Genomic DNA, 56,389 nt, shown 5'->3' on the forward strand with positions numbered 1-56,389 from the left:
CCCACCGCACATCGTGGCACACCTGCACCTGCACCTGCATCTGCGGCCGCGCCGGACTCCGCCTTGCACCGAAAGCTCCGCGGCGGTTCGCTGGGCGCCGGCCTGGCCGCGGTCCGCCGGTCGCCGATGGCCCAGCTGGGCCTGGTCACGGTCGTCGGGGCCCACCTGGTCATGGTCGCCGTGATGTCCATGACTCCCGTCCATCTGCAAGAGCTCGACCATGCCTCCGGCCTGCACCACAGCGAGGCCGATACGCTGGCGCTCATCGGATTCACCATCTCCCTGCACATCGCAGGCATGTACGCACTGTCGCCGGCGATCGGCCTGCTCACCGACAGGTTGGGCAGGCCTCGGATGATCATGATCGCCCAGCTGGTGCTGCTGGCCGCCGTCGGGCTGGCCGGGATCGGGCACGGCGACCAGCTATGGGTGGGCGTCGAACTGGCTGTCCTCGGCGTCGGCTGGTCTGCTGCCACCATCGCCGGCTCCACCTTGCTGACGGAATCAGTCTCCGACGAGGACCGGGTGCTGGTGCAGGGCGTGTCCGATACCTGCATGGGAGCCGCGGGCGCATTGGGCGCCGCACTCTCCGGGGTAGCGCTTGCGTTCTTTGGCTTCGCCGGGCTGAACCTGGCGGCGGCACTGGCGGCCGCCGTCGTCCTGGTCTTCGCCGTCGTGGAGGCCGCGCGGAACCGCGGGAGCCAGCACCGGGGGTAGGACGCGCCACCGTTGTTCCGCCTGGCGAGCCTCAGGGGATTATTCGACGGCGCCGTCCTGGCTACGGCACATGGTGAGCAGGCGGCGGAAGATGGCCTCGCCGTCGTCCGAAATGCCGTCATGATAGAAATCGGCGGTCTCCCAGACCTGCAGGCCCCTGACCCGGTCGGCGGTTTCCAGCGACAGGTCGCGGTCAACGTAGATGTCCTCGGCATACACAGCAGCTGCGGCCGGCACTGTGTTGGCGGCCAGCTGTTCCAGGTCGTAGAGCGCGGGCCAGTCGCTCTTGGCGGCCAGTTGCCCCGCCACCTCCTGCAGCGGCACCAGCGCCGGGTCCTCTTCGAAGTACCACGGGTAGACCATTTCGCCTGTGAGCAGCGGATGCTCCGCCTCCGGGCTGAACTGCGGATACTGCTCGAGGACCCGCCACGCCGACCAGGCGGTGGCCTCGTGCTGTGCGTAGATGGATTCGTGCAGCAGCGCGTAGAGCGGATTGGCGGCCCGGCTGACCTGGTGGCTTATTTGTTCGAGGAAGCTATCGGTCAGCCGCGGGCCGTCCGGCGTGGTGGTGAAGGCATCTTCCAGCAGGTAGTGCAGGGCATCCACCCGGGTATTGCCGCCCAGGAAGGAGCCGAGCATCTGGAAGCGGCGCACGCTCAGCCGCTCGCCGGTGGGCAGGAATTCCGGCACCTGTTCCAGGTGGCGCGCTATCCGGGTGACCCGTTGGCGGTCCTCCGGGTAGCGGGCGAAGTATTCGACGTTCCGTGCCTCGACCCGCTTGAAGGTGGCCTGGTATACCCGGTCCGGGTGGCCGGTCAACGGTGCCAGGCCGCCGGTGATCAGAACTTCGCGCAGTCCCGCGGGCGCCAAGGAAAGGTAGCTCAGGGCGCAGAAACCGCCGTAGCTCTGGCCAAAGATGCTCCAGGGCGCACCGGCCAGCTCCTGCCGGATGAGTTCGGCATCCGCCACAATAGAGTCCGCCCGGAAGTGGGCCAGATAAGCCGCCTGTGCCGCCGCATCGCCCTGCAGCGGCAGGCTCTGGCGCGACAGGGGAGTGGACAGCCCGGTTCCGCGCTGGTCCAGCATCAGAATGCGGAAGTGCCGCGCGGCTTCTTTCATCCAGCCGCCCAGGGAGGTCACCCGGTTGCCGCGGCCGCCGGGTCCGCCCTGCAGGAACAGCAGCCAGGGCAAAGATTCCACTGCCTCGTCGCTGTGCTCCAGGGACGTGTATTCCCGGGCAAAGATCTCGATACTGGGGCCGTCCGCGTCACCGTGGGCCAGCGGAACGGTGAACCAGTGTTCCACCGTCCTGGCCCCGTGCATGACGTGCGAGGCGGCGATCCGGTGGGCTGCGCCGTCGTGCATTATGCCGTCCGGGCCGGAACTGCGGAGCCGAATTCGCGCAGCGCCGGGCCAGTCAGGCGGAAGGTGGACCACTCATCCTGCGGCAGCGCGCCCAGGCTGCGGTAGAAGTTGATGGACGGCTCGTTCCAGTTCAGTACCGCCCATTCCACCCGGGCATAACCGTTCTCGACGGCGTGCTGCGCCAGGGTGCGCAGCAGCGCCTTTCCGTGTCCCGCGCCGCGCGACTCCGGGCGAACGTACAGGTCCTCCAGGTAGATGCCGTGGACGCCCTCCCAGGTGGAGAAATTGCGGAACCACAGCGCAAAACCCTGCACGCCGCCGTCGTCCTCGGCGATGTGGGCGAACACGGACGGGTTTTCGCCGAAGAGGGCCTGCTGCAGCTGCTTCTCGGTGGTCTTGACCGCGTCCGGTTCCTTTTCGTAGACGGCAAGCTCACGGATGAGCTCGAGGATTACGGGAACGTCGGATTCGCGGGCACGCCGGATACTGGTCATAACTGGCATCTTAATCAGAGCGGGCCCACGGCGGTAATCCGCACCGCTGCCGTGCCCAGTTCGTTGGATTCGGCAAGATTGACGACGGCGTTAATGCCCCAGTCGTGGTCCCCGGCCGGGTCGTCGAAGATCTGCCGGACCTTCCACTCCGCGGGAGCCTCTTCGATGATCAGGTACTTGGGGCCACGGGCGTCCGGCCCGATGCCAAGGTCATCATGTGCGTCGAAGTAGGCGTCCATCGCGTCCGCCCACCGGTCCGCATCCCAGCCGCTGTCCGCGTCCAGTTCCCCCAGGGCCGCTTCGTTTTCTGCTTCGAAGAGCTCCACCCGGCGGAAGAGTTCGTTGCGGACCATCACGCGGAACGCGCGCACGTTGTCCGTGAGCTTCGGCGGCGCCTTGGTCAGGACGGACTCGCTGGCATGTTCCGCCGCCAGATCCGCGGCTCCGGCGCCGGAGGTCAGCTCCTCCCATTCGTCCAGCAGGCTCGAGTCCACCTGGCGCACCAGTTCGCCGAGCCAGGCGATGATGTCTTCCAGGTCTTCGCGCAGGGCCTCGGTCGGCACCGTCTGGCGCAACGCCTTGTACCCGTCCGTGAGGTAGCGCAGCAGGATCCCTTCGGAGCGTGCCAGTGAGTAGAACTGCACGTATTCGCTGAAGTTCATCGCCCGTTCGTACATGTCCCGGATCACCGACTTGGGCGCAAGCTCGAAGTCGCCCAGCCAGGGGGCGCTCTTCCGGTACACGTCGAAGGACTGGAACAACAGCTCGGCCAGCGGTTGCGGGTAGGTGACTTCCTCCAGCATGGCCATGCGCTGGTCGTACTCGATGCCGTCTGCCTTCATGGCGGCAACAGCTTCGCCGCGGGCCTTCTTCTCCTGGGCGGAGAGCACCTGCCGGGGCTGCTCCAGGATCGCCTCGATTGAGGAAACGACATCGAGGGAGTAGCTGCCGCTCTCCGGATCCAGCAGTTCCAGGCTGGCTACCGCGAACGGGGACAGCGGCTGGTTCAGCGCGAAGTTCGCCTGCAGATGGATCTTCAGCCGCACCAGGCGGCCGTCTTCGTCCGGCTCCGGCAGGCGTTCCACCAGGCCGGAGGCCACGAGTTCGCGGTAGATGCCCAGCGCGCGCTTGATCAGGTTGAGCTGTGAAGCCCGGGTCTCGTGGTTCTCGGTCAGCAATCGTTTGGCCGCGGCAAAGGGATCCCCGGGCCGCTCCAGCAGGTTCAGCAGCATCGAGTGGCTCACCGTGAAGCTGGAGGTCAGCGGCTCCGGTTGGCCGTCCACCAGCTTCTGGTAGGTCGGCTCGCCCCAGCTGACAAAGCCAGCCGGTGGCTTCTTCTTGACCACCTGGCGCAGCTTCTTCTGGTCATCACCGAACTTCGCCACCGCCTTGGCCATCGCCTTGGTGTTTTCCACCACGTGCTCCGGCGCCTGGACGACGACGGTGCCGGCCGTGTCATACCCGGCCCGTCCTGCGCGGCCGGCGATCTGGTGGAATTCCCGCGCGTTGAGCAGCCGGGTACGGACGCCGTCGTACTTGCTTAGCGCCGTCATCAGGACGGTGCGGATGGGGACGTTGATGCCGACGCCGAGCGTGTCCGTACCGCAGATGACCTTCAGCAGGCCGGCCTGGGCCAGCTGTTCGACCAGCCGCCGGTACTTAGGCAGCATGCCGGCGTGGTGGACGCCGATGCCGTGGCGGACCAGCCGGTTCAAGGTCTTGCCGAAGCCCGGGGCGAACCGGAAGCCGGCGATCAGTTCGCCGATCCGGTCCTTCTCCTCGCGGGTGCAGACGTTGATGCTCATCAGGTTCTGGGCGCGTTCGATCGCCTCCAGCTGGCTGAAGTGCACCACGTACACCGGCACCTGGCGGGTGCTCAGGAGCTCCTCCAGCGACTCCTGCACAGGCGTCTGGACGTAGTAGTAATGCAGCGGGATGGGGCGTTCGGCCGAGCTGACGGTGGTGGTCTGCCGCCCGGTGCGCTGGGTCAGCTCCTTCTCGAACCGGGTCACGTCGCCCAGCGTGGCGGACATCAGCAGGAACTGCGCCTGCGGCAGCTCCAGCAGCGGCACCTGCCAGGCCCAGCCGCGCTGCGGATCCGAGTAGTAGTGGAATTCGTCCATGACCACGGTTCCCAGCTCGGCCTCCGAGCCCTCGCGCAGGGCGATGTTCGCGAGGATTTCCGCGGTGCAGCAGATGATGGGAGCATCCTGGTTCACGGACGAGTCGCCGGTCACCATGCCGACGTTGTCCGGGCCGAAGATGTCGCACAAGGCGAAGAACTTTTCCGAGACGAGGGCCTTGATCGGGGCCGTGTAGTAACTGCGCCGCCCGTGGGCCATCGCGTGGAAATGCGAAGCGATGGCCACCATGGACTTACCCGAGCCGGTCGGCGTAGCCAGAATGACGTTGTTGCCCGTGACCAGCTCCATCACCGCCTCGTCCTGGGCCGGATACAGCGCCATGCCACGGCCCTCCACCCAGTCGATGAAGGCGGTGTAGATTTCGTCCGGGCTGGCGGTGGCGGCTGCGGGGAGCTGTTCAAGTAGGTTCATGTCCCCTCCAGCCTATCGGTCGGTGCGCCGCCGGGGGACGGGCGCAGCGGCAGCCGTAGGCTGGGGTCATGAAATGGGATCCGTCCAAGTACGCCGAGTTTGCGGATTACCGCAGCCGCCCCTTCTTCGACCTGACCGGCAGGATCGCCGCCGAGGAGCCGCGCCGGGTGGTGGACCTGGGCTGCGGTCCTGGCAGCCTGACCGCAGCCCTGGTAGACCGCTGGCCCCGGGCGCGGGTGACCGGACTGGATTCGTCCGCGGCCATGATCGCCGCGGCCAGTGCCGCTTCACGACCGCAGAACCTGGATTTCGAGGTCGGCGACATCGCGGCTTGGACTCCGCCGGAGGATCTGGATGTGCTCGTCTCAAACGCCGCCCTCCAGTGGCTGCCGGGGCACCAGGACCTGCTGCGTGCGTGGGCGTCAGCGCTGGGCTCCGGCGCGTGGCTGGCGTTCCAGGTTCCGGGCAACTTCTCCGCGCCGTCGCATGTGCTGATGCGCCGCCAGGCGGCCTCCAGCAGGTGGCATTCCCGTCTCGACGGCGTCCTCCGGCACGAAGATGCCGTCAGCGAGCCCGCGGATTACCTCGCGCTGCTGCTGGAGGCGGGATTCGACGCCGATGCCTGGGAGACCACGTACCTCCACGTTTTGCAGGGGTCCGATCCGGTGCTGGAGTGGGTCCGGGGGACGGGTCTGCGCCCGGTTCTCGCCGCCTTGGAGCCCCAGGAGGCGTCCGAGTTCGAGAGGGAATATGCCGAGGCCCTGCGCCATGCCTATCCGGCGGGCCCGCACGGAACGGTTTTCCCCTTCCGACGGATCTTCTGCGTTGCGCGCAAGCGCTGACTACCAGCCCCGCTCGCGCCATTCGGCCAGGTGCGGGCGTTCGGCGCCGAGCGTGGTGCCCTTGCCGTGGCCCGGGTGGACCACCGTGTCGTCCGGGAGATAGTCGAAAAGACGGCGTTCGACGTCGTTAATCAGCGAGGAGAAGCGCTGCGGGTCCTGCTGGGTGTTGCCAACGCCGCCCGGGAACAGCGAGTCACCGGTGAAGACATGCGAGGGCCCGTGCGCGTTGCGGTACAGCAGAGCAACCGAGCCGGGAGTGTGGCCGCGGAGTTTGATGGCCTCCAGCGAGAACCCGTCGAATTCCGCGAGGTCCCCGTGATCGAGTGCGACGGCGGTGGGAACCTCGATCTGCGCGATGTCCTCGGTTCCGGCCGCGGTGCGGGCGCCGGTGAGTTTCACTGTCTCGGCAAGGGCACGCACATGGTCCCAGTGGCTGTGCGTGGTGATGATCATCGCCACTTTGGCGGGAGCCGGGCTGTCCTGCGCCCCTTCGGCCAGCAGCTTTTCGATGGCGGGCAGATCATCCGCGGCGTCGATGAGCACCTGTGTGCCGGAATCCTTCGCCGTGATCAAATAGACGTTGTTGTCCATCTCGCTGACGGACGCCGAGCGGATGGTGATGTCATCAAGTTCCCACATGCGCCCAGTCTAATCACAGGCCCGCCGCTGCCCGGGGCAGGTCTGCGCCCAGAGTGAAAATCCTTGTCCGACGTCGGGAAATTGGCGTAAATTCGATTGGTCCGGGAACGGACAAGTGCAGAAGGGCAGGCAGCGGTACATGGAAGCTGACCAATTCGACTGGCGGCTGGACAAGCAGAGCTCGGTGCCGCTGTTCGAGCAGCTGCGCCTGCGCATTATCGAGGCGTCCGACGGCGGCGAGCTGGCTATCGGAACCAAGCTGCCGCCGGTGCGGCGGCTGGCCGACCATCTCGGCATTGTGCCCAACACCGTGGCCCGCGCCTACCGGGAACTGGAGACGGCCGGCCGGGTGACAACCGGAGGCCGCGCCGGCACGGTGATCAGTGCGGGCGGGGACGAATCTTCGCGGCTGCTGGCCGAGGCGGCCATGACGTTTGCCGAGACGGCCCGGGCACAGGGCGCCACGGTCAAGACTGCCTTGGCCGCGGTCAAGGCGGCCCTGGAACGCTGATCCAGCGGATAGGCGGGCCGGAGGAAAAAGCCCACCCTGCGTTGAAGGAACGCGGACAACTTTGGTCCGCGTGCGCACCGACTGTGGTGAACGCAATACATTTTCGAACGGACTTTCGATTAGAGTGGAAACCGTGCTAAAAGCGAGTGAATCAACTGGACCCGGATCCCACGAGGATGTCCGGGCGGACCTATCCCGGCTGGTCGTGAAGGGCGCGCGGGAGCACAACCTGCGCAACGTCGACCTGGACCTGCCCAGGGATTCCATGATCGTATTCACCGGGCTGTCCGGTTCCGGCAAGTCCTCCCTGGCCTTCGACACGATCTTCGCCGAGGGGCAGCGCCGCTATGTCGAATCCCTGTCAGCCTATGCGCGCATGTTCCTGGGCCAGGTGGACAAACCGGATGTCGACTTCATTGAAGGCCTTTCCCCGGCAGTATCCATCGACCAGAAATCGACGAGCAAGAACCCCCGTTCCACGGTGGGCACGATCACCGAGATCTACGACTACATGCGCCTGCTCTGGGCCCGCGTGGGCCGCCCGCACTGCCCGGTTTGCGGCCAACCGGTGACACGGCAGACTCCGCAGCAGATTGTGGATCAGCTGCTGGAGCTTGAGAGCGGTACCCGGTTCCAGATCCTCGCCCCGGTAGTCCGTGGGCGCAAGGGCGAGTTCGTGGACCTGTTCAAGGAACTCTCCGCCAAGGGCTATTCCCGCGCCAAGGTGGACGGCAAACTGGTCCAGCTGTCGGAGCCGCCCAAGCTCGGCAAGCAGTTCAAGCACACCATCGAAGTGGTCATCGACCGGCTGGTGGTCAAGGACGGCATCCAGCAGCGGCTGACCGACTCGATCGAGACCGGGCTGGGCCTGGCCGAGGGGCGTGTGCTGGCAGACTTTGTGGACCTGGATGAAAGCGATCCGGGACGTACCCGGGCCTTTTCGGAGCACCTTGCCTGCCCCAATGAGCACCCGCTGGCCATCGACGAAGTCGAGCCGCGGTCCTTCTCGTTCAACAATCCGTTCGGCGCCTGCCCGGTCTGTACCGGCATCGGCAGCAAGCTCGAGGTGGACGAGGACCTGGTCGTTCCGGACCCGGAGCTCAGCCTCGGCGACGGCGCGATCGCGCCCTGGGCCCTGGGTACGGCGACGCAGCAGTACTGGAACCGGCTGCTTGAAGGCCTGTCCCACGAACTCGGATTCTCCATGGACGTTCCCTTCAATGAGCTATCCAAGGATGCGCGCAAGGCTGTGCTCTACGGCAAGGACCACAAGGTGGTGGTTCAGTACCGCAACCGGTTTGGCCGCGAACGCAAGTACAGCACCGGTTTCGAAGGCGCCGTGCAATACATCCACCGCAAGCATCTGGAAACCGAGTCCGACAATGCGCGGGACCGCTACGAGCAGTACATGCGGGAGGTTCCCTGTCCCGAATGCAAGGGCGCCCGGTTGAACCCGGCGTCCCTGTCGGTCCTCATCAACGGCAGGTCCATTGCCGAAGTGTCGGCGATGCCGCTGCAGGAATGCCGCGACTTCCTGAATTCACTGGAGCTGACGCCGCGCGAGGCACAAATCGCGCAGCAGGTGCTCATCGAGATCCAGGCCCGGCTCCGCTTCCTGCTGGACGTAGGCCTCTCCTATCTGAACCTCGAACGCGCTGCCGGCACCCTGTCGGGTGGTGAAGCGCAGCGCATCCGGCTGGCCACCCAGATCGGTTCCGGCCTCGTCGGCGTGCTCTACGTCCTGGACGAGCCGTCCATCGGCCTGCACCAGCGGGACAACCGCCGGCTGATCGAAACCCTGACCCGCCTGCGCGATCTGGGCAACACACTGATCGTGGTCGAGCACGACGAAGATACCATCAGCGAAGCCGACTGGATTGTGGACGTCGGTCCGGGTGCGGGCGAGCACGGAGGCCAGATAGTCCATTCCGGTTCGCTCAAGGAACTGCTGGATAATGAGCAGTCCATTACCGGCGATTACCTGGCCGGCCGGCGCCGCATCGACATCCCCGCCAAGCGCCGCAAGATCGATAAGAAGCGGCAGCTCAAGGTAGTCGCTGCCCGGGAAAACAACCTGCAGGGCATCGACGCGGTCTTCCCGCTCGGCGTTTTCACCGCGGTGACCGGGGTGAGTGGCTCCGGAAAGTCCACCCTCGTCAACGACATCCTATACAAGGTGCTGGCCAACAAGCTCAACCGGGCCAAGCAGGTCGCCGGCCGGCATACCCGCGTCGAGGGACTTGAGCACCTGGACAAGGTCATCCACGTTGACCAGAGTCCGATCGGCCGGACGCCGCGGTCCAACGCGGCCACCTACACCGGTGTCTTCGACAACATCCGCAAACTCTTCGCGGAAACCAACGAGGCCAAGGTGCGCGGCTACCAGCCCGGACGGTTCTCGTTCAACGTCAAGGGCGGACGCTGTGAAGCATGCAGCGGTGACGGCACACTGAAGATCGAGATGAACTTCCTGCCGGATGTCTATGTCCCCTGTGAGGTCTGCCACGGCGCCCGCTACAACCGCGAAACGCTTGAAGTCCATTACAAGGGCAAGACCATTGCCGATGTCCTGGATATGCCGATTGAGGAAGGTGCAGAATTCTTCGCGGCCTTCACCCCGATTGCGCGCCACTTGAACACCTTGGTGGACGTCGGCTTGGGGTACGTCCGGCTCGGCCAGCCCGCTACCACCCTTTCCGGCGGCGAAGCGCAGCGGGTGAAGCTCGCGAGTGAGCTGCAGAAGCGAAGCAACGGCCGGAGTATCTACGTACTGGACGAACCCACCACCGGGCTGCACTTCGAGGATATCCGCAAGCTGTTGCTGGTACTCCAGTCGTTGGTGGACAAGGGCAACACCGTGATCACCATCGAACACAACCTGGACGTCATCAAGAGTGCCGACTGGGTAGTGGATCTTGGACCGGACGGAGGTTCCGGCGGCGGGCGGATTATTGCAGCCGGCACGCCTGAACAGGTGGCAAAAGCCGAGGTCAGCCACACCGGACGGTTCCTCGCGGAGGTACTGGAAACGGCCTGATTTACGGCGCGGTATATACCTCGAAGGGAATGCTTGTAACGCATAACGTTCAACGTATGGAAAAATGCCTAGGTGACTTCTTTGCCGGCGCTGGTTCTCTTTGACCTTGATGGGACTCTGGTGGATCCCGCGGGAGCCATCACCGGGGGTATCAGCCGTGCCCTGCAGCTAGCCGGCCTGCCGGTCCCGCAACAGGATGTCCTCGACTCCATGGTCGGTCCTCCGCTCGGGCAGTCGCTGCGGGAGAAGGCCGGTGTTCCGGAGAGCGATCTGGCTGAAGTCATTCGGCTCTACCGGACCGAGTACCGCCACTCCGGGATGGCAGCCAGCCATGTTTATCCGGGAGTGGAAGGACTGCTGCAGCAGTTGAAGACCGAAGGCACAATCCTGGCCGTGGTTACGCAGAAGCCCACTCCGATCGCCGACGAACTGCTGCGCGTACAGGGGTTGACCGCCTATTTCGAGAGCATCCATGGGGCTGGCTTTGACGATCCGGGCAGCACCGCCGCAGCCGATGCAGGCAAGATTCCGATTCTCGAAGAGGCCTTGCGACAGTACGCCGGAGCGTACGGCAGCGTGGTGATGGTGGGGGACCGGCACTACGACATCGCGGCCGCCGTGCACCACGGGATTCCGGCTATCGGAGTCGGCTGGGGATTTGCGGCCGACGGCGAGCTGGAAGCCGCCGGTGCCGCCGCCGTCGTCGTCAATACCGAGGAACTAGCGGAAGAACTGGCACTGCAGCTAGCAGCCGCCACACAAGGAACGGAGAGGTAGGGGAATGGAATTTTTCGAAGGCACCCGTGCTGCGTTCCGTTCCGTGATCTCCGGTACCTGCCGGCCCACGGTTGAGGGGCTGGAAAACTTCCCGCGGGAGGGCCCGGTCATCGTCGCCCCGAACCACCAGTCGTTTTTCGACAGCATCATTGTCCAGGCGCTAATGCCGCGCAAGGTGGCGTTCTTTGCGAAGGCCGAGTACTTCACTGCGAAGGGACCGAAGGGCTCCGCGATGCGCTGGTTCTTCAACAGCGTTGGCTCCGTTCCGGTGGAACGCGGGGAACAGGCTGCCAGCGTGGCGGCGCTGCAGACGGCGGTGGAAATTCTTGAGCGGAAAGAGGCGTTCGGTATCTATCCTGAAGGCACGCGCTCCCGCGACGGTCTGTTGTACCGTGGAAGAACAGGTGTTGGCTGGCTTGCCTTGACCACCGGTGCTCCCGTGGTGCCGGTGGGACTGATCGGAACCGACAGGCTCCAGCCAGCGGACAAGAAGATGATCAAGCCGCAACATTTCACCCTCAAGGTCGGCGCGCCGCTGTATTTCGACAAGACGGGCCCGGGGCACTCCTTGCCTGCCCGCCGTGCCGCCACGGACAAGATCATGGACGCCATTGCCGAACTGAGCGGGCAGGAACGGGCCGGCACGTACAACCAATCCAAACAGGCACAGTAATGGCACTGCCCTCGTCTTACCGGCCGAAGCCGGGGGAGATCCCTACCCAGCCCGGGGTGTACAGGTTCCGGGATGACAACAAGCGCGTCATCTATGTGGGTAAGGCCAAGAACCTCCGGTCCCGCCTCAACAGCTACTTCGCAAATCCCGACGGACTCATGCCGCGTACCCGGGCAATGGTGCATACCGCCGCATCCGTAGAATGGACCGTGGTGGGCAGCGAACTGGAGGCCATCCAGCTCGAGTACACCTGGATCAAGGAGTTCACGCCCCGGTTCAACATCATGTTCCGGGACGATAAGTCCTACCCTTACCTGGCTGTCACCATGTCCGAGAAGTTTCCACGCGTGCAGGTCATGCGCGGGGACCGGCGGAAGGGCACCAAGTACTTCGGCCCCTTCTATCCGGCTAAGGCGATCAGGGAAACAGTCGACACCCTGCTGCGCGTCTTCCCGGTCCGTACCTGCAGCGTTGGCGTCTTCAACCGTGCCCAGCGGACCGGCCGGCCCTGCCTGCTCGGCTACATCGACAAGTGCTCCGCACCGTGCGTCGGGCGGATTTCGCCCGAAGACCACAAGGCCCTCGCCGCTGAATTCTGCGCTTTCATGGGCGGCGAAGCCGACCGTTTCATCCGCGCGCTGGAACAGAAGATGAACGCCGCCGTTGCCGAGCTCGATTACGAATCGGCGGCACGGTACCGCGACGACATCGCAGCCCTCAAGCGAGTCTTCGAACGCAATGCGGTGGTGCTCAGCGAGGACACGGACGCGGACATTTTCGCGTTGGCCGAAGACGAGCTCGAGGCGGCGGTCCAGGTCTTCCACGTCCGCGGCGGGCGGATCCGGGGCCAGCGCGGCTGGGTCGTCGAAAAGGTCGAGGATGCGTCTCCGGCCGACCTGACCGAGCACCTGCTGCAGCAGGTCTACGGCGACGGCGAGGGGCCCGACAGGATCCCCAAGCAGGTGCTGCTCCCCGTGGAGCCGGAGAACAGGCCCGAGCTGGAGGAGTGGCTGCGCGGCCTGCGCGGCAGCAAGGTCGAACTGCGGGTGCCCCAGCGCGGTGACAAGGCCGCGCTGCTCGGCACGGTGCAGGAGAACGCCACCCAGGCGCTGGCGCTGCATAAGAGCCGCCGCGCCGGAGACCTGACCACCCGCTCCGCCGCGCTGCAGGAGCTGCAGGAGGCGCTCGACCTGCCCGTGGCCCTGCTGCGCATCGAGTGCTACGACATTTCCCATGTCCAGGGAACCAACGTCGTGGCCTCCATGGTGGTCGTTGAGGACGGCCTGCCCAAGAAATCCGATTACCGGCGGTTCTCCATTACCGGCGATGCCGCGCGCGACGACACCTCCGCGATGTATGACGTCATCAGCCGCCGGTTCCGTAACTACCTGGCCGACAAGACGGCGGTTCCCGAACCCGAGGCGGCTCCGTCGCCGGGCGGCACGAAAGCACCCCTGGCTGCCGATGTCATCGACTCCAATGGCATCCCCGCCGGCGACGGTGTGTTGACGGATACGACGACGCCGGCGCCGCGCACCAAGTTTGCCTATCCGCCGAACCTCGTTGTGGTCGACGGCGGGCCGCCGCAGGTTTCCGCCGCCTCCCGTGCCTTGGCCGATCTGGGGATCACCGATGTCTTCGTGGTCGGACTGGCCAAAAGGCTGGAAGAAGTCTGGCTTCCGGACGACGACTTCCCCGTCATCCTGCCCCGTGCATCGCACGGCCTGTACCTGCTCCAGCGGATCCGGGACGAAGCTCACCGCTTCGCGATCAACTACCACCGCCAGAAGCGCGGGAAATCGATGACCGTGTCGGTACTGGACGGGATCCAGGGGCTGGGCCCGGCCAAGCGCAAGGCGCTGCTCAAGCACTTCGGCTCGGCCAAGAAACTCAAAGCTGCCAGCACCGAGGAACTCCAGGCGGTGCCCGGCGTCGGTCCCGCGTTGGCTGCCTCCATCAAACGGCAGCTCGGTCCGGCGGCGGAACCCGCCGCTGAGGCACCGTCGGTCAACATGGCGACCGGCGAAATCATCGAATCTTAGCTAGGCTAGGAAACCCGTGCAGGCCGCGGGACTAACCTAAGAACAGGACGGCTCAATGTCAGACGAAGAGGATTTCACGCCGATCAAACCGGTGGAATCCGAACTGCTGGTGGTCACGGGTATGTCGGGCGCAGGCCGTACCACCGCCGCGCCTGCGCTCGAAGACCACGGCTGGTATGTCGTGGACAACCTTCCGCCGCAAATGCTCGGCACGCTGGCCGAACTTGTCTCGCGCATGCCCGAATCAATGCCGCGGCTCGCCGTCGTTGTTGATGTGCGCAGCCAAAACCTGTTCCGCGATATCCGCGAGTCGCTCAACGGATTGAAATCCAGCGGGATCAATTACCGGGTCATCTTCCTGGATGCCGCGGACAACGTGCTGGTCCGCCGCTTCGAGCAAGGCCGGAGACCGCATCCGCTGCAGGGTGACGGCCGGATTTCGGACGGTATCACAGCGGAACGCGAGCTCCTGGCCCGGCTCAAGGACGCCTCCGACCTGGTCCTGGACACGACCGACATGAATGTCCACGCCTTGGCGACCAACATCACCGAGCTCTTTTCCGACTCCGGCCCGATCGTGCTGCGCTTGAACGTGATGAGCTTCGGTTTCAAGTACGGCCTTCCGGTGGACGCGAACTTTGTAGCCGACGCACGATTCATCCCCAATCCGCACTGGATCCCCGAGCTCCGCCCGCACACGGGGCTGGAGAGGCAGGTCAGCGAATTCGTGCTGCAGGAATCCGGGGCGGAGGAATTCATCAAGCGCTATGTTGATGCGCTCGAGCCGGTGCTCGAAGGCTACCGCCGCGAGAACAAGCACTACGCGACGATCGCCGTCGGCTGCACCGGAGGCAAACACCGCTCGGTCGCCGTGGCTGTTGAGCTGGCCAAACGGCTTGCCCAGTTGCCGCGGGTCAAAGTTGCGGTGCAGCATCGGGATCTGGGGCGCGAATAGTGGCCCTTTTGACGGGCCCGCTTCCGCGCGTACCGCTGCCGCAGACGGACCGGCCGGGAAGCGTCCGCGGACAGAATCCGCCGACAGTTGTGGCCCTGGGCGGCGGCCACGGACTGTCCGCGTCGCTGGCTGCCCTGCGATTGCTGACCACGGAACTGACGGCAGTGGTGACGGTGGCGGACGACGGCGGGTCGTCCGGCCGTCTTCGCCGCGAGCTGGGTGTCCTCCCGCCGGGCGACCTGCGGATGGCGCTTGCCTCGTTGTGCGACGACACCGAATGGGGGCAGACGTGGCGGGACGTGATGCAGCACCGGTTCAAGTCCCTGGACAACGTTGAAGGCAGCCTGGACAACCATGCGGTCGGTAACCTGCTGATCGTCACCTTGTGGGAACTGCTGGGGGATCCGGTTGCCGGCCTGCAGTGGGCCGGAGCACTGCTGGGTGCACGCGGCCAGGTGCTGCCGATGGCAACTGTTCCGTTGACCATCGAAGGCGACGTGCTGACTGAGGAACCCGGCGGGCGGCTGCGCAATGTGACGATTTCAGGCCAGTCCCGGCTTGCGGAAGCCGGCCGGAATACGCATGTCAACGATGTGCGGCTGATACCGGACGATGCGCCGGCCTGTACCGAGGCCCTCCAGGCCATCGAGACGGCTGACTGGGTGATCCTCGGGCCAGGCTCCTGGTACACCTCGGTGCTACCGCATTTGATGCTTCCGCAGCTGCGGGACGCCCTGTGCCGGACCAGCGCCCGGAGGATCCTGACCATGAATCTTGCCATGGATACCAAGGAAACGTCCGGGATGACCGCAGCGGACCATCTGTCCGTGGTGCAGCGGTATGCCCCGGAGTTGAAGTTCGACGTCGTGCTCGCCGATCCGGACACGATTGGGGACCGCGCACGGTTCGAAGCCGCGGCCGCCGGGCTCGGAGCGCGCGTTGTCTTCGGTAGAGTGGGAACTCCCGGCGGTCATGCCGTACATGACCCGCTAAGGCTCGCAACGGCCTACCATGACATTTTCGCGGGACAGTAAGACATAAGTTAGGACAGGGTGCATGGCGCTGACTGCAGCAGTCAAGGATGAACTTTCACGCCTTGACATCAAGAAGTCCCAGGTGCGGAAGGCCGAAGTCTCGACAATGCTTCGCTTTGCCGGCGGACTTCACATCATCTCCGGCCGGATAGTGATTGAGGCCGAAGTCGACCTTGCCTCCACGGCACGGCGTTTGCGTGCCGCCATTGCCGAGGTTTACGGCCACGGCAGCGAAATCATCGTCGTCTCCGGCGGCGGGCTGCGCCGCGGCAACCGCTACGTAGTCCGTGTCGTACGCGACGGCGAATCGCTGGCCCGCCAGACCGGGCTGCTCGATGCCCGCGGACGTCCGGTCCGCGGACTGCCTTCCGTAGTGGTCAATGGCTCCGCCGCCGATGCCGAGGCGGTTTGGCGCGGAGCATTTCTGGCCCACGGGTCACTGACCGAGCCGGGCCGTTCATCCTCCCTCGAAGTGACCTGTCCTGGTCCCGAGGCCGCCTTGGCCTTGGTCGGCGCCGCCCGCCGCATCGACATCACCGCCAAGGCGCGGGAGGTCCGGGGTGTGGACCGCGTGGTGATCCGGGACGGTGACACCATAGCCGCGCTGCTGACCCGCATGGGGGCCCACGATGCACTCATGGTCTGGGAAGAACGCCGGATGCGCAAAGAGGTCCGGGCCACCGCGAACCGGCTGGCGAATTTTGACGATGCCAACCTCCGCCGTTCGGCCCAGGCCGCTGTCGCCGCCGGCGCACGGGTGGACCGCGCGCTCGAGATTCTTGGGGATGATGTTCCCGAGCATCTCAGGTACGCCGGTGAGCTGCGCGTGGCACACAAGCAGGCCAGCCTCGATGAGCTGGGCCGCCTGGCCGACCCGCCCATGACCAAGGACGCCATCGCCGGCCGGATCCGTCGCCTGCTGGCGATGGCGGACAAGCGCGCTTCGGACATGGGCATTCCGGGGACGGACGCGAATGTGACTCCGGAGATGTTCGATGAGTAGGACGTGTGCTTAGGATGGGGATGTCCGGGCGTTGGCCCGGGGAGGCTTTGGGAACCAGATAATTTTCCGGGCGGGTCCGCTGCCCGGATGATCAATCCGATCACGGCCGCATGCCGGCCGCCGAACTAAACGGAGGATATTCGTGAGCAAGTACGTACTGCCCGAACTCAACTACGACTACGCAGCGCTGGAGCCGCATATCTCCGCCCGGATCATGGAGCTGCACCACAGCAAGCACCACGCGACCTACGTCGCCGGCGCCAACACCGCGCTGGAGCAGCTGGCCGAGGCCCGCGACAAGGGCGAGTTCGGCAACATCCCGAAGCTCTCCAAGGACCTGGCCTTCCACCTGGGCGGCCACACCAACCACTCCATCTTCTGGAACAACCTGTCTCCGGAAGGCGGCGACAAGCCTGAGGGCGAGCTGGCGGCAGCGCTGGACGACGCCTTCGGTTCGTTCGACGCGTTCCGCGGCCACTTCAATGCCGCGGCGCTGAGCCTGCAGGGGTCGGGCTGGGCTGTGCTGGCGTACGAGCCGCTGGGCGGCAACGTCATCATCGAGCAGCTCTACGATCAGCAGGGCAACGTCCCGGTCGGCACCATTCCGCTGCTGATGCTGGACATGTGGGAGCACGCGTTCTACCTGGACTACGTCAACGTCAAGGCCGACTACGTCAAGGCCTTCTGGAACATCGTGAACTGGGCAGACGTGGCACAGCGTCTGGAAGCGGCGCGCAAGGGAGCTTCGTCCCTGGTGACCCTCGGAAAGTAGCGGGGAACGCTTCTCACGCGGTCCGAACTGCGTAAGATGAAGTCCGGGAGGCCCGTCACGGTGTTAGGCATCGGGACGGCTGCCTTCCGGACTTTTCCGTCCTGAGAGGAAAGGGAGGCCAGCGGCACGTCAAGGACCAGCAAAGGGTCCCGAGGAAGGGCCGGCGAACAAATCCGGCTACCGCCTACCAAGGAGCTAGAACTGTGACAACTCGTGTTGGAATCAACGGTTTCGGACGTATCGGCCGCAATTTTTTCCGGGCAGCGCTGGCTCAGGGCGCCGATCTGGAAATAGCGGCAGTCAATGACCTGACGGACGCCAAGACCCTGGCCCATTTGCTCAAGTACGACAGCGTCATGGGGCGCCTGTCCGAAAGCATCGAACTCAAAAACGGCGATCTCGTCGTGGCCGGACAAATCGTCAAGGTGCTGGGGGAGAAAGACCCCGCCCAACTGCCGTGGAAGGACCTCGGCGTGGACATCGTGATCGAGTCCACCGGGTTCTTCACCAAAGCCGAGGACGCCAAGAAACACATCGATGCCGGCGCCAAGAAGGTCATCGTTTCCGCCCCGGCCTCCGGTGCTGATTTCACCGTAGTGATGGGTGTCAACGAGAGGGATTACGACGCCGGATCGCACCACATCATCTCCAACGCCTCCTGTACAACCAATTGCCTTGGTCCGCTCGCGATGGTCCTGCACGAAAAATTCGGCATCGAGCGTGGCCTGATGACCACCATCCACGCCTATACGGCGGACCAGAATCTCCAGGACGGCCCGCACCGCGACCTGCGCCGTGCCCGCGCCGCGGCAATCAACGTTGTTCCCACCTCCACCGGGGCCGCGAAGGCCATCGGCCTGGTCCTGCCCGAGCTCAAGGGCAAACTGGACGGCTACGCAATCCGCGTTCCGGTACCTACCGGTTCGGCGACGGACCTGACCGCCACCGTATCGAGGGAAGTCACCGCGGAAGAGGTCAATGCGGCTTACAAGGCGGCCGCAGGCGAGGAACGGCTGGCCGGTATCCTGACCTACTCGGAGGATCCACTGGTGTCGTCCGATATCGTCACAGACCCGGCATCTTCGATCTTCGACTCCGGACTGACTAAGGTTATTGGTAACCAGGTCAAAGTAGTCGCGTGGTACGACAACGAATGGGGCTACTCCAACCGCCTGGTGGATTTGACCGAACTGGTCTCTTCCAAACTCAGCTGACTTCGCTAACCGCTAAGGGTAGGTATGACTGCACGCGCTCTTGATGAATTGCTCGCCGAAGGCGTCCGCGGACGCCACGTCCTGGTGCGCTCGGATCTGAACGTTCCGCTGGAAGGCGAGGGTGCTTCCCTCGCTGTCGCCGACGACGGACGGATCCGCGCATCGCTGCCCGTCCTGCACAAGTTGGCCGAAGCAGGGGCGCGCGTCATCGTGATGGCCCATCTGGGCCGCCCCAAGGGTGAGCCGGAGGAGCGGTACTCGCTGCGCCCCGCCGTCGTACGCCTGAAAGAGCTTGCCCCGTTCACGGTCAAGTTTGCCGAAGATACCGTGGGTGACGGCGCCAAATCGCTGGCAGCGGACTTGCAGGACGGAGAGGTGCTGGTGTTGCAGAACCTCCGTTTCGATGCGCGGGAAACCAGCAAGGACGACGCGCAGCGGCAGGCGTTTGCCGAAGAACTCGCTGCCTTGACCGGCGGTAACGGCGCTTACGTGGATGATGCCTTCGGTGCCGTGCACCGCAAGCATGCGAGCGTCTTCGACATCGCTGCCAAGCTGCCCGCCTTCCAAGGCGATCTGGTCCGGACCGAACTCGAAGTCCTCACGCGTCTGACCGACGCGCCGCAGCGGCCCTACGTCGTCGTCCTGGGCGGTTCCAAGGTCTCGGACAAACTGGCCGTGATCGATAATCTTTTGGGCCGGGCGGACTACATCCTGGTCGGTGGCGGAATGGTGTTCACCTTCCTCGCGGCGCAGGGGTACAAGGTCGGCGCGAGCCTGCTGGAAGAAGACCAGTTGGACACCGTGCGCGGCTACCTGGCCAAGGCCAAGGAAAGCGGCTGCAGCTTCATCCTGCCGACGGACATTGTCGTGGCCGAGAAGTTCGCCGCCGACGCGGCGCACGAAGTGGTACGGGCCGATGAGATGGAAGGTTCGCGCTTCGGCGCCAGCGGCATCGGTCTAGACATCGGTCCCGATTCGGCCGAGGCATTCGCCCAGCAGATCCACTCGGCCAACACCGTGTTCTGGAACGGGCCGATGGGTGTCTTCGAATTCGACGCCTTCGCCCACGGCACCCGGACCGTTGCCAAGGCGCTGACCGGGAGCGACGGATTCACCGTTGTCGGCGGCGGGGACTCGGCGTCGGCAGTGCGGAGCCTGGGCTTCGACGACAACGCTTTCGGCCATATCTCCACCGGCGGCGGGGCCAGCCTGGAGTATCTCGAGGGCAAGGCGCTGCCCGGACTCATCGCACTGGACCGCTAGGCTTCGGCGCACCAACCACCTGCACCTGTGCAGCGTGGGAACCGCTTTGCGGAACCCACGCTGCACTGACCCGACATGACTGGAGACCCTTGTGACCACCTCGACCAACGGCAAGTTTGACCGCACACCGCTGATCGCCGGCAACTGGAAGATGAACATGGACCATGTCCAAGGCATCACCCTGCTGCAGAAACTGGCGTGGACGCTCAGCGACGCCCGGCACGACTACAGCCGGACGGAAGTGGCGGTCTTCCCTCCCTTCACCGATCTGCGCGGCACCCAGACCCTGGTCCGGGGCGACGATCTCAAGATCGTTTACGGCGGCCAAGATCTTTCCCAGTTCGATTCCGGTGCCTACACCGGGGACATTTCCGGACAGTTCCTCGCCAAGCTCGGCTGCAGCTACGTGCTCGTGGGCCACTCCGAGCGGCGCACCATCCATGGTGAATCCGATGAGCTGCTCAACGCTAAGGTGAAGGCCGCTTACCGCCACTCGCTGGTGCCCGTGCTCTGTGTCGGCGAGGGCCTTGAGGTGCGTCAGGCGGGCAACCACGTTGCCCACACCCTGGAGCAGGTTCGCGCGGATCTGGCCGGGCTTGCAGCGGACGATGCAGCCAGGCTTGTCATTGCCTACGAACCGGTATGGGCGATCGGAACCGGGGAAGTTGCCGGGCCGCTGGACGCCCAGGAAATGTGCGCCGCGATCCGCGCCGAAATCGCCGACTTGTACGACGACGCCACGGCTGCTGGCGTTCGGTTGCTGTACGGTGGCTCGGTCAAGGCTGCCAACGCTGCCTCGATCCTGAAGGAACGGGACGTCGACGGCCTGCTCGTGGGCGGCGCCAGCTTGGACGCCGCCGAATTTGCTAATATTGTCAGGTTCGAACACCACTTGGTGACGGACTAACTCGAAAGGCGACTGTGGACGCTCTTAAGATCACGTTGCAAATCCTGCTGGGCATCACCAGTCTGTTGCTAACCCTGCTGATTCTGCTGCATAAAGGCCGCGGCGGCGGCATGTCCGACATGTTTGGTGGTGGAATGACCACCTCCCTGGGTTCTTCTGGTGTCGCCGAGAAGAACCTCAACCGGTTCACCGTTATTCTCGGCCTGACGTGGGGCGCTGTCATTGTTGCCCTCGGGCTCATCATGCGTTTCGGCGCCGAGGCATAAGGAACTTTTCTCCCGTTTGTCTCCGGCCGGTCGTAGACTGGTTCCAGATCTACTCAATCGACCGGAGATGAACGTCATGCACCCCTCGCATGGGCTGCGGGCAGTCCGGGTCGGCTCAGTCACAGGCGCAGGGCTCGCCGGATGGCAGGCCAACTCAGGACGCTCGCTCGATTTCGTCCGCAAGGTACCCGTCCGCTACTGGTGTCCGCAGGGCCACGAGACCGTCCCCGTTTTTGCCGACCTGACCGAAGCGGAGATCCCCCAGTCCTGGGACTGTCCCAAATGCGGCCAGACGGCAGGGCGCGAACGGGGACTGTTGGTTCAACACAGCGGCGATGAACCATTCAAAAGCCACCTCGACTACGTCAAGGAACGCCGTACGCCAGCGGAGGCGGCTGAGGCCTTGGATCGCGCATTGACCGAACTGCGGCGACACCGGACCGCACCAGGCTAGCCATGCTTGCCGAAGCTGGTCCGGCGGCCGCCGCGGTTACAACAAGGGCGGCTAGAACGTCTCCCCGCCGGCCAGCAGCGAGTCCGGGAGCTGGCTCGCGGCGGCCTGGTCCAGCATCCACAAAGTCTCTTCGCGGCCCTTTGGCCCGGCAGCGGGAACCTGCACCGGGCCGGCTCCGGCAAGTGCCAGTCCCACGGCTCCGGCCTTGTCATCGCCTGCCACTACCAGCCAGATTTCCGCAGCGGAGTTAATGGCGGGCAGAGTCAGGGATACACGCTGCGGCGGCGGTTTGGGAGAGTTCTCGACGCCAACAACAGTGCGCTCCTCCTCGCGGATGCCTGCCATTTCGGGAAACAGTGATGCAATGTGGGCATCGGGGCCGACGCCCAGCAACAGGACGTCGAACGTGGGGACAGGCATCTGCGCGCCATCCCCGCCTTCCAACCGGGCGGCTTCCCGGAGCTCTTCGGCGTAGGCATCAGCAGCGTCGAAGGGGGTGGCGTGCTCGTCCGCGGAGCCGAAGGGGTGGACCCGCGACTCGTCTACCTCGACCAGATCCAGCAGTGCCTGCCGTGCCTGCAGTTCGTTGCGGTCCGGGCTGTCCTTGGCCACAAAGCGTTCATCGCCCCACCAGAAGTTCACCCGGCTCCAGTCCACGTCCGTGCGGGATGGTTCGGCCGCAACCGCCTTGAGGGTATTGATGCCCAAGGTACCGCCCGTGAGGACGACGGTGGCTTCACCGCGTTCGCGCTGGGCAATCGCCAGCCGGCCGACCAGTCTGCGCGCTACGGCAGCGGCAAGGATTTCCTGATCGGGATGGACGTGGAGAACTGGTTCAGCGTTCACTGCGGCGTACACTCCTTAGATTCGTGCGGGGCAGACCCTCGGTGATGACCTCCCCGAAGACTTCGTCCGGGTCGAGTCTGCGCAGTTCCTCTGCCAGACACTCTTCCACGGATCGACGGGGGAGGGTAATGCGCTGGACTGGCTGTCCCGGTTGGATCAATTCCGCGACGCTGAGGCCTGGCCGGAGGATGCGGATGTCGCCCTTCGGCCGGCATAGACGCACGCCTCGGATTCCGGTGCCGGCAGGGTCTTCGATGATTGTCACCGGAGCATCCAAGGCCAGCGTCAACCAGGCTGCCAGCAGCACCGTGCTTGGGGAGTCGGATGCGCCTTCCACGGCGACGGAGGTAACGGGGGAGTGATCCACCTGGTCCAGTACCGCTGCCAGCTGGATGCGCCAGTTCGTCAGGCGTGTCCAGGCCAAATCCGTATCACCGGCTGCATAGGTGCGCCGAAGCGAGTCCAGCGCGGTCTTGGGATCCGGCTCGTTCGCCGAGTCCGTGATCCTGCGGTGGGCAATCCTGCCGATCGAGGTGGCGGACGCAGCCTCGGGCATACCGTGCGGCCACCAGGCGACGATGGGGGCATCGGGCAGCAGCAGGGCCGACACCAGGGATTCGCTCTCTGTGGCCAGCTGGCCATGCCCGTACAGGACGACTACCTCGGACGCACCCGCATCGCCGCCTACCCGGATTTGCGCGTCAAGCCTGGTCGCTTCGGCCGCTCCGGCGTCGACCAGGACGATGATCCGGCAGGGGTGTTCACGGCTTGCCACGTTAGCGGCCTGAATGGCGGTTTCCTCGTGGCCGGCAGTAGTCAGCACCACCAAGGTCAGAACGCGGCCGAGCGCCACCACCCCACCTCGTTCGCGCATAGCCATGATTTCCTTGGAGACCTTGGACGAGGTCGTATCAAGCAGGTCAACAATCACGGCCTTCTCCAGGTGCGTCCATCGCGGGCGAGGAGTTCATCGGCCGAGGCCGGCCCCCAGCTTCCGGGTGAGTAAGTCTCGGGCTTGGTTCCGCTGCGGGCCCAGTATTCCTCGAATGGATCGAGGATCTTCCAGGAGAGCTCCACCTCCTGGTGCCGGGGGAACAGCGGTGGTTCTCCCAGCAGCACGTCCAGAATCAGACGTTCGTACGCCTCGGGGCTTGATTCGGTAAAGGCGTGTCCATAACCGAAGTCCATCGTGACGTCGCGGACTTCCATCTGTGTCCCGGGTACTTTGGAACCGAACCGGATAGTTGCCCCTTCATCCGGCTGCACCCGGATGACCACAGCATTCTGGCCGAAATCGTCGTCCTTGTGATCCCGAAAGAGCAGATTGGGCGCGCGTTTGAGTACGACGGCGATTTCGGTCACCCGCCGCCCGAGGCGCTTGCCCGCCCGGAGGTAGAACGGTACCCCGGCCCACCGGCGGGTGTGGATATCCAGTCGCAGGGCAGCATACGTCTCCGTGGTGGAATCCGGATTGAACCCTTCCTCCTCCAGGTAGCCCTTGACCTTTTCGCCGCCCTGCCAGCCGCCGGTGTACTGGCCCCGAGCCGAGTGCGTGGACAGGTCCTCGGGCAGCCTCACGGCGGCCAGGACCTTTTCTTTCTCGGTGCGCAGGTCCTCGGCGTTGAAGGAGATCGGCTCTTCCATCGCGGTCAGGGCCAGCAACTGAAGCAAGTGGTTCTGGATGACATCGCGGGCCGCACCCACGCCGTCGTAATAACCTGCGCGGCCGCCGATTCCGATGTCCTCGGCCATGGTGATCTGGACATGGTCCACGAAGTTGGCATTCCACAGCGGCTCGAACATCTGGTTGGCAAAGCGCAATGCCAGAATATTCTGGACGGTTTCCTTGCCCAGATAATGGTCGATGCGGAAGACGGAGTCAGGCGGGAAGACCGACTCGACAATATCGTTCAGTTCGCGCGCGGACTCGAGGTCGTGGCCGAACGGCTTTTCGATCACGACGCGGCGCCATTTCCCCGGTTCCGCCTGAGCGAGCCCGTTGGCGGACAACTGCTGGCACACCTGTTCGAAGTCCTTGGGCGGGATGGACAGGTAGAAGGCATGATTGCCCTGGGTCCCGCGCTGTTCATCCAAATCCGCCACGGTCTGCTTCAACCGGGCGAACGCTTCGGAGTCGCCGAATTCACCTTGGACGAAGCGGATGCCGCCGGACAGCTGGGTCCACACGTCCTCGTTGAAGGGGGTGCGTGCGTACTGCTGCACGGAGGCCTTGACCTCCGCTGCGAAGTCCTCGTCCGTCCATGGACGCCGGGCAAAACCGACCAGCGCAAAGCTCGGCGGCAGCAGCCCCCGGTTAGCAAGGTCGTACACCGCGGGCATGAGCTTCTTCCGTGACAGGTCCCCGGTGACGCCGAAGAGTATCAGCGAGGAGGGCCCCGCGATCCGGTTCAGTCGTCGGTCCCGCGGGTCCCGAAGAGGATTGACGCGCCGCGCACTTTCAGTTCCTGGCATTAGGGCTTTCCGTCGGAGAGGGAGGCCACGGCCTCCTGCAGTTGTCTCGTTCCTGCCTGGCGGTCCGTGAAATGGAGCCTGAGAACCGGCCGGCCATGATCGACAAGGACCTGTGCATCGCCCGCTGCCTGTGCGGAAATCAGCTCCCCGAAGGTGAACGGCCGGTCCGGAATCCGGACATCTTCTTCGCTCGCCCCGGTGATCTGCAGGTAGACGCCTACGGCCGGGCCACCCTTATGGAACTGCCCGGTGGAATGCAGGAAACGAGGACCCCAGCCAAAGGTGACCGGGCGTTGGGTCAGCGACGCCAGCCTCGGTCTCAACTGCGCCAGCTCCGCCTGGCCAAACCGGTCCAGATACGCCTGCACGCTCAGGTAGCTGTCCGTGTCAAGGGTTCCCAGTAGCGCCTCGAGGGCTTCGGCAACGGTGCCGGCTCCGTTGAGCCAGGCGCCGTTAGCACGGATTTCCACGGCACGGTCCACAGCCGCAGGTTCCGGCGTTTCAGGACGTTCGTCCAGCATTCCCCGGGCAGCAGTCTTGGCCGCCTCCACATCCGGCTGGTCGAAGGGGTTGATGCCGAGCAGCAGCCCGGCGACCACGGTGGCGTATTCCCACAGCAGGAGCTGGCTGCCGAGGCTGCCCGCAACCGCTACTTCGTTCTCGCCCAGCTCGATTTCCGCCTCGGTATCCACCAGTCGGATGACCAGCACATCTGCCGCATCCATCGACAGCTCGGGAGCTTCGGGCTCCACTACCACCGGCAGGATTCCGGTCCCTTGCTTGCCGGTCGACTCAGCTATCAGCTGCTCGGCCCAATCGGCGAAACCAACGATGCCGGAGCCTTCATCCGTAATGACGATCTTGTTGCGAAGAGGTTCGGTGCCGCCGAGGGCAGCGCCCAAGGCCAAAGCCATGTTCTCCGTTGCGTCTTCGGACAGTATCTCGGCTGCCTCTTCCGCGTCGGCGAGTAGTTCGTCGATATCCACACCGGCAAGACCCGACGGAACCAGACCGAAGGCGGTGAGCGCGGAATAGCGTCCGCCCACGTTCGGGTCCGCGTTGAAGACGGCACGGTACCCGGCTTCCCTGGACGCGGAGTCCATGGGGGAGCCGGGATCCGTCACGACGATGATCCGCTCGGCCGCATTGATGCCTGCCTGCTTGAACGCGTTTTCAAAAACGCGCCGCTGCGAGTCCGTTTCCACAGTGGAACCGGACTTGGAAGACACCACGATCGCGGTTTCACTCAGACGTTCGGCCAACGCGGCGGCGACCTGCTGCGGGTCGGTGCTGTCCAGGACGGTCAGCTCGACGCCGGCCGTATTGCTGATGACCTCGGGCGCGAGCGAGGAACCGCCCATGCCTGCCAGCACAATACGCGTCACGCCTTCTGTGCGCAGTTCATCACGCAGCTTCAGGATCCGGGGGACCAACGGCCGGGAAACCTCCACGGCCTCGACCCAGCCCAGCCGGATTGAAGCCTCCGATTCGGCATCCGGGCCCCAAAGCGTATGGTCCTTGGCTGCTATCCGCGAGGCCACCTTATCCTTGGCCAGTTTGGGCACGTGCTGGTCAACGGCTGCCAGCGCTGCCCCTGACGCCTGGAACGACAACGACCCCATGCGCTTAGTCCTGTCCCGCGTCGTCCAGGGCGGTGCGGACGGTTCCCAGCAGCTCATTCCAGCTGACTACGAACTTGTCCAGGCCCTCTTCCTCGAGCTGCTCAACAACTTCCTTATAGGAGATGCCCTGCGCATCCACTGCATCGAGGACCTGGTTCGCGTCGGCGTAAGTGGCGGAAACGGTGTCGCCGGTTACTTCGCCGTGGTCCACCATTGCTTCGAGCGTCTTCTCCGGCATGGTGTTGACAACGCCCTTGGCCACGAGCTCAGTCACGTACATCGTGTCCGGGTATGACGGGTCCTTGACACCAGTGGACGCCCAGAGGGGACGCTGCGGCTTCGCTCCGGCCTCGGCCAGGACCTGCCAGCGTTCGCTGCTGAACTGCTCTTCATAGATCTGGTAGGCCAGCCGGGCATTCGCGATGCCGGCCTTGCCCTTGAGTGCCTTCGCTTCGTCCGTTCCAATCGCATTCAAACGCTTGTCGATCTCGGTGTCCACGCGGGACACGAAGAAAGAAGCAACCGAGTGGATGTGCGAGAGCTTGTGGCCGTTTTCCTTGGCCTGCTCCAGCCCCAGCATGAACGCGTTGATGACTTCTCGGTAGCGCTCCAGGGAAAAGATCAGCGTGACGTTGACGCTGATGCCTTCCGCGAGCGTGGCAGTGATGGCTTCAAGACCTTCCACCGTCGCGGGAATCTTGATGTGCACGTTGCTGCGGTTGACCTTGGCATGGAGCTTCTTGGCCTCCGCGATAGTTCCTGCGGTATCGCGGGAAAGACGGGGATCCACTTCGATGGACACACGGCCGTCAACGCCTCCGGTGGCCCGCGAGAGCCCGGAGAAAACGTCGCAGGCTTCCGATACGTCGTCCGTCGTGATCGCGAAGACTGCCGCGTCGACGTCTGTACCCTCGATAGCGAGTTCTTCTACCTGCGAAGCGTAGGACTCACCGTCCTTAAGTGCAGCGGCGAAGATGGACGGGTTGGTCGTCACGCCGACGACGTTCTTCTCCGCGATCAGGTCCTTGAGCGAGCCCGAGGTGATCAGTTCGCGGGACAGGTCATCAAGCCAGATCGAGACTCCGGCGTCGGAGAGGGCCTGGGTGTTCTTGTTTGACATGGGGAATCTCCTTAAGAAGCAGTGGCTTGGGCGAGCGACTCACGGGCAGCGGCCACAACAGCCTCGGCCGTGATGCCGAATTCGCGGAACAGCGTCTTGTAGTCGGCAGAAGCGCCGTAGTGCTCAAGGCTGACCGAACGTCCGGCGTCGCCCACCAGTCGGTGCCAGCTCTGGGCGATTCCCGCCTCGACGGAAACGCGTGCCTTGACCTCGGCAGGCAGCACGGACTCGCGGTAGGCCTGGTCCTGCTTGTCGAACCATTCCACACACGGAACGGACACAACCCGGGTGGCAACGCCGTCGGCCTGCAGCGCCTCGCGCGCCTCGACCGCCAGCTGGACCTCGGAACCGGTAGCCAGCAGGATGACCTGAGGCTGCACGTCGGATCCTTCGGCCTGGGCTTCGGCCAGGACGTAGGCGCCCTTGGCAACATTGTCGGCGGTAGCGAATCCGCCCTCGCCGCGGTCGAACACCGGCAGGTTCTGGCGGGTCAGCACGATGCCGGCGGGGTGCTCATGGTTTTCCAGGATCGTCTTCCAGGCCTGCGCTACCTCGTTGGCGTCAGCAGGGCGGACGACGTCGAGACCCGGGATCGCGCGAAGGCTCGCCAACTGCTCAACCGGCTGGTGTGTGGGGCCATCCTCGCCCAGACCGATGGAATCGTGGGTCCAGACATAGATCGAGGGAACGCCCATCAGGGCGCCAAGCCGGATGGCCGGACGCTGGTAGTCGCTGAAGATCAGGAAGGTGCCGGAAAAGGCACGCGTTTTGGAACTGAGCACGATCCCGTTGACGATGGCAGCGGCCGCATGTTCACGGATTCCGAAGTGCAGGACCCGGCCGTACGGATTGCCTGACCAGGCATCGGTCTGCTTGCCGGTCGGCACAAACGACGGGGAGCCCTCGATGGTGGTGTTGTTGGACTCGGCCAGGTCGGCGGAGCCTCCCCACAGTTCCGGCAGCACCGGGCCAATGGCGTTGAGTACCTTGCCCGAGGCGGCGCGGGTGGAGACGTCCTTGCCCGCTTCGAACTCCGGCAGGGCTTCTTCCCAGCCCTGCGGAAGTTCGTACTGCTGGACCCGGTCCAGCAGCGCGGCGGCGTCCGCGTTGGCCTGGCGCCAGTCCTGGTAGCCCTTCTCCCATTCGGCGCGGGCTTCCTTGCCGCGGGCGGCAACCTGCCGCGCGTGGTCCAGCACCTCGGAAGCGACCTCGAAGCGCTGCTCCGGGTCGAAGCCGAGGACTTCCTTCACCGCGGCGACCTCTTCCGCGCCGAGAGCCGAGCCGTGGATCTTGCCGGTATTCTGCTTCTTCGGTGCCGGCCAGCCGATGATGGTCCGCAGCGAAATAATGGAAGGCTTGGTGGTTTCGGCCTTCGCGGTCTTGAGGGCGTTGTACAGCTCCTCGATGTCTTCTTTGTACTCGCCCGTCTTGGTCCAGTCCACACGCTGCGTGTGCCAGCCATAGGACTCGTAGCGCTTGAGCACGTCTTCGGTGAACGAAATGTCGGTGTCGTCCTCGATGGAAATATGGTTCTCGTCGTAAAGCACTACGAGGTTGCCCAGTTCCTGGTGCCCCGCCAGCGACGAAGCTTCCGACGTCACGCCTTCCTGCAGGTCGCCATCGGAGGCGATGACCCAGACGGTGTGGTCAAACGGGCTTTCGCCGGCGGCAGCACCGGCGTCGTAAAGACCGCGGGTGCGGCGCTGCGCGTACGCGAAGCCCACCGCGGACGCCAAGCCCTGGCCCAGCGGGCCGGTGGTGATTTCGACGCCGGCAGTGTGGCCGTATTCGGGGTGTCCCGGAGTCAGTGAGTCCCAGGTCCGGAGCCGGCGCAGGTCCTCGATTTCCAGGCCGTAGCCGGAGAGGAAGAGCTGGATGTAGAGCGTGAGCGACGTGTGCCCGGGGGAGAGGATGAAACGGTCGCGGCCAACCCAGGCCGGATCGGCCGGATCATGGCGCATCATCTTCTGGAAGATCAGATATGCGGCCGGGGCCAGACTCATAGCGGTACCGGGGTGGCCGTTGCCGACCTTTTCCACGGCGTCTGCCGCCAGTACGCGTACGGTATCTACCGCGCGCTGGTCCAGGTCTGTCCAGGACAGTTCTTCCGTATGTGGCACCGTTGCGGGCCCCTCTCTAATCGTTCGGCCAGCAGGAACCCGGATGAAGGTCCCATGCAGTTCCAGTCATGAGACTGCTACGCGGCCATTGCACCGGACGACGTGCGCTTCGCCGGAGATTCCCCGGTATGGCGCCCGCCACAGTCTGCATGGCCATCAAGTCCCACCTTAGCGTCTCAACGGGCCGCGTACAGAGGATGTGCAAGGGTGGGATGAGTAACAGTCGGACACACAGCAGGGCCCGCGAGCATCCGGTTCAGCGGCCGCTCGGGATGCCGGGAGATTTCTACAAGCGATAGAGCGTATAATGAAGATGCACTTTGGCCCTTGCCTGCCCGGATGGGCGGCGCCCGGTGCCGTGGCCGCGTTGGCTACGCTGATACCCAGATCATCTCCAGCAGAACTGAGTGGTTTTTTCCTTGAAGATCCAGAGCGCTCCGGAACAGGTAGCTGACGCACCCGTAAAGACCGGTTTCGGACGCAAGGCCAAGGCCTACGTATCGCTCACCAAGCCTCGTGTCATGGAGCTGCTCCTGGTAACGACGCTGCCCACCATGATCTTTGCGCAAGGCGGCTTCCCGGATGTCTGGCTGATGGCGGCCACTATGATCGGTGGAGCCTTGGCAGCCGGATCGGCCGGATCATTCAACTGCTATATCGACCGGGACATGGACAAGCTCATGCAGCGGACCGAGAACCGGCCGCTGGTGACCGGCGAGGTGACTCCCCGCGAGGCGCTGGTATTCTCCTGGATTCTTGGCATCGTGGCAGTAGTGCTGCTGTGGTTCGGGGCCAATCCGCTGGCAGGCATGCTCGGGGTCGGCGCCATTTTCTTCTACGTGGTCATCTACACACTGATCCTCAAGCGCCGCACCGCGCAGAACATTGTCTGGGGCGGCGCGGCCGGCTGTTTCCCGGTACTGATTGCCTGGGCCGCGGTGACCAATACTGTTGCCTGGCCTGCCGTGATCCTGTTCATGGTGATCTTCCTCTGGACCCCGCCGCACTACTGGCCGCTGTCGATGAAGTACAGCGACGACTACAACGCTGCCAACGTCCCGATGCTCGGCGCCATCGCCAGCGCACGCCAGGTATCCGTCCAGGTCGTTCTCTACGCCTGGGCCACGCTGGCATGCTCGCTGCTGCTGGCTCCGGTGGGTGGCGCCGGCTGGGTGTACACCATCGCCGCATTGCTCGGCGGCGGCTGGTTTGTCTACGAATCCCACCGGCTTTACAGCCTCGCCAAACGCGGGACCGAGACGGTGGAGACCACCAACAAGTCCGCCATGCGGGTCTTCCACGGCTCCATCAGCTACCTGACGGTACTGTTCCTGGCCCTCGCCGTGGATCCGTTTGTGGGCGGCCCGGTCTTCGCCGCGCTCTAGCCCAGCTCGAATGGGCGATCCGTGTTCTAGGATGGCCCAATGACAGTCTTCCGCGGCCTCATTGCGTACCCCATCACTCCGTTCCGGCCGGATGGAGCGATCAACTTCGACGAGCTCGTACGCCACCTGGCGGACCTGGCGGTTTCCGGGGTCGATTCCATCGCCATCCTGGGCAGCTCCGGCAGCTTCGCCTACCTGAACCGTAATGAGCGGCGGCAGGTCCTGGAAACCGGCGTCAAAGCGATCAAGGCAGCCAATCCCGACCTTGCCGTGATTGGCGGGGTCAGCGCCGTGGGAACGCGTGAGCTGCTGCTGAACATTGAGGACGCGCAAGCCGCCGGCGTGGACGGTCTCCTGGTTTCCACGGTGTCCTACGTGCCGCTCAATGAGGATGAGGTACACGCCCAATCGCTGGCGGCAGCAGCATCCACCGCCTTGCCCATCTGTCTTTACAGCAATCCCGGGACAACCCAGTTCTCCTTCAGTCTGGAACTCATCGCCGAGCTCGCCCGGGTACGCAATATCGTCGCGGTAAAGGAATCCGCCGCCGACACCGAGACCTTCCTGCACCGGGATGAACAATTGCGGAGGATGGTTCCGGAAGGCTTCAGCCACGGGATGAGCGGTGATGTCCTCATCGGCGAAGCCGGTGCAGCTGCCGATGCCTGGCACAGCGGGCCGGCTTCGGTGCTGCCGCACCATTACCGCCTCCTGCGCGACGCGGCTGTCAACGGGGACACGGACAAGCTGGCCGACGCCCGGCAGGTCATGGCGCCGCTGCTGAACTACTTCAACAGTCTGCGGAAGCTGAGCAACCTCTACGCTCTGGCCCGCGCCGCCGGGGTGGACGCGGGCGATCCGCGGCGGCCTTTGCTGCCGCTGCCCGGCAGCAGCCAGCGTGAGCTGGCCCGGCTGCTGGACGCCCTGCCGGATCCCGCCTCCGTCTAGCTGCTGTGGACTTGTTTCTGGCCGGTTGAGTGCGCGCCGTGCACGGAGAGCGGCTGCCGCGTGACGCCCACGTACACAACATGTGTGCAGGCGGCGGCAAGCAGCGCGGCGCCAAGCATATGCAGGCCCACCAGCACGATGGGCAGCCCGGTGAAGTGCTGGACGTAGCCAATGGCGCCCTGCAGCAGAATAACGACGGCGAAAAGCACCATCGGCCGGCGCAGCTCGGACAGCTGCGCGTGCCGGTGCACCATGACCAGGAGTACGACGGCGGTGGCAACCAGCAGGTAGACGGGCGCCACGTGGACGCGGGTCATCAGGTCAGGGTCCAGGTTGTTCCGCGGGGCCTCCGCGTCGCCTGCATGCGGGCCGGAGCCGGTTACGATGACTCCCAGCACGATCGCTACCAGGGTCAGGACCGCGCTGGCCCAGAGCAGCTGGCGTACGGTCGCCGTCGAGCGCTGTTGCTGGACCGTGCCTGCCTGGTCATTGTCCAGCCATGCCCGGTGGACCAGGACTGTCGCTGCGGCAACCATCGTGATGGAAACGACGAAGTGGCATCCGACGACCCAGGGATTGAGCTGGGTCCAGACCGTGATGCCGCCGATGATGGCCTGGGCCGGGATACCGGCCAGCAGTGCGACGGAAAGGTAAAACAGGTCTTTGCGACGCTGGGCCATTTTCCACACGGACACCAGCATGGCGAAGGCGATGGCCGCCAGCAGGAAGGTCAGCAGCCGGTTGCCGAATTCGATGGCGCCGTTGATACCCATTTCGGGCGTGGCGACCAGGGATTCCGGCGTGCATTTGGGCCAGGTGGGACAGCCCAGGCCGGAGGAGGTCAGCCGGACGGCGCCTCCGGTCACGATGATGAGGATCTCGGAGGCGAGCGAGGCGACGGCCAGACCGCGGACGGTCTTGTTGGGGGAGCCCGGCAGCCTGCGCGTCAGTTGCTCAATAGTCACTTGGGTCAGCTCCATTTAAACCAGCGGATAGCGGCAAGGCCGGCGAGCACCGTCCAGGCCAGCAGGACGATCGATGCCGTGAGGTTGAATTCGGCGTCCATCAGGGCGCTGCGCAGGGCATCTCCCAAGGCGCTCGAGGGCAGCAGCTGGGCAGCGGGCTCGTAGACATCGGGCCAGCTGGCCGCAGGGAACAGCAGTCCGCCGGCAGCGGCCAGCAGGACCCAGAGCAGATTCGTGATGGCCAGCGTTGCTTCCGGCCGTGCCGTGCCCGCGATCAGAAGTCCCAGCGAGGTGAAGGCCCCGGCGCCCAGGATCAGCTGCACGGCTGCGGGCAGGATCCCGCCCGGTTCCGGGCTCCAGCCAAGCAGCAGGGCCGCCGTGCCGATGACGACCACCTGGATGGCGAGCACGGACAGGACCGCGATGACCTTGCCCAGGATCAGCCCGCTTTGCCCCAGCGGCGTGGTGGAGAGGAACCGCAGCACCCCGTACCGTCGGTCGAAACCGGTGGCGATGCCTTGGCCAGTCAGCCCGGTCGACACCGCGCACAGGGCCAGCACACCCGGAGCGGCCATATCGACCCGGCTATCGGTGAACTCGTCCAGCAACGGCGTGATCGTCAGGCCGATCAAGGCCATGAGCGGCAGGATGACAGCGATCAGCAACTGTTCGCCGTTGCGCAGCATCGTCATGGTTTCGTAACGGCCCTGCAGGAGGACCCGGCGGGCCAGGGAGGCAGGCGCGTTCACCGCAGCCCCTTCCCGGAAATGTCCAGAAACACGTCCTCAAGGGAGCGCGGAGCCATGTGGATGGCAGTAGGCATGATGTCCTGTTCCTCCCAGAACCTTGCCAGTGCGGCAAGATCGGCCGGGATCAGATTGCCCGCTACGGTGTACCGGCCGGGCACGGTCTCGTGGACGGACAGGCCTGCCAGGCCGGTCAGATCCAGTCCGGGGCGGGAGTCGAAGGTCAGCAGCCGTTCGACGCCGCTGCTTTCGTCGGTGGCCTTCGTCAGTTCGGCGACAGTGCCGTGCGCAACTGTTTTGCCGGCGTCGATAATAAAAACGTAGTCCGCGAGCCGCTGGGCATCGTCCATCAGGTGGGTTGTGAGGATGATGCCCAGGCCCTCTGTACGCAGTTCCTGGATGAGATCGAAAACAACCGCCCGTGACTGCGGATCGAGTCCGGCGCTGGGCTCGTCGAGGAAGAGGACCTCGGGGTCTCCGACCAGTGCCGCGGCGAGGGCAACGCGCTGTTTCTGGCCGCCGGAAAGCCGCCGTACGGGAGTGTTCCCGAAGTTGTCGATCCCCAGGCGCTTGACCAGGGCATCTACATCGCGGGGGCTGCGGTACATGCCGGCGACGTGCTTGAGCAGCGGGATGGGCCGGATGGCCTGGGGCAGGCCGCCCTCCTGGAGCATGACCCCCACGCGGCTGCGCAGTCCGGCGCCGGCTTCATGCGGGTCCTGGCCGAGCAGGCGAACGGTTCCGCCGTTGGGGCGGGTCAGGCCCTGGGCGCATTCAAGGGTGGTGGTCTTGCCGGCTCCGTTGGCGCCGAGCAGGGCCGTTACCTGGCCGGGATAGGCACGCAGATGCACGCCGTCGATAACCCTGACCATTTTGCCGTCCAGAGCTGCTACCGGCCCAAGATCTTTAACGAGCCCCTGGATATCGAGGCAGGGTTCGGTGTTAGGCACCAGATCATTCTACGTGATGTAGAGGTGGCCGCGGGCGGTACTGCCAACCGCTCTGCGCTCCGCCTGGGAGGCTAAGGCCAGCCTTACTGGAGGCCGGGAACATAATAAGTCATGATTGTGTTGTGTATTCCATGAACAACTCTGCTGTTCCGCGCGCCCAGGCCGCGGAATCCGAGGAGCGTACCCGGGACCGGGTGCTGAGCGCAGTCCTGGAGCACGGTCCCGTCAGTGCCGCTGAGCTCGGCGATCGCCTCGGCTTCACGCCAGCTGCGGTCCGCCGCCACCTTGATGCCCTGTCCCGCGGCGGACTCATCGAGGTCAAAATGGTAGCCAATTCCGCCACCGGCGCCGGGCGGCCGGCGCGCAAATACGTCCTCAGCCGGCAGGGCCAGTCGAAGCTGGGGAATGACTATCTTGACATAGCACGCGGGGCGCTCAGCGCACTGGGCAGCATTGCCGGCCCGGACGCCGTAACGGAGTTCGCCCGCCAGCGTTACGAAGACATGGAGCGGCGGTACCGTCCCGTGGTCGAGGCCGCCGGAGCGTCCGTCGAGGCGCGGGCCGAGGCATTGGCGAAGGCGCTGAACGAGGACGGCTTTGTCGGATCCACCACGGTGGTGGGCGCCAAGGCCGCACACAGCACCATGTTGGCAGTCCAGCTATGCCAGGGGCACTGCCCCGTCCAGCAGCTGGCTGCCGATTTCCCTGTCTTTTGCGACAGTGAAACCGAAGTTTTCTCCCGCCTGCTGGGGGTAGACGTCAGGCGTCTGTCCACGCTGGCCAGCGGGGGACATGTTTGTACGACCCATATACCAGTGGGCCGAACAAAGTCTGCGGTCCGGGATTCCGGGCCGACGGCAGGCACCAGAAGAGTATCCATCAATCTGCAAGAGAGGCCGTGATGACGGACCAAGTGGATCAGCGAGTCCAGGATGCCGTCGGTAGCACCGACGTGCCGGACACCACCATTTCCGAAATTCTTGAGAAGAACCCCGAGCTGCACGGCATCGGCAACTATGAATATGGCTGGGCCGACAAGAACGACGCCGGCGCCAATGCACGCCGCGGGCTGAATGAAGAGGTTGTCCGCGACATTTCGGCCAAGAAGAGCGAGCCGCAGTGGATGCTCGATCTGCGGCTGAAGGGCCTGAAGTACTTCGACCGCAAGCCCATGCCGACCTGGGGCGCGGATCTTTCCGGCATCGACTTCGACAACATCAAGTACTTTGTCCGGTCCACCGAAAAGCAGGCGAAGACCTGGGAAGACCTTCCCGAGGACATCCGCAACACGTATGAAAAACTCGGCATTCCCGAGGCCGAGCGCGAACGCCTGGTCTCCGGCGTCGCCGCCCAGTACGAGTCCGAGGTTGTCTACCACCAGCTCCGCGAGGACCTGGAAGCCCAGGGCGTCATCTTCCTGGACACGGACACCGGACTGAAGGAACACCCGGAGATTTTCGAAGAGTACTTCGGCTCCGTCATCCCGGTGGGCGACAACAAGTTCGCTTCGCTGAACACCGCCGTCTGGTCCGGCGGCTCCTTCGTCTACGTCCCCAAGGGCGTCCACGTTGAGATCCCGCTGCAGGCCTACTTCCGCATCAACACGGAAAACATGGGCCAGTTCGAGCGCACGCTGATCATCGCCGACGAGGACTCCTACGTCCACTACATCGAAGGCTGCACCGCGCCGATCTACACGTCGGACTCGCTGCACTCCGCCGTCGTCGAAATCATCGTGAAGAAGGGCGCACGCGTCCGCTACACGACCATCCAGAACTGGTCCAACAACGTGTACAACCTGGTCACCAAGCGTGCCATTGCACACGAGGGCGCCACGATGGAATGGATCGACGGCAACATCGGCTCCAAGGTCACCATGAAGTACCCGGCCGTGTACATGGTCGGCGAACATGCCAAGGGCGAGACCCTGTCCATCGCCTTCGCCGGCGAGGGCCAGCACCAGGACACCGGTTCCAAGATGGTCCACCTCGCGCCGAACACCTCCAGCGCGATCGTGGCCAAGTCCGTGGCCCGCGGCGGCGGCCGCTCGGCGTACCGCGGCCTGGTCCAGGTCCGCGAAGGCGCCAAGAACTCGAAGAACAGCGTCGTCTGCGATGCGCTGCTGGTGGATACCATCTCGCGCTCGGATACGTACCCGTACATCGACGTCCGTGAGGACGACGTGACCATGGGCCACGAGGCAACCGTGTCCCGCGTCAGCGAAGAGCAGTTGTTCTACCTGATGTCGCGCGGCCTGGCCGAAGACGAAGCCATGGCCATGATCGTGCGCGGCTTTATCGAGCCGATTGCCCGCGAACTGCCGATGGAATATGCGCTTGAGCTCAACCGCTTGATCGAACTGCAAATGGAAGGATCCGTAGGTTAATGACTGAGATCACTGAAAAAGCAAGGATCGGTGCTCCGGCCATTGACGGCTTCACCGAAGAGGGCGAAAACCTCTCGCCGGCGAACCCGGACAACTCCCCGCTGGCAGGCGCCAGCGCCAAGAGCCACAGCCACGGCGGCGGCGTAGGCGTTCCGGACAGCTCCCGCGCCGGCCGGCTGACTTCGTACAAGGTCGAGGATTTTCCTGTCCTGACGGGACGCGAAGAAGACTGGCGCTTCACCCCGCTCAAGTGGCTGCGTGGACTGCACACCCAGGCGCTGACCGGTGCCGCGCCTTCCGTTGCCGTCACCGGCCCCGAAGGTGCCGAGCGTCCGGCCGGCATCATTGTGGAAACCGTGGGCCGCGACGACGCGCGCATCGGCAGCGCCGGCATTCCGGAGGACCGCGTTTCCGCGGCGGCCTGGGAAGCCTTCAGCGAAGCCACCGTGGTGACCATCCCCGCCGAGGCCAGCATCGAGACCGCCGTAGGCATCTCGGTGACCGGCAGCAGCAAGGACCCGTCCGCGCAGCACATCGTGATCGTCGCGGAGAAATTCTCCAAGGCTGTTGTCGTGCTGGACCACAAGGGCAGCGGCACCGTCTCCCAGAACGTCGAGATCGACGTGCAGGACGGCGCGGAACTGACCGTGGTTTCCGTCCAGGAATGGGACGACGACGCTGTACACGCCTCCTCGCAGCAGGCCAAGGTGGGCCGTGACGCGAAGTTCAAGCACGTCGTGGTCAGCCTTGGCGGCGACCTGGTCCGGGTCACGCCGTCCGCACGGCTGAAGCAGACCGGTTCCGACGTCGAGATGTTCGGCCTGTACTTCGCCGACGCCGGCCAGCACCTGGAACAGCGCCTGTTCGTCGACCACGCAGTGCCGAACTGCAAGTCACGTGTGCTGTACAAGGGCGCCCTGCAGGGCGAGAACGCGCACACCGTGTGGGTTGGCGACGTCCTGATCCGCAAGGAAGCCGAAGGAACCGACAGCTACGAGGCCAACCGAAACCTGGTCCTCAGCGACGGCGCCCGGGCGGACTCGGTACCGAACCTCGAGATCGAGACGGGCCTGATCGATGGCGCCGGCCATGCCAGCACCACCGGCCGTTTCGACGATGAGCACCTGTTCTACCTGATGGCCCGCGGCATCGACGAGAAGACCGCCCGCCGCCTGGTGGTACGCGGCTTCCTGAACGAGATCATCCAGCAGATCAAGGTTCCGGCACTCGAAGAGCGCCTGACCGAGGCTGTTGAGCGGGAACTGGCGGCAGGGAACTTCTGATGTCCGAAGCTCCACGCGGCAAGCTGGTGTGCAGGGCCTCCGACATTCAGGTGAAGGCGGCCCTGCGCATCCTGGTCGACGACTATCCGGTCGCCATCGTCCGGGACTCCGAGGGCGGCCTCCATGCACTGGGGGACACCTGTTCGCATGAGGACTATTCCCTGTCCGAGGGCGATGTCGAAGACGGCACCATCGAATGCTGGGGCCATGGCTCGCAGTTCGATCTGCGCAGCGGCGAACCGCTGAGCCTGCCGGCCTTCGAGCCGGTGCCGGTCTTTGCGCTGGAGCTGGACGGCGACGATGTGTACGTCGACGTCACCACGGTCACCAACGGAGCTCCCGCTCCGGATTTGCACTAAAAACTTTACGAACTTCACACCGCGGCCGGGCAGAACGGCTGCAGAGGAGAAAGCAGACAGATGTCTACTCTGGAAATCAAGGACCTGCACGTCAGCATCGAGACTGAGCAGGGCAAGAAGGAAATCCTCAAGGGCGTGTCCCTGACGATCAAGACCGGCGAGATCCACGCCATCATGGGCCCCAACGGTTCGGGCAAGTCCACGCTGGCCTCCACCATCGCCGGCCACCCGCGCTACACCGTGGACTCCGGTTCCATCACCCTGGACGGCGAAGACGTGCTGGAGATGAGTGTGGATGAGCGCGCCCGCGCCGGCCTCTTCCTGGCCATGCAGTACCCGGTCGAGGTGCCCGGCGTGACCATGACCAACTTCCTGCGCACTGCCAAGACTGCCCTGGACGGCGAAGCTCCGAAGCTGCGCACCTGGACCAAGGACGTCAAGGAAGCCATGAGCCAGCTGCGTATCGATGCGGACTTCGCCCAGCGCAATGTCAACGAAGGCTTCTCCGGCGGCGAGAAGAAGCGCGTGGAGATCCTGCAGCTCGAACTCTTCAAGCCGAAGTTTGCCATCATGGACGAGACCGACTCGGGCCTGGATGTCGACGCGCTGAAGGTTGTCTCCGAAGGCCACAACCGTGTCCACGAAACCGGAGCGATGGGCACCCTGCTCATCACCCACTACACGCGCATCCTGCGCTACATCAAGCCTGAATTCGTCCACGTGTTCGTCGACGGACGCATCGCTGAAGAGGGCGGCCCCGAGCTGGCCGACCGTCTGGAAGAAGAAGGCTACGACCGTTTCCTGCCGACTGCAGCAAAGGCCTGATCATGACCGAAGCCAACATTTCGCAGACCTCTCTCGAGGATGTTGAAGAGGCCCTGAAGGACGTCATTGACCCGGAACTCGGCGTCAATATCGTCGACCTGGGCCTGCTCTACGGACTGAAGTACGCCGAGGACGGCGCCCTGCTGATCGATATGACGCTGACCACGGCTGCCTGCCCGCTGACGGATGTCATCGAGGAGCAGACTGCCCAGGCACTGGACGGCGTAGTCGATGACTGGCGCCTGAACTGGGTATGGATGCCGCCGTGGGGTCCGGAAAAGATTACCGACGACGGCCGCGACCAGATGCGCGCGCTCGGCTTCAACATCTGACCAGCCTCATTGCTGATGGGCGGACTTCCCTGCGGAAGTGCGCCCCGCCAGAGGGCCGGGAACCGGAAACGGGACCCGGCCCTCTGGCCGTTTAATCCCCCCGCTGGCGAAGCTTCGGCGCTAGCATCAAGTTATGGGTGAAGTGGCCGTGACCAGGTCCGCCGGCGGGCGGTACGACGAAGTTTTCGTGGCAGGCATGTACCACGGGGTGGTGGCGCTGGCCGCTGTCCTCGGCCTGGTGCTCCAGGTAATGGCCATGCTCGAGTCGCCCGCCTACGCCCTGGCACCGGCCCACCAGTGGTGGAATTATCTGGGCTACTTCAGTGTCCAGGCAAGTGCGTTGGTCTTCATCGTCTCCCTGAGCCTGCTGATGGATTCCGCCCGCGAGGCGGGCCCGGTTTGGCGGGCGGTGCGCGCGGTCTCGCTGATAGCCGTCCTCCTCGTTTTCCTGTTCCAGTTCACCGCGTTCCGGGGACTGCCGGACTTCACCGCGCTCAGCAGCACGGCGGTCATGGCGGACCGGATGTTGAACTATGCGGTTCCGGTGCTGACGGTGACCGGCTGGCTCATCTTCGGGCCGCGCCCACGGATCGGCCTGCACACCATAGTCTGGTCACTGCTTTATCCCGCCGCCTGGCTCATCGGTAGTCTCGTCCGCGGCGCCGCCACCGGCTGGTACCCCTACCCTCCACTCGACGCCGGGGCCAACCCGCTTGCCGCCGTCGTTGTTAATGGTCTTTTGCTGCTGCTGATCTGGCTGGGAGCCGGGTTCCTCTTCCTGCTCCTCGACGCCCGGATGGGACGGGAGCCGGACGGCTACCTCCCGGGTTTTGGTCCCGATGACGGTGCCGGCGCCGATGAGGGCAGCGTTGCCGATCGCAGGAAGATTGAGCCCGGCAACCCGGCTGCGGGCTGAAGCTGCTACGAGGGGTTGTCCAGATCGGTGGCGCCGAAGGTATCGCACTGCGCCGGATCGCCGGTCTCGTAGCCCTGGACAAACCACGCCTGCCGCTGCTCGCTCGAACCGTGCGTAAAGGTGTGGGGGTTGACCTGGCCGGTGCTGGCCTGCTGGATCCGGTCATCGCCGACGGCGGCTGCCGCCGAAAGCGCGTCCCGCAGGTCGTCCCTGCCGATGGGCTGCATGAACGGCCGGCCGGTCGTCTCGTCGATCTGTTTGGTGGCGTTGCCGGCCCAGACACCGGCATAGCAGTCCGCCTGCAGCTCGACCCTGACGGCGCCGGAAGCGGCTCCTTGGGGATCCTGCTGCGAGTAATTGATGACGCCGGTCAGGTTCTGGATGTGGTGTCCGAACTCGTGCGCCACCACATATTCTTCGGCCAGCGGGCCCTCGGCTGCACCCAACTGGTCGGTGAGCTGGTCGAAGAAGCCGGTGTCGAAATAGGCGGTGGTATCGGCCGGGCAGTAGAACGGTCCGACGGCGCTGGAAGCCGTGCCGCAGCCGGTACTGACTTGCCCGTCAAAAAGCACCACGGACGGCCGCGGGTACGTCATGTTGAAGCGGGGAAGTTCTTCGCCCCAGAACCGGTTGAGACTGTTGACCGTGCCGACTACCCGGCAGTCGCGGCGGGTGTTGGCGTCCTCACCGGTCTCGCACTGGGCCGCAATGCTGTCCGGACCGGTTGCCTCCTGCTGCACGGAAGCTCCGGAGCCAAGTCCGAGCCCCTGCAGCAGCTCCGGCGGGACCCCCAGCAGCGAGGCGATGAGCACCACCAGTCCGCCGCCACCGATGGCGATCTTGCCGCCCATGCCACCGCGCCGGTCCTGGACCTGGGACGTGTCCAGCCGGGAGCCCTGGTTGAAACTCATGGGCTTAGAATAGCGCCGCCGGGCGCCAGTGGAGGCGCTATTGCTCCTTTTCCCCGAGTCCGCGTGCGGCCAGGGCGTCTCCGGTCTGCCGGGCATAAGCCACCGCGCCGATGATGACGGGCTGCACGATGGCGCGCGGGGAAGAGCCGAGACCGCGGGCCTTGGCTGCATCCCGCACATCGTGCAGGGACCCGAGCAGGTACGGGATGCTCCGCAGCATCAGGGAGATGGTCAGGGCGAAGCGCTCGGGATCGGCGCCGAACCGCCGCAGGGGGGTCACGGCCGCCACCAGCCCGTCGAGCAGCCGCTGCGTCTCGGTGGTGGAGGTCAGCAAATTGGCGGCATAGATGCAGGTGAGCAGGGCCGCAACCACTGCCAGGGCTCCGGCCGGCGAGTCGACCCACCAGCGATAGGCGACCACCACCAGCAGGAAAAGCCACATGGCGCGCAGGGGAGTCACCAGCTTCCGGACCGGAAGTCCCGCTGCCACATGCAGGACAACGACGACGGCCAGCACCGCTGTGCGGGGGATGGCGCCGGGCAGGGCCAGCACCGTGATGCCGGCTGCCGCAAGCAGCACGAACTTCAGCAGCAGCGGCGTCCGGTGCAGCCAGCTGCGCCCCGGCACGTAGGCGCTGATCAGGTGGGCCCGGCCCCTCACGGCGTCGGCTCCCGGATGCAGGCGCAAAGCTTGCGGTAAAAGTCCACGGCGGCGGGCGGATCGCCGTCGTAAACCACTGTGCCTGAGTCCACGACGAGGGTGCGTTCACTGTCCCGGGCCAGTTCCAGGTCATGGGTGGCCAGGATGACCTGCTGCGGCAACGAGGCCAGCCGATCCCGCAGCAGCAGTGTGTTCTTCAAATCAAGCAGGGTGGAGGGCTCGTCCAGCACCAGCACATCGGGATCCACTGCCAGCACGCTGGCCAGCGCCGCCAGCTGACGCTCGCCGCCGGAGAGCTGGTAGATGCTCTGGTCCGCCAGGGCGGCGAGGCCGAAGCCGGTCAGGATTTCCATTGCCGCGTTCCGGCGATCGGTACGGTTGCGGTGGATCCGCCGCAACGACAGCTCGACGTCTTCGAGCGGCGTGGGCATGACCAGCTGGGAGAGCGGGTCGGTGAAGACGAAAGCGACTTTCCGCCGTACCGCTGCCCCGTGTTTGGCCGTATCGCGGCCGTCAACGTCCACAGTTCCGGCGTCGGGGAGGACCAGGCCGTTGATCAGCTTGAGCAGGGTCGATTTACCGGAGCCGTTGGCGCCGATGATGCTGATGCGCTGTTCTCCGAGCGCCAACTGCGGCACGGACAGGATCGGAGCTGCGTCTTCGGCGAAGTCGGGACGGACCAGGACGTCGCGGAATTTGATCATGTCAGCGGGGCCGGCGAAGCAGATCAGGGAAGGCTTTGTGGATGCCGACGGCAATCGCGGCAGCCGCGGCGTTCTTGACCAGGTCTCCGGGGACGAACGGCAGGTCGGCAACCAGCGCGGCACCGAAGGCCAGCTGGCCGTTGAGCATCATGCCGACGATCCCGCACAGATGCGTCAGGACGGTGCCTGCGGTGGCCGCCCCGAACAGCCACAGCGTGGTCAGCGTGGTCAGCTTACGGACCCGCCGGAGCGCAGGCCGCGCCAGCACGCCGATGAGCGCAGCCGCGAAGGGGAAGGAAAGCAGGTAGCCGGCCGACCCCATCGCCAGCACGCCCAGGCCGCCCTGGTAACCGGCGAAAATGGGCAGGCCCACCAGGCCAAGCAGTACATACAGTCCCACCGCGGCGAACGCGCGGGCGCCGCCGAGAACCAGTCCGGCCAAGGCAACCACCATCGTCTGGAGCGTTATGGGCACACCGAGGATATTGCCGGCCGGGATCGGGGGAACGGCGATCGATGCGGCGGTCAGCGCGGCGAAGACGCCGATGAGGGCCAGATCGGTGCCGTTCCAGGAGCGGCGGCCGGGTGCGTTTCCGGCGGCAGGGGAGCCGCTGACGACGTCGGAGGCTGCAAGGTTCCGATTGTGGGCGGACTGCTTCGGCATCGAAAGCTCCTTCTATGGCATGGGGACAACATGTCTATCCCCAACTACCGAGAATAGCGCCTGCGCGGGCAGGATCGTTTGTAGGTTTCCTTCGAAGTCATACGGGCCGGTAGACTGGAAAGGCTGATTTCTGCAGCATCGTGTACTGCACATTCCCTTATATTCCCTTTGGAGAGGTCCCACCTGTGATTACCGTTAATGATCTTGAGCTGCGCGCTGGAGCCCGTCTGCTCATGGACGCGGTGTCATTCCGTGTGGACAAGGGCGACAAGATCGGGCTGGTGGGCCGTAACGGAGCCGGCAAGACCACCCTGACCCGGGTTCTCGCCGGCGAGGGCATTCCGGCCGCAGGTCAGGTCACCCGCAGCGGAGACATTGGCTACCTGCCGCAGGACCCGCGGACGCCGAACATGGACCAGCTGGCACGCGACCGGATTCTTTCCGCCCGCGGACTGGATATCGTCTCCGGCAAACTCCGCGCCGCGCAGGCCGACATGGCCAGCGAGAATGCGGACGTCCAGGCCAAGGCCATGCGCAGCTACGACCGGCTCGAAGCCGAGTTCCTTGCGGGCGGCGGCTACGCTGCGGAGGCGGAAGCGGCCGCGATTTCCTCCAACCTGGCGCTGCCGGAACGGATCCTGAACCAGCCGCTCAAAACTCTGTCCGGCGGGCAGCGCCGCCGTGTCGAACTGGCCCGGATCCTCTATTCGGGCGCGGACACCATGCTGCTGGATGAGCCCACCAACCACCTGGACGCCGATTCCATCAGCTGGCTGCGCGAGTTCCTGAAGAACCATCACGGCGGACTGATCGTGATCAGCCACGACACCGAGCTGCTCGAAGCCACGGTGAACAAGGTCTTCCTGCTCGACGCCAACCGCGCCACCATCGACATCTACAACATGAACTGGAAGCGCTACCAGCTGCAGCGCGAAACCGATGAGCGTGCCCGCAAGCGGGAACGCGCGAATGCGGAGAAGAAGGCCGGGGTCCTGATGGACCAGGCCAACAAGATGCGTGCCAAGGCCACCAAGGCCGTCGCAGCGCAGAACATGGCCAAGCGGGCCGAGCGGCTGCTCAGCGGACTGGATGCCGTGCGTGCCAGCGACAAGGTCGCAGCGCTGCGCTTCCCGGATCCGTCTCCCTGCGGCAAGACCCCGATGACGGCCGAGGGACTGAGCAAGTCCTATGGCTCATTGGAAATCTTCACCGACGTAGACCTGGCCATTGACCGCGGTTCCAGAGTAGTGATTCTGGGACTGAACGGTGCCGGCAAGACCACGCTGCTGCGGATGCTCGCCGGGGTGGACTCACCGGACACCGGTGAGGTCATCCCCGGGCACGGGCTCAAGATCGGCTATTACGCGCAGGAACATGAAACGCTCGATACCGAACGCAGCGTGCTGGAAAACATGCGTACGGCCGCCCCGGACCTGCAGGATGCCGAAGTGCGCAACATCCTCGGCTCGTTCCTCTTCTCCGGCGACGACGTCAACAAGCCTGCCGGTGTGCTCTCCGGCGGCGAGAAAACCCGTTTGGCGCTGGCTACCATTGTTGCGTCCTCGGCCAACGTGCTGCTGCTCGACGAGCCCACCAACAACCTCGATCCTGCCAGCCGTGCCGAGATCCTAGGCGCGCTGCGCAATTACAGCGGCGCGGTCGTCATGGTCAGCCACGACGAGGGGGCAGTGGAAGCGCTGAACCCGGAGCGCGTTGTCCTGCTGCCCGACGGCGTGGAGGACCTGTGGAACGAGAGCTACCTGGACCTGGTCACGCTCGCGTAAGGTCCCCAAGGGCCGCTGGCGGCGGGCTTAGTCCCGCTCGCTCAGCAGCGAGCCATCCGTGCGGAACCCCTGGGCATCCAGCACGGCATCTTCTTCTTCCTCGGCGCTGGGGCGCTTGCGGGAACGCTTCTGCGCGGCCGGCCGCGGAGCGGGATTGGCCTCGTGGTAGCCAGCTTCTTCATCTTCCTCCTGCAGCCGGTCCATTCTTGCCTGCTGCCGTGCGGCATAGCCGTAGCCGACGAAGAACAGCACACCGAAGGCGTACCACTGCATGGAGTAGGAGAGGTGCGGGCCCTCATCGATCGCCGGCTTGGGCATGAGCGCGGGACGCTCAGCCGGGGCGGGATTTTCGGCCGCCATCAAGCCGTAGCCGCCCCTAAAGACCGGGTAGCCCAGCTCGGCTGCATACTCGTCCAGCTGGATCGATGCCAGCTGTCCCTCCGGGGCGCCGCGGTCCACTGACGATTCGCCCGGCTTCACCCGTGCGACGACGGTGACGTCACCCTCCGGGGCTGCCGGGACCGTGTCCGGGTGGCCGGCTACGTCATTGCCAATTGGCAGCCAACCGCGGTTGATAATGACCGCCGGGCCTGATTCCAGCTTCAACGGGACCAGGACCTCGTATCCGGGACGGCCGTTGAGCGGGCGGTTGCGCACCACCCGCTGGCCGGCTTCGTCATACTGGCCGCGCAGCACCACGGGCGTCCATTCCTCGGCGTCGTCGGCTTCGGCGAAGATATCCGGCACTGTCTCAAAATCGACGGGGTCGGCGTCGTAATTGGATTCAATCGCGGTAATAACGTCATGGGCCTGGTCTCTGCGGTCCATCTGCCAGTTGCCCAGCAGCACGCAGACAGAGGCGAGCAACGCGACCAGGAGGAGCCAGCCCAGCCACTTCGCGCTGAACAGAAAACGGTACATCAGCTAGCTTCCCTCTACCGGAGTGTCCAGAGGCTGGGTATCGCGCCACAGCCCGCGCAGCTTGAGATAGTCTTCCAGCCAGCCGCGGTGGTCCTCGCAGGCCAGCCAGATCTTCCGCCGTTCGGGCGTGTGGATTTTCGGGTTGTTCCACCGCACCTGCCAGGCCGCGGCAGCGCGGCAGCCCTTTCTGGAGCACATCGTCTCAGCCGGCATTGGCTGCCCGCCTCCGGACAGCTGGTCAAAAATACTCACGCGGCGCTTTCGTCCTTCCGGCGCTTCGTCACTGGGCTGAGATTGCCCTCGAAGACTTCATAGCTGTCATGAACCGGCGCGGTAGGTCCCGCGCGCCGGTGGACCGTTTCCGAGCCGGTTGCCCGTTCCGGTCTTTCGCCGGTTGCGGAGGGTCCTGCCGCCGTGCCGGGTTCCTGCTCCTCGTCGACGATCTCGCCGGGCACCACTACGGGTTCGGTGGCCTTCGCAGCGGCTTCCGCAGACTCCAGTTCACCGGCGGGTGCATGGTCCAGCAACGCATCGCTGTGCTTGAGGTTGCTCTGGTCGCTGCCGCCATTGGCAATGACGACCGCGATCCACGGCAGGAAGACTGCTCCGGCTACAAAGAGCCATCTGGCCCAACCATCGATGAAAAAGAACAGCAGAAGGCAGGCCAAGCGGATTCCCATCGCAAGGGAATACTTGACCATCCGACGGTGCATCTCGTCTGTGTGGCTTTCGGGGACGTCCGTAATGCTGAGGACTTCCCGATCATCATCTGGCTGCTTATTCATCACGCTCCAAAGACCCACCTCAATTCTCCCACGTGCCGGAACCCAGACGAAGTCGATGGGCGGGATGGCCGGGATGGACATGGTCACATGCGGGTCCGCAGCCGGCAGAGGGCTAGGATTCTTTAGAAATAAACCGCGTTCAACGGAGGTAAATGTGAGCAACGAGCAGCAGACCGGGCGAAGCGTCCTGGTCACGGGCGGCAACCGCGGCATCGGCCTGGCCATCGCCAAGTCCTTTCTGGCCAACGGCGATAAGGTAGCCATCACCTACCGCAGCGGTGACGTTCCCGAGGGTCTGCTGGGCGTGAAGGCCGATGTCACCGATGCCGCCTCCCTTGACGCAGCCTTCACCGAAGTTGAGGCCGCCCACGGTCCGGTGGAAGTAGTCGTGGCAAATGCCGGCATCACCCGCGACACGCTGCTGCTGCGGATGAGCGAGGACGATTTCACCGATGTTGTGGATACGAACCTTGGCGGCGCGTTCCGCGTCATCAAGCGGGCGTCCAAGGGCATGATCCGGCTGCGGAAGGGCCGCGTTGTCCTGATCTCCTCCGTTGTCGGACTCTACGGTTCCCCCGGCCAGATCAACTACGCCGCGTCAAAGTCCGGTCTGGTCGGCATGGCACGGTCGCTGACCCGCGAGCTTGGTTCGCGCGGCATCACGGCCAACGTGGTGGCCCCCGGGTTCGTCAACACGGACATGACGTCCGAGCTGCCCGAAGATACCCAGAAGAGCTACCTTGCCAGCATTCCAGCCGGCCGATTCGCCGAGCCGGAGGAAGTGGCCAATGTGGTTCGCTGGATCGCCAGCGACGAGGCCGCCTACATTTCCGGCGCGGTCATCCCCGTTGACGGCGGCCTCGGCATGGGGCACTAGCGCCGGCCGGACGGCTTCGGCTGCGCTTTGTCGGTTTCCTACAACAGGTCCGGCTTCGCCGACTGGCAGTATGGAAGCAGACAACCATTACCGTTAAGCGTTTCCTACAAGGAAGCGCTGGGGGAGTACCCCGCAAAAATTGAGGAGCAGCCATGGGTGCACTGGAAGGCAAATCGGCCATCGTGACGGGTTCGTCCCGCGGGATCGGCGCAGACGTAGCGAAGAACCTCGCCGCTGAAGGGGCTTCCGTGGTCATCAACTACCGCCAGAAGGCGCCCCGCGCCAACAAGGTAGTGGGCCAGATCGAAGAAGCCGGCGGCCGTGCTGTGGCGGTCGGCGCGGACCTCACCGTGCCGGAAGGCGCTCAGGCGCTGGTCGACGCGGCCAAGGAAAACTTCGGCGGACTGGACCTGCTGGTCCTCAACGCGTCCGGCGGCATGGAAACAGGGCTGGGCGAGGACTACGCCATGCGCCTGAACCGTGATGCCCAGGTGAACATGCTCAAGGCCGCCGTGGACGTCATGCCCTCAGGCTCGCGCGTCGTCTTCGTCACCAGCCATCAGGCGCACTTCATCGACACCGTACCCACGATGCCCGAGTACGAGCCGGTGGCCCGGAGCAAGCGGGCCGGCGAGGATGCCTTGCGGGCCGAACTGCCGGCGCTGGCGGAGAAGGGCATTTCGCTGGTGGTAGTCTCCGGCGACATGATCGAAGGCACCGTGACCGCCACCTTGCTGGACCGCGCTGCACCCGGGGCCATCGAGGCCCGCCGCGAGGCGGCCGGAAAACTGTACTCGGTCGAGGAGTTTGCCGTGGAGATTGCCAAGATGGCGACGGCGGACGTTCCTTCCGGTCATACCGAGCTGGTCGGTGGAGCAGACTGGTTCCAGGACACCCAGGCCTGAGTCCCTCAACCGGGACCTGGCCGGCGGCTGCAGCGGAATACGTCCGCCGCAGCCGCCGGCCGCTTAAGCGGCTTGACAGGCAGCGCGGCCGGAAAGACCCGGAACCTCTCGAAGCCGGTCAGACACCGGCGAAGAGCCGCGCGACGTCCAGATAAGGGATGTTGATCGCGGCGTCGGCGGCTTCGCGCACGGCCGGTTTGGCATTGAAGGCCACGCCCAGGCCGGCGGCGGCCAGCATGTCGAGGTCGTTGGCACCGTCACCGATGGCGATGGTCTGTGCCAGGTCGATGTTCTCGGCCTCGGCCCACTCGCGCAGCGAGGCTTCTTTGGCAGCCCGGTCGACGACGGCGCCATCCACCAGTCCGGTCAGCGCACCTTCCGCCGTTCCCAGGAGGTTGGCCCGCCAGTAATGGAGTTTCAGATCCTCGGCCAGTGGGTCGAGGATCTGGCTGAAGCCGCCGGATACCACCCCCACCACATGGCCCGCGTCCAGGAACGCCTCCACGAGCTCGGCGGCCCCGTCAGAGAGCTGAACTGTCTCCCGGACCCGTTCGGTCACGTCCACGGGCAAATCCCGCAACGTCTCCACCCGCGCATGGAGGCTCTGGGCAAAGTCCAGTTCGCCGCGCATGGCCGCTTCGGTCAGGGCAGCGACTTCCATATGCTTCCCAGCATGCTCGGCCAGCAGTTCGATCACTTCCTGCTTGATCAGGGTGGAGTCCACGTCCATGATCAGCATCTTGCGGTGCGGTCCCGCCAGCTCGGCCGGCATGACCGCCGTTCCCAACGTATCGGTGATGACTGGTTTGACCGCCGCCCGCAGCGCAGAGAGGCCGGCCGCGGTATCGCCGTCGTACCCGACGGCCAGGATGGTGGCCTTGAAGCGGTCGTTGGTGAAGTTTTCCAGTTCCACAATGTCCCCGCCGGCTTCGGACACGGCGTGCTGGACGGCGGCAAGGTAATCGTCGGGGAGTTCGACGCCGAAGGAAACAACGCGGAAAAGCGAGAGCATGCGGGATAGATCCTTGTCTTCACGGCGGGGCCGGAGGGATAAACAACGGGGAAATGTGCCGGATCCCATCATCGGTAACCGGCGTAGCGTTTGGCGAATGCTACGGCTTTTAGCCTAATGTCTACTCCTATGAGCGATGTTCTTGAATTTGCCGGAGTCAGCGTTGTCCGCGGGCGCAAGACCCTGCTTGACAGCGTCGACTGGCAGGTCAAGGATGGTGAGCGCTGGGTTATTCTCGGTCCGAACGGTGCCGGTAAGACGACACTGCTGCAGATCGCCGGTGCCCGTCTCCATCCTACCAAGGGCGAAGCCGGCATCCTCGAAGAGACCATGGGCTCGGTGGATGTTTTTGAGCTGCGGCCCCGGATCGGGCTGGCGTCGGCGGCGCTGGCCAACCAGATCCCCGAGCACGAAACGGTCCTCAACGTGGTGGTGACCGCCTCCTACGGTGTCACCGGCCGCTGGCGCGAGCAGTACGAAAAGATGGACGAACGCCGCGCCTTCCGGCTGTTGAACCAGTGGGGCATGTCCACCTTCCTGAACCGCCCGTTCGCCACCCTGAGCGAAGGCGAACGCAAGCGCGTGCAGATTGCGCGCGCCCTGATGGCGGATCCGGAACTGTTGCTGCTGGATGAGCCGGGCGCCGGACTGGATCTGGCCGGCCGCGAGGACCTAGTGCAGCGCCTGAGCGAACTGGCCGCCGACGACGAAGCTCCGGCCCTGGTCCTGGTCACGCACCACCTCGAAGAAGTACCGCCGGGCTTCACCCATGCCATGCTCCTGCGCGAAGGCGGCGTGGTGGCGCAGGGCCCCATTGCCGAAGTCCTGACCGAAGAAAACCTGAGCTCCGCCTTCGATATGCCGCTTGAGCTCAAGGAAGACGGTGGCCGCTACACCGCCGTCGCCCGGCGCAGCTAAGCCCTGCCCCTAGATGGATTTACTTCAGGCCGGAATCATCGCCCTGGCCGGGTTGTGGGCCGGAACGATCAACAGCATTGTCGGTTCCGGCACGCTGGTCACCTTCCCTGTCCTGGTGGCGCTCGGCTTCGCCCCGGTGACGGCGACCATCTCCAATGCCATGGGGCTGATCGCCGGCAACGTCGGGGGAGTCTACGGCTACCGGCGTGAACTTTCCGGGCTCCGCAGCACTCTCAAGGTCCTGTTGCCTGCCTCGTTGCTCGGCGGCATAACCGGAGCAGCGCTGCTGCTGAACCTGCCCGAGGCAGTTTTTGAATATGCCGCCCCGTTCCTGATCGTGATCGCCCTGCTGTTCGTGGTCTTCCAGCCCCGCCTGCAGAAGTGGGTGCGTGAACGCGAGGCCGCCCAGGCCCGGGAGAAGAGCCACCCCTGGGTGCTGCTGTTCCTGGTCTACTTCGCCGGTGTCTACGGCGGCTACTTCGTCGCCGCCCAGGGCGTCCTGTTGGTCGGGATCCTGGGTGTGTTCCTGCACGGCACCATCCAGCAGGCCAACGCCATGAAGAACGTGCTGGTGCTGGGCGTCAACATCATTGCGGCCATCTCCTACATGATTTTCGCGTTCGACCGGATCGACTGGTGGGTGGTGCTCATCATCGCGGTCAGTTCCCTCATCGGGGCGTTGGCAGGCTCCGCCGTGGGCCGGCGGCTCAAGCCCATTGTCCTGCGCGGAATCATCGTTGTCCTGGGCCTCGTGGCGCTCTACGTGATGATTTCGAACCTCATCGCATGAACCTGCAGCACCTGTCCTCGGCCCAGGATCCCCGCGTGGCCGACTACACCCAGCTGACCGACACCGCCCTGCGCCGGCGCCGCGAACCGGCCGAAGGCATGTACATCGCGGAGAGTTCCAAGGTGCTGCGCCGGGCCATCGCCGCCGGCCACATGCCGCGGTCCTTCTTCCTGGCCGAGAAATGGTTGGCGGACCTGGAGGATGTGATCAGCCGGTTCCCGAACGTCCCGGTGTTCGTCGGCGCGCCCGAGGTCCTCGAAGCGATCACCGGCTTCCACCTGCACCGTGGTGCCATGGCCGCGATGAACCGGCCTGCCCCGCTGCCGGTGGCCGAGGTTCTCTCCGGCGCCCGCCGCGTGGCGGTGCTGGAAGACATCGTGGACCACACCAACGTCGGTGCCATTTTCCGTTCCGCCGCCGCCATGGGAATGGACGCGGTCCTGATCAGCCCCCGCTGCGCGGATCCGCTGTACCGCCGAAGCATCCGGGTGAGCATGGGTACGGTCTTCCAGATCCCGTGGGCACGGCTGGAGGATTGGCCGGGCGAACTCGCCCTGCTGCGCCAGGAAGGATTTACGACGGCGGCGCTGGAACTTACCGAGGACGCCATCACTCTCGATGAACTCGAGTCACGCGATTTCGACAAGCTTGCCCTGGTCTTGGGAACCGAGGGCGCGGGCATGCTGCCGGAGACCCTGGCCGGCGTCGATCTGAAAGTGATGATCCCGATGCGCGCGGGCGTGGATTCCCTCAACGTGGCCGCCGCCAGTGCGGTTGCTTTCTGGGCATGCCGCCCGGACTGAAATGTCCGGAGCATGGGTGCGCGCCGCGACGGCCCCACTGCCAAAATCCGCGTGCCGTCCGGTTTCGACGTGCGGGCTGGAATACGGTAGTGTTTATTGCTGGTCCTGTGTGGACTGCTCTCTTTCCAATCCTTAAAGCCGCTGGCAAAATCCAGGGGCGCGATCAAAGGTTACACAATGAAGTCTGATATCCACCCGAAGTACGCCCCGGTTGTTTTCCGCGATCTGGCGTCCGGCGTTTCCTTCCTGACCAAGTCCACTGTTGGTTCCAACAAGACTGTTGAGTGGGAAGACGGCAACACCTACCCGCTGATCGAGGTTGAAATCTCCTCCGAATCGCACCCGTTCTACACCGGCAAGCAGCGCATCATGGACAGCGCCGGCCGCGTGGAGCGCTTCAACGCACGCTTCAAGGGCTTCGGCAAGAAGTAGTTCTTCGCCCGCAGCTTTCCGCGGATGCCCGTACCGTTCCGGTGCGGGCATTCGTGCTTTAACCGGACTCTCAAGCTGCTCGGAGGTTAGGATGCGACTAGGCCCACCAGCCGCAGACACGAGCACGACTGAACCGCCTTCGTCGAATGGAGAAGTCCGCCATGCTGAAAATCGCGATCATTCTCGGCAGCACCCGCCCCGGCCGCACCGGCTCGCCCGTGGCCAACTGGGTCTATGAACACGCCCGCCAGCGCACCGATGCCGAGTTCGAGCTGGTCGACGTCGCCCAGCAGAACCTGCCTCTGCTCGACGAGCCGATGCCGCCGTCCACCGGGCAGTACAGCAAGGACCACACCAAGGCCTGGTCGGCGAAGATCGCCCCGTTCGACGGCTACATCTTCGTCACCGCGGAATACAACCATTCTGTCCCCGGCGCCCTGAAGAACGCCATCGACTTCCTGTACGCGGAGTGGAACAACAAGTCGGCCGGATTTGTCAGCTACGGCAGTGCCGGCGGCACCCGCGTGGTGGAACACCTCCGCGGGATCGCCGCCGAACTGCAGCTGGCCGACGTCAGGGCACAGGTCTTCCTGCCCTTCGACGATGAATTCGACGACGACCAGGACTTCGTGCCCACGGACGAGGCCACCGAGGCCCTCACCCCGCTGTTCGATCAGGTCATTGCCTGGGCCGGGGCGATGAAGACGCTGCGCAGCTGACCCACCCCGCTTCGCGCAAGGACCGCCGTCGGTGGTAAGACTGGAACGTTAAGTTGGTAGGCGTGGAGCACAGGGAGCGCAGATGTCAGAACACCGGCACGGTGAATACAAGGTCCTCGGCGGCAAACTGGTTGTCGCCGACCTCGACGTCCTTGAGGGCCGGCTGGCCAACGTTTCGATCAGCGGCGACTTCTTCCTGGAACCCGACGAGGCGCTGGCGGACATCAACGCGGCCCTGAACGGCCTCTCCGCGGAGGCCAGCCACGCCGAGTATTCCGCAGCCATTTCCGCCGGGCTGGCGGCCGACGTCGTGCTTTTCGGATTTTCGGCCGATGCGGTGGCCGTGGCCGTGCGGCGCGCCTTGGCCAAGGCGACCGGCTGGCTGGACCATCACTGGCAGGTCATCGGGCCGCAGGCGCTGCCCATCCACCTCAACGTAGCCCTGGACGAAGTACTCGCGCGGCGTGTGGGCGAAGGCAAACGGCCGCCCGCCCTGCGGTTGTGGGACTGGGACGAGCCGTCAGTGGTCATCGGCAGTTTCCAGTCGGTGCGCAACGAGGTGGATCCGGACGGAGCCGAGCGCCACGGCGTCACGGTGGTCAGGCGGATCACCGGTGGCGGAGCCATGTTCATGGAGCATGGCAACGCGATCACGTACTCCCTGTACCTGCCGCAGACGCTCGTGGACGGGCTGTCCTTCGAAGCCTCGTATTCGTTCCTGGACGCCTGGGCCATGGCCGCGCTGAAGAAGGTGGGCGTGGAGGCGTTCTACCAGCCGCTCAATGACATTGCGACGCCGGAAGGCAAGATCGGCGGGGCCGCGCAGAAGCGGCTGGCCAGCGGTTCCATGCTGCACCACGTGACCATGTCCTATGACATCGACGCGGACAAGATGACCGACGTGCTCCGGATCGGCAAGGAGAAGATCTCGGACAAGGGCATCAGCAGCGCCACAAAACGGGTAGACCCGCTGCGCCGGCAGACCGGATTGTCCCGCACCGAGATCATCACCACCATGATGGACACGTTCAAGGACCGCTATGGTGCGGTGGAAGCCGGGGTTTCCGAAGAGGAAATGGCTGCCGCCAAGGAACTCGCGGCCACCAAGTTCGCCACCGACGAATGGCTCAACCGCGTGCCCTGATCTTTCGGCGCAAGGAAGTCCGAAACGAGGCGGTTGAAGTCGTCGGGGCGCTCGATCGCCGCAACGTGCGAGGCCCCGTCTCCACGGATGACTTCGAAACGTGCGCCGGGGATCGCGTCGGCGACCTCGCGTGCTATCCAGGGTGGCGTCAGCAAGTCCTGCTCGCCAACGAGGACCAGAGTGGGTGCCATGATTGCGCCCAGCCGGTCCAGGGCGTCGAACTGCAGGTAGGCATCTGCCTGCCGCCCGTAGGCCTCGGGACTCATCGGATACGGATTGCTTGCCAACAGCGCGGCAGTGTCCCGCACGGCCTCGTGGTTCCGGAGGAAGGCCGTGGAGAACAGCGACACGAACTGCTGCCCGCCAAACACCTGCCCCGCAGCGTCGTTCGCCTTGACCCAGCTCCAGATCTGGATCGGGTCGACGGCGCTTCGTGCCGGCGCAGCTCCCGTTCCGGCGAGCACCAGCCGATCCAGCCGGTCGGCGTGCCGTAGGGCGAATTCCTGCGCAATCATTCCACCCATGGAAAGCCCCAACAGATGGGTCCGGGTAATCCCCAGCGCGTCAAGCAGGCCGCACAGGTCGTCCGCCATGTCTGCAATGGCGTAAGGATGCTTGGCTTTCGAGCTGCGGCCCGCGTCCCGGTTGTCGACCAAGACCACCCGGAACTGGGTAGACAGGGCAGGGACCTGGGCCAGCGTCCAGAGCGACGAGTCGTAGCCTATTCCCATCACCAGGACGAGGGCAGGTCCTGCTCCGTGGATTTCGTAATACAGCACCTGCCCGTTGGCCTGCACCGTGCCCGATGACGGCACCTTCTTCTGGTTCGTGTTCATTTTGACGCTCCTTGTGAGTGGCCCGTCCCCGGCTCGCGGCGTCTCCCGCGGCCTGGGTATCGGGCTTGGTAAACCCCTATGCGTGAGGAACACTGTTACTTGGGTAACCCTCGGTGTTACGCCGGGGCCGGGTCTGAGCAGGCACTGCCTGCGGATCGGTGAGCGATGTCCGACGACGCCGAAGCGCCACTGGTGAAGCAGGCGCGCGAGGCATACTCCAGCGGCGAGTGGTCGCAGGCGTACGAGCTGCTCGTCGGACTGGACGCGCGCGGCCCGCTTTCAGTGCAGGACCTGGGGCTTCTGGCCGACGCCGCCTATGCCGCCGGTCATCTCGACGTGACGATCCAGGCATGGGAACGCGCGCATGCGGAGGCTGTGCGCCTTGGCGACCCGATCGCAGCGGCCGGTGCGGCTGCCCGCGTTGCCTTGCATCTGCTCATGGATACTGCTCTGATGGCGCCGATCCGCGGATGGGTCAAACGGGCAGAGCGGCTCTTGGCGGGGCAGGAGGAGACGCCGGTCCATGCCTGGCTGGCGGTCATCAACAGCTACGAGCGCCTATTGATAGGCGACGTCGGCGCCGCACGCGAATGGGCCGGCCGGGCCGTCGAGGTGGGATCGAGCTGCAACCCGGCAGCGGCTGCCGTCGGCAGGGTGGCAGAGGCGCACGCCGTAATTCTGGAGGGGGACGTCCGCCGGGGCCTGACACTTGTCGACGAAGCCGCGGT

Annotated in this window: 57 protein-coding genes (2 of these 57 cut by a window edge); 35 read left to right on the forward strand and 22 right to left on the reverse strand. The window is 64.9% G+C overall.

What is annotated here, in order from left to right; all coding sequences use genetic code 11:
* Positions 1-717 carry the 3' portion of an MFS transporter gene (locus AC20117_RS18055; protein WP_074702473.1) on the forward strand. Its footprint begins 675 nt before the window's first position, so only the last 717 of its 1,392 coding nucleotides appear in the window; its start codon lies beyond the left edge, outside the window; it ends in the stop codon at positions 715-717.
* Positions 718-756: 39 nt separating this feature from the next.
* Here AC20117_RS18055 and AC20117_RS18060 read toward each other — a convergent pair whose 3' ends face one another.
* Genes AC20117_RS18060 through AC20117_RS18070 form a run of 3 tightly spaced genes read right to left on the reverse strand, consistent with a single transcriptional unit; the run spans position 757 to position 5,131 of the window.
* The gene (locus AC20117_RS18060) at positions 757-2,082 is read right to left on the reverse strand and encodes an alpha/beta fold hydrolase (RefSeq protein ID WP_074702472.1); all 1,326 of its coding nucleotides are present in this window, start codon (positions 2,080-2,082) and stop codon (positions 757-759) included.
* Positions 2,082-2,576, reverse strand: a complete 495-nt coding sequence (locus AC20117_RS18065) for a GNAT family N-acetyltransferase (protein WP_074702471.1) — start codon at positions 2,574-2,576, stop codon at positions 2,082-2,084. The genes AC20117_RS18060 and AC20117_RS18065 overlap by 1 nt, the downstream gene beginning before the upstream one ends.
* A 14-nt stretch (positions 2,577-2,590) precedes the next feature.
* The gene (locus AC20117_RS18070) at positions 2,591-5,131 is read right to left on the reverse strand and encodes a DEAD/DEAH box helicase (protein WP_101632636.1); all 2,541 of its coding nucleotides are present in this window, start codon (positions 5,129-5,131) and stop codon (positions 2,591-2,593) included.
* A gap of 68 nt (positions 5,132-5,199) precedes the next feature.
* Here AC20117_RS18070 and AC20117_RS18075 point away from each other — a divergent pair, with 68 nt between their 5' ends.
* On the forward strand, positions 5,200-5,973 hold the full coding sequence (locus tag AC20117_RS18075; protein ID WP_074702470.1) for a trans-aconitate 2-methyltransferase: 774 nt from the start codon (positions 5,200-5,202) through the stop codon (positions 5,971-5,973).
* Here the strand turns inward: AC20117_RS18075 and AC20117_RS18080 are convergent, their stop codons facing one another.
* Positions 5,974-6,612 (reverse strand): MBL fold metallo-hydrolase, encoded by a 639-nt coding sequence (locus AC20117_RS18080; protein WP_074702469.1) that lies wholly within the window; start codon positions 6,610-6,612, stop codon positions 5,974-5,976.
* 139 nt (positions 6,613-6,751) lie between these two features.
* Here AC20117_RS18080 and AC20117_RS18085 point away from each other — a divergent pair, with 139 nt between their 5' ends.
* From AC20117_RS18085 to AC20117_RS18150, 14 genes are all read left to right on the forward strand, one after another.
* A complete protein-coding gene (locus AC20117_RS18085) occupies positions 6,752-7,123 on the forward strand; it encodes a GntR family transcriptional regulator (RefSeq protein WP_074703424.1) in 372 nt (123 codons plus the stop codon).
* Between the two features lie 133 nt (positions 7,124-7,256).
* Positions 7,257-10,160 (forward strand): excinuclease ABC subunit UvrA, encoded by a 2,904-nt coding sequence (gene uvrA, locus AC20117_RS18090; protein WP_101632752.1) that lies wholly within the window; start codon positions 7,257-7,259, stop codon positions 10,158-10,160.
* A 72-nt stretch (positions 10,161-10,232) separates the two neighbouring features.
* A complete protein-coding gene (locus AC20117_RS18095; RefSeq protein ID WP_101632637.1) occupies positions 10,233-10,937 on the forward strand; it encodes an HAD hydrolase-like protein in 705 nt (234 codons plus the stop codon).
* Between the two features lie 4 nt (positions 10,938-10,941).
* Positions 10,942-11,610, forward strand: coding sequence for a lysophospholipid acyltransferase family protein (locus tag AC20117_RS18100; protein ID WP_074702468.1), 669 nt, complete (start codon positions 10,942-10,944; stop codon positions 11,608-11,610).
* Entirely contained in the window at positions 11,610-13,652 is a 2,043-nt protein-coding gene (gene uvrC, locus AC20117_RS18105; protein WP_074702467.1) for an excinuclease ABC subunit UvrC, read from the forward strand. Before AC20117_RS18100 ends, uvrC begins: the two co-directional genes overlap by 1 nt.
* A gap of 55 nt (positions 13,653-13,707) precedes the next feature.
* Positions 13,708-14,607: an RNase adapter RapZ gene (gene rapZ / locus AC20117_RS18110; protein ID WP_101632638.1), complete on the forward strand. Its 900-nt coding sequence runs from the start codon at positions 13,708-13,710 to the stop codon at positions 14,605-14,607.
* Entirely contained in the window at positions 14,607-15,641 is a 1,035-nt protein-coding gene (locus tag AC20117_RS18115) for a gluconeogenesis factor YvcK family protein (protein ID WP_074702465.1), read from the forward strand. Before rapZ ends, AC20117_RS18115 begins: the two co-directional genes overlap by 1 nt.
* Positions 15,642-15,663: 22 nt before the next feature.
* Positions 15,664-16,644 carry a DNA-binding protein WhiA gene (whiA, locus tag AC20117_RS18120; RefSeq protein ID WP_074702464.1) on the forward strand — a complete coding sequence of 327 codons (981 nt, stop codon included), beginning with the start codon at positions 15,664-15,666 and terminating at the stop codon, positions 16,642-16,644.
* Positions 16,645-16,786: 142 nt separating this feature from the next.
* Positions 16,787-17,416: a superoxide dismutase gene (locus tag AC20117_RS18125; RefSeq protein ID WP_101632639.1), complete on the forward strand. Its 630-nt coding sequence runs from the start codon at positions 16,787-16,789 to the stop codon at positions 17,414-17,416.
* A 203-nt stretch (positions 17,417-17,619) separates the two neighbouring features.
* Entirely contained in the window at positions 17,620-18,630 is a 1,011-nt protein-coding gene (gap, locus tag AC20117_RS18130) for a type I glyceraldehyde-3-phosphate dehydrogenase (protein WP_074702462.1), read from the forward strand.
* A 24-nt stretch (positions 18,631-18,654) separates the two neighbouring features.
* Entirely contained in the window at positions 18,655-19,893 is a 1,239-nt protein-coding gene (locus AC20117_RS18135; RefSeq protein WP_074702461.1) for a phosphoglycerate kinase, read from the forward strand.
* Between the two features lie 91 nt (positions 19,894-19,984).
* Positions 19,985-20,800 (forward strand): triose-phosphate isomerase, encoded by an 816-nt coding sequence (gene tpiA / locus AC20117_RS18140; protein ID WP_074702460.1) that lies wholly within the window; start codon positions 19,985-19,987, stop codon positions 20,798-20,800.
* 14 nt (positions 20,801-20,814) lie between these two features.
* On the forward strand, positions 20,815-21,066 hold the full coding sequence (secG, locus tag AC20117_RS18145; protein WP_074702459.1) for a preprotein translocase subunit SecG: 252 nt from the start codon (positions 20,815-20,817) through the stop codon (positions 21,064-21,066).
* Positions 21,067-21,133: 67 nt separating this feature from the next.
* Positions 21,134-21,520: an RNA polymerase-binding protein RbpA gene (locus AC20117_RS18150; RefSeq protein ID WP_083339864.1), complete on the forward strand. Its 387-nt coding sequence runs from the start codon at positions 21,134-21,136 to the stop codon at positions 21,518-21,520.
* A 51-nt stretch (positions 21,521-21,571) separates the two neighbouring features.
* On the opposite strand, the gene pgl is transcribed toward AC20117_RS18150, so the two are convergent.
* The 6 genes from pgl to tkt are packed head-to-tail and all read right to left on the reverse strand — an operon-like array spanning position 21,572 to position 29,700.
* Positions 21,572-22,366, reverse strand: coding sequence for a 6-phosphogluconolactonase (gene pgl, locus AC20117_RS18155; RefSeq protein ID WP_074702458.1), 795 nt, complete (start codon positions 22,364-22,366; stop codon positions 21,572-21,574).
* Positions 22,356-23,297: a glucose-6-phosphate dehydrogenase assembly protein OpcA gene (locus tag AC20117_RS18160; RefSeq protein ID WP_074702457.1), complete on the reverse strand. Its 942-nt coding sequence runs from the start codon at positions 23,295-23,297 to the stop codon at positions 22,356-22,358. The genes pgl and AC20117_RS18160 overlap by 11 nt, the downstream gene beginning before the upstream one ends.
* The gene (gene zwf / locus AC20117_RS18165; RefSeq protein WP_074702456.1) at positions 23,294-24,838 is read right to left on the reverse strand and encodes a glucose-6-phosphate dehydrogenase; all 1,545 of its coding nucleotides are present in this window, start codon (positions 24,836-24,838) and stop codon (positions 23,294-23,296) included. Before zwf ends, AC20117_RS18160 begins: the two co-directional genes overlap by 4 nt.
* Positions 24,838-26,460 carry a phosphoglucose isomerase-related protein gene (locus tag AC20117_RS18170; protein ID WP_074702455.1) on the reverse strand — a complete coding sequence of 541 codons (1,623 nt, stop codon included), beginning with the start codon at positions 26,458-26,460 and terminating at the stop codon, positions 24,838-24,840. The genes zwf and AC20117_RS18170 overlap by 1 nt, the downstream gene beginning before the upstream one ends.
* Before the next feature lie 4 nt (positions 26,461-26,464).
* Positions 26,465-27,580, reverse strand: a complete 1,116-nt coding sequence (tal, locus tag AC20117_RS18175; protein ID WP_074702454.1) for a transaldolase — start codon at positions 27,578-27,580, stop codon at positions 26,465-26,467.
* 11 nt (positions 27,581-27,591) lie between these two features.
* A complete protein-coding gene (gene tkt / locus AC20117_RS18180) occupies positions 27,592-29,700 on the reverse strand; it encodes a transketolase (RefSeq protein ID WP_083339863.1) in 2,109 nt (702 codons plus the stop codon).
* Between the two features lie 419 nt (positions 29,701-30,119).
* Here tkt and AC20117_RS18185 point away from each other — a divergent pair, with 419 nt between their 5' ends.
* Both AC20117_RS18185 and AC20117_RS18190 read left to right on the forward strand, forming a co-directional pair.
* Positions 30,120-31,085 (forward strand): heme o synthase, encoded by a 966-nt coding sequence (locus AC20117_RS18185; RefSeq protein ID WP_074703420.1) that lies wholly within the window; start codon positions 30,120-30,122, stop codon positions 31,083-31,085.
* Positions 31,086-31,124: 39 nt separating this feature from the next.
* Positions 31,125-32,033: a dihydrodipicolinate synthase family protein gene (locus tag AC20117_RS18190; RefSeq protein WP_074702452.1), complete on the forward strand. Its 909-nt coding sequence runs from the start codon at positions 31,125-31,127 to the stop codon at positions 32,031-32,033.
* On the opposite strand, the gene AC20117_RS18195 is transcribed toward AC20117_RS18190, so the two are convergent.
* Genes AC20117_RS18195 through AC20117_RS18205 form a run of 3 tightly spaced genes read right to left on the reverse strand, consistent with a single transcriptional unit; the run spans position 32,030 to position 34,694 of the window.
* Positions 32,030-32,998 (reverse strand): COX15/CtaA family protein, encoded by a 969-nt coding sequence (locus AC20117_RS18195; protein WP_236777364.1) that lies wholly within the window; start codon positions 32,996-32,998, stop codon positions 32,030-32,032. The two genes, AC20117_RS18190 and AC20117_RS18195, sit on opposite strands and share 4 nt — an antisense overlap.
* A gap of 5 nt (positions 32,999-33,003) precedes the next feature.
* Positions 33,004-33,747 (reverse strand): ABC transporter permease, encoded by a 744-nt coding sequence (locus tag AC20117_RS18200; RefSeq protein WP_074702450.1) that lies wholly within the window; start codon positions 33,745-33,747, stop codon positions 33,004-33,006.
* The gene (locus AC20117_RS18205) at positions 33,744-34,694 is read right to left on the reverse strand and encodes an ABC transporter ATP-binding protein (protein ID WP_083339862.1); all 951 of its coding nucleotides are present in this window, start codon (positions 34,692-34,694) and stop codon (positions 33,744-33,746) included. Before AC20117_RS18205 ends, AC20117_RS18200 begins: the two co-directional genes overlap by 4 nt.
* Before the next feature lie 131 nt (positions 34,695-34,825).
* Here AC20117_RS18205 and AC20117_RS18210 point away from each other — a divergent pair, with 131 nt between their 5' ends.
* The 7 genes from AC20117_RS18210 (at position 34,826) to AC20117_RS18240 (ending at position 40,795) form a co-directional block, all read left to right on the forward strand.
* A complete protein-coding gene (locus AC20117_RS18210) occupies positions 34,826-35,596 on the forward strand; it encodes a helix-turn-helix transcriptional regulator (protein WP_083340017.1) in 771 nt (256 codons plus the stop codon).
* On the forward strand, positions 35,596-37,080 hold the full coding sequence (sufB, locus tag AC20117_RS18215) for a Fe-S cluster assembly protein SufB (RefSeq protein ID WP_074702447.1): 1,485 nt from the start codon (positions 35,596-35,598) through the stop codon (positions 37,078-37,080). The genes AC20117_RS18210 and sufB overlap by 1 nt, the downstream gene beginning before the upstream one ends.
* Positions 37,080-38,363, forward strand: coding sequence for a Fe-S cluster assembly protein SufD (gene sufD / locus AC20117_RS18220; RefSeq protein ID WP_074702446.1), 1,284 nt, complete (start codon positions 37,080-37,082; stop codon positions 38,361-38,363). The genes sufB and sufD overlap by 1 nt, the downstream gene beginning before the upstream one ends.
* A complete protein-coding gene (locus AC20117_RS18225; protein ID WP_074702445.1) occupies positions 38,363-38,722 on the forward strand; it encodes a non-heme iron oxygenase ferredoxin subunit in 360 nt (119 codons plus the stop codon). The genes sufD and AC20117_RS18225 overlap by 1 nt, the downstream gene beginning before the upstream one ends.
* A gap of 60 nt (positions 38,723-38,782) precedes the next feature.
* Entirely contained in the window at positions 38,783-39,547 is a 765-nt protein-coding gene (gene sufC / locus AC20117_RS18230) for a Fe-S cluster assembly ATPase SufC (RefSeq protein ID WP_074702444.1), read from the forward strand.
* 2 nt (positions 39,548-39,549) lie between these two features.
* Positions 39,550-39,879 (forward strand): metal-sulfur cluster assembly factor, encoded by a 330-nt coding sequence (locus AC20117_RS18235; protein WP_074702443.1) that lies wholly within the window; start codon positions 39,550-39,552, stop codon positions 39,877-39,879.
* A 133-nt stretch (positions 39,880-40,012) separates the two neighbouring features.
* A complete protein-coding gene (locus AC20117_RS18240) occupies positions 40,013-40,795 on the forward strand; it encodes a Pr6Pr family membrane protein (protein ID WP_074702442.1) in 783 nt (260 codons plus the stop codon).
* A gap of 5 nt (positions 40,796-40,800) precedes the next feature.
* Here AC20117_RS18240 and ypfJ read toward each other — a convergent pair whose 3' ends face one another.
* From ypfJ to AC20117_RS18260, 4 genes are read right to left on the reverse strand one after another with little or no spacing between them, the layout of a single operon-like run.
* A complete protein-coding gene (gene ypfJ, locus AC20117_RS18245) occupies positions 40,801-41,706 on the reverse strand; it encodes a KPN_02809 family neutral zinc metallopeptidase (RefSeq protein WP_074702441.1) in 906 nt (301 codons plus the stop codon).
* Positions 41,707-41,743: 37 nt separating this feature from the next.
* Positions 41,744-42,367, reverse strand: a complete 624-nt coding sequence (locus tag AC20117_RS18250) for an energy-coupling factor transporter transmembrane component T family protein (RefSeq protein ID WP_074703419.1) — start codon at positions 42,365-42,367, stop codon at positions 41,744-41,746.
* A complete protein-coding gene (locus AC20117_RS18255; protein ID WP_074702440.1) occupies positions 42,364-43,071 on the reverse strand; it encodes an energy-coupling factor ABC transporter ATP-binding protein in 708 nt (235 codons plus the stop codon). Before AC20117_RS18255 ends, AC20117_RS18250 begins: the two co-directional genes overlap by 4 nt.
* A 1-nt stretch (position 43,072) precedes the next feature.
* Positions 43,073-43,735 (reverse strand): biotin transporter BioY, encoded by a 663-nt coding sequence (locus tag AC20117_RS18260; protein WP_074702439.1) that lies wholly within the window; start codon positions 43,733-43,735, stop codon positions 43,073-43,075.
* A 185-nt stretch (positions 43,736-43,920) separates the two neighbouring features.
* On the opposite strand from AC20117_RS18260, the gene AC20117_RS18265 reads away from it, so the two are divergent.
* A complete protein-coding gene (locus tag AC20117_RS18265; RefSeq protein ID WP_074702438.1) occupies positions 43,921-45,519 on the forward strand; it encodes an ABC-F family ATP-binding cassette domain-containing protein in 1,599 nt (532 codons plus the stop codon).
* 27 nt (positions 45,520-45,546) lie between these two features.
* Here AC20117_RS18265 and AC20117_RS18270 read toward each other — a convergent pair whose 3' ends face one another.
* From AC20117_RS18270 to AC20117_RS24245, 3 genes are read right to left on the reverse strand one after another with little or no spacing between them, the layout of a single operon-like run.
* Positions 45,547-46,440, reverse strand: a complete 894-nt coding sequence (locus AC20117_RS18270) for an SURF1 family cytochrome oxidase biogenesis protein (protein WP_074702437.1) — start codon at positions 46,438-46,440, stop codon at positions 45,547-45,549.
* Positions 46,441-46,443: 3 nt separating this feature from the next.
* Positions 46,444-46,692: a hypothetical protein gene (locus tag AC20117_RS18275; RefSeq protein ID WP_074702436.1), complete on the reverse strand. Its 249-nt coding sequence runs from the start codon at positions 46,690-46,692 to the stop codon at positions 46,444-46,446.
* Positions 46,689-47,225, reverse strand: a complete 537-nt coding sequence (locus AC20117_RS24245) for a DUF3099 domain-containing protein (protein WP_083340016.1) — start codon at positions 47,223-47,225, stop codon at positions 46,689-46,691. The genes AC20117_RS18275 and AC20117_RS24245 overlap by 4 nt, the downstream gene beginning before the upstream one ends.
* A gap of 154 nt (positions 47,226-47,379) precedes the next feature.
* Between AC20117_RS24245 and fabG the strand changes: the two genes are divergently transcribed.
* Both fabG and AC20117_RS18290 read left to right on the forward strand, forming a co-directional pair.
* Positions 47,380-48,102, forward strand: a complete 723-nt coding sequence (gene fabG, locus AC20117_RS18285) for a beta-ketoacyl-ACP reductase (RefSeq protein WP_074702434.1) — start codon at positions 47,380-47,382, stop codon at positions 48,100-48,102.
* Between the two features lie 152 nt (positions 48,103-48,254).
* Entirely contained in the window at positions 48,255-49,007 is a 753-nt protein-coding gene (locus AC20117_RS18290; protein WP_074702433.1) for an SDR family oxidoreductase, read from the forward strand.
* 118 nt (positions 49,008-49,125) lie between these two features.
* Here the strand turns inward: AC20117_RS18290 and serB are convergent, their stop codons facing one another.
* Positions 49,126-50,019: a phosphoserine phosphatase SerB gene (serB, locus tag AC20117_RS18295; RefSeq protein ID WP_074702432.1), complete on the reverse strand. Its 894-nt coding sequence runs from the start codon at positions 50,017-50,019 to the stop codon at positions 49,126-49,128.
* 129 nt (positions 50,020-50,148) lie between these two features.
* On the opposite strand from serB, the gene AC20117_RS18300 reads away from it, so the two are divergent.
* The 6 genes from AC20117_RS18300 (at position 50,149) to AC20117_RS18325 (ending at position 54,825) form a co-directional block, all read left to right on the forward strand.
* Positions 50,149-50,937 (forward strand): ABC transporter ATP-binding protein, encoded by a 789-nt coding sequence (locus AC20117_RS18300; protein WP_074702431.1) that lies wholly within the window; start codon positions 50,149-50,151, stop codon positions 50,935-50,937.
* Positions 50,938-50,950: 13 nt separating this feature from the next.
* Positions 50,951-51,727 carry a sulfite exporter TauE/SafE family protein gene (locus AC20117_RS18305; RefSeq protein ID WP_074702430.1) on the forward strand — a complete coding sequence of 259 codons (777 nt, stop codon included), beginning with the start codon at positions 50,951-50,953 and terminating at the stop codon, positions 51,725-51,727.
* Positions 51,724-52,530 carry a TrmH family RNA methyltransferase gene (locus tag AC20117_RS18310; protein WP_074702429.1) on the forward strand — a complete coding sequence of 269 codons (807 nt, stop codon included), beginning with the start codon at positions 51,724-51,726 and terminating at the stop codon, positions 52,528-52,530. The genes AC20117_RS18305 and AC20117_RS18310 overlap by 4 nt, the downstream gene beginning before the upstream one ends.
* 177 nt (positions 52,531-52,707) lie before the next feature.
* Entirely contained in the window at positions 52,708-52,962 is a 255-nt protein-coding gene (locus AC20117_RS18315) for a type B 50S ribosomal protein L31 (RefSeq protein WP_074702428.1), read from the forward strand.
* A 161-nt stretch (positions 52,963-53,123) separates the two neighbouring features.
* Positions 53,124-53,681 (forward strand): NADPH-dependent FMN reductase, encoded by a 558-nt coding sequence (locus tag AC20117_RS18320; protein WP_074703418.1) that lies wholly within the window; start codon positions 53,124-53,126, stop codon positions 53,679-53,681.
* A gap of 82 nt (positions 53,682-53,763) precedes the next feature.
* Positions 53,764-54,825 (forward strand): lipoate-protein ligase LplAB, encoded by a 1,062-nt coding sequence (locus tag AC20117_RS18325; protein WP_074702427.1) that lies wholly within the window; start codon positions 53,764-53,766, stop codon positions 54,823-54,825.
* Here the strand turns inward: AC20117_RS18325 and AC20117_RS18330 are convergent.
* On the reverse strand, positions 54,720-55,661 hold the full coding sequence (locus AC20117_RS18330; RefSeq protein WP_074702426.1) for an alpha/beta fold hydrolase: 942 nt from the start codon (positions 55,659-55,661) through the stop codon (positions 54,720-54,722). The genes AC20117_RS18325 and AC20117_RS18330 overlap by 106 nt on opposite strands.
* Before the next feature lie 165 nt (positions 55,662-55,826).
* Here AC20117_RS18330 and AC20117_RS18335 point away from each other — a divergent pair, with 165 nt between their 5' ends.
* A protein-coding gene (locus AC20117_RS18335; RefSeq protein WP_074702425.1) for a transcriptional regulator crosses the window boundary here: on the forward strand, positions 55,827-56,389 show its 5' portion. The gene runs 1,468 nt beyond the window's last position; 563 of the gene's 2,031 nt are visible here — the first part of the coding sequence; it begins with the start codon at positions 55,827-55,829; its stop codon lies beyond the right edge, outside the window.

The sequence above is a fragment of the Arthrobacter crystallopoietes genome (genome assembly GCF_002849715.1).
GTDB lineage: Bacteria > Actinomycetota > Actinomycetes > Actinomycetales > Micrococcaceae > Crystallibacter > Crystallibacter crystallopoietes.

What these genes read in the sequence shown, in the direction of transcription:
- AC20117_RS18060 (WP_074702472.1), bottom strand. Translation starts at nt 2,082, where the DNA reads ATGCACGACGGCGCAGCCCACCGGATCGCCGCCTCGCACGTCATGCAC.
- AC20117_RS18065 (WP_074702471.1), bottom strand. Translation starts at nt 2,576, where the DNA reads ATGACCAGTATCCGGCGTGCCCGCGAATCCGACGTTCCCGTAATCCTC.
- AC20117_RS18070 (WP_101632636.1), bottom strand. Translation starts at nt 5,131, where the DNA reads ATGAACCTACTTGAACAGCTCCCCGCAGCCGCCACCGCCAGCCCGGAC.
- AC20117_RS18075 (WP_074702470.1), top strand. Translation starts at nt 5,200, where the DNA reads ATGAAATGGGATCCGTCCAAGTACGCCGAGTTTGCGGATTACCGCAGC.
- AC20117_RS18080 (WP_074702469.1), bottom strand. Translation starts at nt 6,612, where the DNA reads ATGTGGGAACTTGATGACATCACCATCCGCTCGGCGTCCGTCAGCGAG.
- AC20117_RS18085 (WP_074703424.1), top strand. Translation starts at nt 6,752, where the DNA reads ATGGAAGCTGACCAATTCGACTGGCGGCTGGACAAGCAGAGCTCGGTG.
- AC20117_RS18100 (WP_074702468.1), top strand. Translation starts at nt 10,942, where the DNA reads ATGGAATTTTTCGAAGGCACCCGTGCTGCGTTCCGTTCCGTGATCTCC.
- uvrC (WP_074702467.1), top strand. Translation starts at nt 11,610, where the DNA reads ATGGCACTGCCCTCGTCTTACCGGCCGAAGCCGGGGGAGATCCCTACC.
- rapZ (WP_101632638.1), top strand. Translation starts at nt 13,708, where the DNA reads ATGTCAGACGAAGAGGATTTCACGCCGATCAAACCGGTGGAATCCGAA.
- whiA (WP_074702464.1), top strand. Translation starts at nt 15,664, where the DNA reads ATGGCGCTGACTGCAGCAGTCAAGGATGAACTTTCACGCCTTGACATC.
- AC20117_RS18135 (WP_074702461.1), top strand. Translation starts at nt 18,655, where the DNA reads ATGACTGCACGCGCTCTTGATGAATTGCTCGCCGAAGGCGTCCGCGGA.
- AC20117_RS18150 (WP_083339864.1), top strand. Translation starts at nt 21,134, where the DNA reads ATGAACGTCATGCACCCCTCGCATGGGCTGCGGGCAGTCCGGGTCGGC.
- zwf (WP_074702456.1), bottom strand. Translation starts at nt 24,838, where the DNA reads ATGCCAGGAACTGAAAGTGCGCGGCGCGTCAATCCTCTTCGGGACCCG.
- AC20117_RS18170 (WP_074702455.1), bottom strand. Translation starts at nt 26,460, where the DNA reads ATGGGGTCGTTGTCGTTCCAGGCGTCAGGGGCAGCGCTGGCAGCCGTT.
- tal (WP_074702454.1), bottom strand. Translation starts at nt 27,580, where the DNA reads ATGTCAAACAAGAACACCCAGGCCCTCTCCGACGCCGGAGTCTCGATC.
- AC20117_RS18190 (WP_074702452.1), top strand. Translation starts at nt 31,125, where the DNA reads ATGACAGTCTTCCGCGGCCTCATTGCGTACCCCATCACTCCGTTCCGG.
- AC20117_RS18210 (WP_083340017.1), top strand. Translation starts at nt 34,826, where the DNA reads ATGAACAACTCTGCTGTTCCGCGCGCCCAGGCCGCGGAATCCGAGGAG.
- sufB (WP_074702447.1), top strand. Translation starts at nt 35,596, where the DNA reads ATGACGGACCAAGTGGATCAGCGAGTCCAGGATGCCGTCGGTAGCACC.
- sufD (WP_074702446.1), top strand. Translation starts at nt 37,080, where the DNA reads ATGACTGAGATCACTGAAAAAGCAAGGATCGGTGCTCCGGCCATTGAC.
- AC20117_RS18225 (WP_074702445.1), top strand. Translation starts at nt 38,363, where the DNA reads ATGTCCGAAGCTCCACGCGGCAAGCTGGTGTGCAGGGCCTCCGACATT.
- sufC (WP_074702444.1), top strand. Translation starts at nt 38,783, where the DNA reads ATGTCTACTCTGGAAATCAAGGACCTGCACGTCAGCATCGAGACTGAG.
- AC20117_RS18235 (WP_074702443.1), top strand. Translation starts at nt 39,550, where the DNA reads ATGACCGAAGCCAACATTTCGCAGACCTCTCTCGAGGATGTTGAAGAG.
- AC20117_RS18240 (WP_074702442.1), top strand. Translation starts at nt 40,013, where the DNA reads ATGGGTGAAGTGGCCGTGACCAGGTCCGCCGGCGGGCGGTACGACGAA.
- ypfJ (WP_074702441.1), bottom strand. Translation starts at nt 41,706, where the DNA reads ATGAGTTTCAACCAGGGCTCCCGGCTGGACACGTCCCAGGTCCAGGAC.
- AC20117_RS18255 (WP_074702440.1), bottom strand. Translation starts at nt 43,071, where the DNA reads ATGATCAAATTCCGCGACGTCCTGGTCCGTCCCGACTTCGCCGAAGAC.
- AC20117_RS18260 (WP_074702439.1), bottom strand. Translation starts at nt 43,735, where the DNA reads ATGCCGAAGCAGTCCGCCCACAATCGGAACCTTGCAGCCTCCGACGTC.
- AC20117_RS18270 (WP_074702437.1), bottom strand. Translation starts at nt 46,440, where the DNA reads ATGTACCGTTTTCTGTTCAGCGCGAAGTGGCTGGGCTGGCTCCTCCTG.
- AC20117_RS24245 (WP_083340016.1), bottom strand. Translation starts at nt 47,225, where the DNA reads ATGAATAAGCAGCCAGATGATGATCGGGAAGTCCTCAGCATTACGGAC.
- AC20117_RS18290 (WP_074702433.1), top strand. Translation starts at nt 48,255, where the DNA reads ATGGGTGCACTGGAAGGCAAATCGGCCATCGTGACGGGTTCGTCCCGC.
- serB (WP_074702432.1), bottom strand. Translation starts at nt 50,019, where the DNA reads ATGCTCTCGCTTTTCCGCGTTGTTTCCTTCGGCGTCGAACTCCCCGAC.
- AC20117_RS18300 (WP_074702431.1), top strand. Translation starts at nt 50,149, where the DNA reads ATGAGCGATGTTCTTGAATTTGCCGGAGTCAGCGTTGTCCGCGGGCGC.
- AC20117_RS18305 (WP_074702430.1), top strand. Translation starts at nt 50,951, where the DNA reads ATGGATTTACTTCAGGCCGGAATCATCGCCCTGGCCGGGTTGTGGGCC.
- AC20117_RS18310 (WP_074702429.1), top strand. Translation starts at nt 51,724, where the DNA reads ATGAACCTGCAGCACCTGTCCTCGGCCCAGGATCCCCGCGTGGCCGAC.
- AC20117_RS18315 (WP_074702428.1), top strand. Translation starts at nt 52,708, where the DNA reads ATGAAGTCTGATATCCACCCGAAGTACGCCCCGGTTGTTTTCCGCGAT.
- AC20117_RS18320 (WP_074703418.1), top strand. Translation starts at nt 53,124, where the DNA reads ATGCTGAAAATCGCGATCATTCTCGGCAGCACCCGCCCCGGCCGCACC.
- AC20117_RS18325 (WP_074702427.1), top strand. Translation starts at nt 53,764, where the DNA reads ATGTCAGAACACCGGCACGGTGAATACAAGGTCCTCGGCGGCAAACTG.
- AC20117_RS18330 (WP_074702426.1), bottom strand. Translation starts at nt 55,661, where the DNA reads ATGAACACGAACCAGAAGAAGGTGCCGTCATCGGGCACGGTGCAGGCC.